Genomic DNA, 57,671 nt, shown 5'->3' with positions numbered 1-57,671 from the left:
TGCCCGTCGTCGTCGATCTTGCGGCGATGCGCGATACCGTGAAAAGACAAGGCGGCGATCCGAAGAAGATCAACCCGCTCGTTCCCGTCGACCTCGTCATCGATCACTCGGTCATGGTCGACGCGTTCGGCACGACGAACGCCCTCGAGTACAACCAGAAGGTCGAATTCGAGCGCAACGAAGAGCGGTACCGGTTCCTTCGCTGGGCGCAAACCGCGTTCGACAACTTCCGCGCGGTGCCTCCGGGCACGGGTATCGTTCACCAAGTCAACCTCGAGTACCTCGCGTCCGTAGCGGCGACCAAGAAGGTCGACGGCGACACCGAAGTATTCCCGGACTCCTTGGTCGGCACGGACTCCCATACGACGATGATCAACGGTCTCGGCGTCGTCGGCTGGGGCGTCGGCGGCATCGAAGCCGAAGCCGGCATGCTCGGCCAACCGCTTTATTTCGTAACGCCCGACGTCATCGGCTTCAAGCTGACGGGCAAGCTTGCGGAAGGCGCAACGGCGACCGACCTCGCCCTCACCGTTACGCAGATGCTCCGAAAGAAGGGCGTCGTCGGCAAGTTCGTAGAGTTCTACGGCTCCGGCCTCAGCTCCATCACGCTCGCGGATCGCGCGACGGTCGCGAACATGGCGCCGGAATACGGCGCGACGATCGGCTTCTTCCCGGTCGACGCCGAGACGCTGAATTACCTGCGCGGCACGGCTCGCTCCGAAGAGCAAGTCGCGCTCGTCGAAGCTTACTATAAGGCGCAAGGCATGTTCCGTACGGACAGCACGCCGGATCCGGTGTTCACCGACACGATCGAACTCGACCTCGGCACCGTCGTTCCGTCGCTCGCGGGTCCGAAGCGTCCGCAAGACCGGATCGAGCTGACGGCGATGAAGGAAACGTACAACAACATCGTCCGCACGCCGGTCGACAAGGGCGGATACGGCCTCAGCGAAGAGAAGCTGAGCGAAGTCGTCGACGTTAAGCACGAAGACGGCTCCGTATCCAAGATGAAGAACGGCGCGGTCGTCATCGCGGCGATCACGTCCTGCACGAACACGTCCAACCCGAGCGTTATGGTCGGCGCGGGCTTGCTCGCGAAGAAAGCGGTCGAGCGCGGCCTCACGAAGCCGGGTTACGTGAAGAGCTCCTTGACGCCGGGTTCCCTCGTCGTTACGGAGTATCTGAAGAACGCGGGTCTCGTCGAGCCGCTCGAGGCGCTCGGCTTCCACGTCGCGGGCTACGGCTGCGCGACGTGCATCGGCAACTCCGGCCCGCTGCCGGACGAAGTGCAAGCCGCGATCACGGATAACGACCTGACGGTCGCATCGGTCCTCTCCGGCAACCGGAACTTCGAAGGCCGCGTGCATCCGGCCGTCAAGGCGAACTACTTGGCGTCGCCGCCGCTCGTCGTCGCTTACGCGCTCGCGGGCACGGTCGACATCGATCTGTCTTCCGAGCCGATCGGCACCGACAAGAACGGCCAACCGGTCTACCTGAAGGACATCTGGCCGTCCTCGAAGGAAATCTTGGACACGATCAACGCCGCCATGAATCCTGGCATCTACGCCGCCAAATACAGCGACGTCTTCCGCGCGAATCCGCGTTGGAACGAAATTCCGGTCGCCGAGGGCGAATTGTACGAGTGGGACGACAACTCGACGTACATCCAGAACCCGCCGTTCTTCGAGAACCTCAGCGAGCAGCTGGACGACATCAAAGGGATTCACGGCGCGAAGACGCTTGCGCTGATGGGCGATTCCGTCACGACGGACCATATTTCCCCGGCCGGCAGCATCAAAGTCGATTCGCCTGCGGGCAAATATCTTATCGAGCACGGCGTGAAGAAGGAAGACTTCAACTCGTACGGCTCCCGCCGCGGCAACCACGAAGTCATGATGCGCGGTACGTTCGCGAACATCCGCATCCGAAACCAAGTGGCGCCGGGCACGGAAGGCGGCGTAACGAAATACTTGCCTACGGGCGAAGTGATGCCGATCTATGACGCCGCGATGAAATATCAAGCGGACGGAACGCCGACGGTCGTCATCGCCGGCAAGGAATACGGCACCGGCTCCTCCCGCGACTGGGCGGCGAAGGGCACGTTCCTCCTCGGCGCGAAGGCGGTCATCGCGGAGAGCTTCGAGCGGATTCACCGCTCCAACCTCGTCGGCATGGGCGTACTGCCGCTCCAGTTCGTCGAAGGGCAAAGCTGGAAGACGCTCGGCCTCGACGGCACGGAGACGTTCGAGATCGCCGGTCTGAGCAACGACGTGACGCCTGGCCAGACGGTGAAGGTGGACGTAACTCGCGCGGACGGCTCTTCCTTCTCGTTCGATGCGATCGTGCGCCTCGACTCCATGGTCGACGTCGACTACTACCGCAACGGCGGCATCCTGCAGACGGTTCTTCGTCAGCTGATGGCGTAATATCAAAGCAGTAAGACATGCCCTGCGTTCAGCGCTTCGCTGTTCGCGGGGCTGTTTTTTCTCCATTATATTTCTTGATAGTTATATAACCAAGTGGTAATATATAAGACATGGAAAACAATACATTATTCGAAATGTTGGCCGAACCCAACCGCCGCGCCATTCTCGAAAGGTTACGGTGGAAGGAGCATACGGTCGGCGAGCTGGTCGCGGCGTCCGGCCTGAGTCAGCCCGGCGTCTCCAAGCATCTGCGCTTGATGAGAGAAGCGGGTCTCGTCGCCGTGCGCCGCTCGGGCCGGGAGCAGCTATACAGCCTCCGTCCGGGACCGCTTCGCGAGCTGGACGATTGGCTGCAGCCTTACCGGCGCTTCTGGTCCTCCAAGCTCGAAGCGCTCGAGCGAAGCTTGGACGATGAAGCCGCCGCCGATCGTTCATCCATCGACAAGGCGAAGGAGTGAAGGGATTGTTAGCGAAAATTACGAAAACCGAAACCGGTCATCTGGCCGAGTTCAAGAGAACGCTGCGGCACGCCCCGGAACGGGTGTGGGCGATGCTGACTGTCAACGATAAGCTCTCGACATGGTTTTCCGAACTGCGAGTCGAGGACCTTCGCGAGGGCGGCACGATCTCGTTCGATCTGGGCGACGGGACGTTCGAGGAAATGAAGATCATCGAACTAAAGCCCTATTCCGTGCTCGAATATACTTGGGGGAACGATCGAGTGAGGTTCGAGCTGTCCCCCGCGGCCGACGGCGGTACGATGCTGACGCTGAAGGAATTCATCGGAGAGGTCAACGCCCATACGCCGAAAGATCTTGCAGGCTGGGACGTATGCCTCGACGTGATCGAAGCGCTCCTCGACGAACGCGGCTTCGGCGATCGCAAGACGGCGTGGGAGCCGAAATACGAAGCTTATAAACGCGCTTTGGAGGCCTAGGGACATACCGCGCGCCCGGCTCCGGGCGCGCGACACGTTCAATCCCTCCTTGTTCGATCTTTAATATTGCCCGTTCGGTTTATCATCACTTTGACCCGGATGTCCTTCAACGACTCGGGCGTCAGCTCGAATCCCCCGTGGCTCCGAAGCGTCTTCCATTCCCGGTTTTTCTGCCGATACAGGGCCGGCTCCAACCGAAGCAAATCCGCATCGCGCTTCAAGCCCTCGTCGTACAAACGACGAATCTGTTTCCGAATCTTTTCCTCCGCTTCCCGTTCGATCTCCGCTTCCGCCAAGGGGGTCATCGACAGGATGAGCGAACCCGACAGCTTTACGTCTAGAGAGAACTCCGCCTTCCCGTTTCGGACCCGTGGATGAACGATCGCATTCGGGTTTTCCAGGACGACGGCCGACTGGATCTCTCCCCCGGAGTACAGGATCAGCGGACCTCGATTCGAATCGGGTTCGACCCAGGTCAGCCCCCGTAATTCGTCTAGATTGTACCACCCAAGAAGCTTATGCTCTTTAATCGCGAACGCGCCGTCGATCGTCAGCATGTCCTGAGGCTTATCGCCTTTTCTCCAGTTGTTTTCCGATAGAGCTATCGAAGGCATAAGCGTCGTGCGTCCCGGTTCCTTCGCCTCCAACGTAAATCGGCGAACGCTCATCGGCCGGACGACGGAATTTTGCTTGTACGTCTCCAGCGGTTGGTGCAAGACGGATACGGCCGGCGAAAAATTAAAGATGGACGACGTACTAAAGATCTTGTCGATGGGTTTGGAGGTTCCGAAAATCCATGGCGTATACCGGAGCTCGTAATATCTGCCTTGAAACTCGTACACCTGCTTCATCGCGTTGCTGTCTTTCAGCACTTTCTCGCCGATCACGACGGCGTTGACGTGGCCGTAGAAAATCCGGAGCTGCGAGCTGCGGTACAAATCCTCGATCGCATGGACGAGGGTCGGCCCCCGCCCGATGCCTACCCAGACCGGCGCCTGTCCCGACTTCCCCGTCTCGGACTTCGCGACGGAGGCGAAATCCAACAATTGACCGTATACGACGAATTCATCGTCTTGAAGGTCATATCCTATCGCGGTTAGATAATTGATTTCCTGCAAGTCTTTAATGTCCCAGCAGCCCGTTAAGAGCATAAGAAGAAAACTCAGCGCCAACGCCGACTTACCGAATCCGGCCATCAAGATCCCCTCTTCTTCTGGCGCGTGCCGTCGACCGTGTCCAGCATGTCCGGTCGTTCGTTCTTCTTCACCCATGGCACTCGGCTGAACACTAATATCAAGTCCTTCCATGTCACGGGCGACAGCGGCGCAAGGTATGGCAGGCCGAAGGAAGTTAATGAAGCGAGATAGAGCAAGACGCCCATGATGGACAGCATGAAGCCGTACATGCCAAGGAACGAGGAGCAGATCATTATGAAGATGCGGGTGATGCTGACGGCGAAGACGAGCGTCTGATTCACCAAGGTGAAGCTGGCCACTCCCGTAATGGCCGCGACGACGATCAACGTCGTCGAGGCGAGTCCCGCGCGAATGGCCGCCTCGCCCACCACGATCCCCCCGACGACGGCGACGGTCGATCCGACCGCCTTCGGCAGCCGTTCCCCGGCCTCCCGGAACACCTCGAACATGCCGACCATTAAGAACGCCTCCAGCGGGCCGGGGAACGGGAGCCCGATGCGGGACATGCCGATCGTGGCCAACAGCGGGTAAGGAAGCTGCTCCACGTTGTAGGAGGTGGCCGCGATGTAAAATCCGGGCAGCATCAAGGAAACCCACAGCCCGATGTATCGGAAGAGAAGCCCGAAGCTGGACGCCAGATACGGAAAATAGGCGTCCTCCGCGGAACGCAGCATGAAAAACAAGTTCCCGGGCGCGATAACGGCTGTCGGCGCCCCGTCGGCGACGACGGCGAAGCGGCCGCGGACGAGCGAATCCACGACGAAATCCGGACGGGTCGTATAGCCGACCAATGGGAACAAGGAGAAGGAGTGATCCGATATCATTTCCTCCAACGGGCTGCTGCCCATGAGAATATCGACATCGATCCCCCGTAAACGCTTGCGGGCTTCCTCGATCGTCTCGGGATTCGCGATATCCGGAATATAGAGGAGCGCGACTTCCGTTTGACTGCGCTTGCCGATCGTAAACCGTTCGCAGCATAAGGAATTGCTGCGAAGCCGCTTCCGAACCAAGGCGACGTTCGTCGCCAGCTCCTCCACGAAGGCGTCCCTCGGGCCCTTCACGGCCACTTCCGTGCTCGATTCTTGCGGCGGCCGCTGCGGGATATCGGCGAGATCCATACCGTAGAGAACCCCGTATCGTTCGATGTAGATAATTAATTGACCGGAAAACACCTGCCGAAGAAGCTCTTCTTTTCGCAGCCGTTTCACGTCCCATTTGCGTTCCAGGCGCATGCCGTCCTCGGTTTCCGGCAGCAGCCGCTCCAACTCCGGCAGCACGAGTTCATTGATTTGCTTCGTCTTGATCATGCCGTCGCAATACAACAGGTACACGACCGCGGGGCGTTCCCCCTCCCCCAACACGTACCGCTTCATCTTGAAGTCGTCGGTGTCCCGAAACATCCCCCGGAGCGAATCCGGCGTCAGATCGCCGTTCGTCTCAGCCATTCATCTTCACCTTCGTACGCTTGGGGATAAGAACCAAAATAAACAGTACGCCCACGACGGCCGTCCCGAACGCCAGCGAAGACGGCAAATAGACGAACCTCATGAAATCGAGATATTGCCTATCGCTTAACGGTAGCTCCGCCAAGACGACGAGCGCGGCGCAGATCGCCGCCGGCCAGACGAGAGTTCGCTTCGCTCGAGGCTTCCCGTCCGTGATCAGCTCCACCATCAAATATATCGAGACGGAAATCCGGACGAACGCGCCGGACAACCATTGATAAATCGACAGAAAATCTACATGCTGAATGTATCTGCCCAGCGTCACAAGCCGCCACTCTTCGAACGCGGGGTAGCGCAAATTCGCCGCTTCGTAAGGACCGAATTCGGCGATCGCGCCGGTCGCCGGCCCCAAAATGAGACCTACCAAGAAGACGCCCAGTAACGCGACCTTCCACAACTTGATTTGCTTCTTTACTTCGTGCTGCAGCAACAAGAGAACGACAAGCTCCGCAAGCCCGCCGCCTACGTACAAGGATCCGGCGAAGACGGGCGCCCACCCGTGCTCCAGCATCGGGGTCAGCAGAACATATTCCTTGCGCGGGAGATTCGCGCTCATGACGAAATCCCCGAACAAGACGACGAAGGGTAGCAAGATGCCTGATACGATCGCGATCGCCCGGATGCCGATCCGAACCGCGAAGAAGCAAAGTGTCATCAACGACAAGCTCAGCACGAGCTCCGGCGTTCGGGGCAAATACGTCCCATTGGACCACGAAATCGTCTCTTCCAACGTAAGCGCGGAGATGCAGAAGAGGTAGAGTAGAAAGAGCAGTCGCAGCGGCTCGCTCGCGAACCGACCGAATCGCCCGCTCAACCACGGCAGGAGCGATTGCTGCCGGGTACGCTTCATAATAAAACGCAGCGCCGCGATCCAAGCCAGGTATGGGAGCAACGCGGTCAATATGCTTATCCAAGCGTCCCGCTTCGCTTCCTGCAGCAGCGGAGGGAGTACCATCACGTGGTTCATCAGCCCCACGCCCAGCATCATGATGCAAAAGATCGGGAAAATTCCAAGACCCGCAGACTTGTTAGGCATAGAAAACAACCCCTTGGCGATCATCATCGTTGCCGTTAGGATCACCAAGGGGTTGAGAAATTACTCAATTATGGAATTGCATTACTTCATCATCTTGCCCATGCGTCTAGCGGCTTCGATGACCTGCGGAGCGATCTCCCGCATCTTCGCCGTGTCGAGCCGGTTCGACGGCCCCGACACGGCGAGCGCCGCGGCGAGCCGACCGGCGCCGGCGAAGATCGGCGCCGCCACGGCCGCCGCGCCCGGCTCCCGCTCCTCGACGCTCGTCGCGTACCCGAGCGAGCGGATATGTTCGAGGCGCCCCAGGAACTCCGCCCGATCGATGGAGGCGGGCCAATCTTGTCCGCTCATCAGATTGTCTCGTACGCTCTCGTCGGCGAACGAGAGCAGCACCTTGCTGGACGCGCCCACGTACAGCGGAAGACGCGCCCCGACCGGCGCCACCCTGCGAATCGCCTGTCGGCTCTGCACCGCTTGGATCCGGATCCGTTCGTTCCCCTCGCGAATGTACAGACTGATCGTCTCTCCGACGAGATCTCGCAGCCGCTCCATCTCCGGCTGCAGCAGCGTCCCCAGATCGTCGCTCTGCCCGGACAGCTGCGCAGACAGCTCCCATACCCGGAAGCCGAGCCGATACTTCTCCGTCGCCGCGTCGCGAACGAGGAAGCCCTTGCCCTCCAGCGAAGCGAGCAGCCGGTGGACGGTGCTCTTGTGCAAGCCGACCTGTTCCGCGATTTCCGTCAACCCGAGACTCGTATGTTCGGTGAATACCAATAAAATATCCAAGGCGCGCTCGACCGCGCGAACCGTCATTTTCCCGTCTTCCATTCGTTCTGCCTCCATCGCCGCATCCATTTCGTTCCGTGGAGTGAAACTCGTTTTCATATTCTAAGTATACCACGCGAAGCCGCTCCGTACATACGTCTTTTCGATTCCTTCGCATCCGCCTTCCGGACCGGGCCGAATGTTACAGTCGCTTTACAATCGTCTTACAATTCCGGCAAATCCGTTGACCGGCGGTCGGGCCCTCCTTTACTATGAAGTTAATAGCATTAATCAAGGGGGTCGGCCCGATGGAACCTATCGCAACAACGACAATGCCTCTTCCCGCCAACACCTACGAAAGCGTTTCCAACGCGCTTCCCGGTACATACGGCTCTTTACCGCTCGGTCATCCCGGCCGACGCCGCAAGAGTCTATGGGCCTCGGTCGCCGGACTCGCCATCGCCGTCGTCCTCCTTGCCGCCGTCGGCGTCGTCGCGTTGTACGCTTACATCGCGTGGGCGCTAGCGCGGCCGACCGTCGCTCCGCTGCAATCCGACCCGTTCCAAGCGGCCGGCATGGCCTATGAGGACATCGCCTTCCTCTCGGACAACGGCGCGCACCTTCTGGACGGCTGGTACATCCCTGCGCCGACCCCTTCTGGAAAGACCGTCGTCTTCTCCCACGGCTACGGCGGCAATCGCGAGGAAATTTGGGTGCCGATCTATGAGCTTGCTCGCCTCGCGCACGATCAAGGCTTCAACGCCATCATGTTCGATTACGGCTACGTCTATAATAGCGACCGCGTCGTGACCGGCGGCGCGAAGGAATCGAGCGATCTGCTCGGCGCCGTTCGATACGCGCGCGAACGCGGCGCCGAGGAGGTCGTCGTCTGGGGCTTCTCCATGGGAGCCGGCACGGCGCTCCAAGCGGCGCTCCGCACGGACGATATCGACGCCATGATCCTCGACAGCACGTTCGTGCTCGAGCCGGATACGCTATACCATAACCTGAAGCAATACGCGGACCTACCGCGCGAGCCGTCCCTTACGCTGCTGCGGTGGCTGTACCCGCTCATTAACGGCTCCGGCCTCGGCGATGTGCCGTATCAGCGAATCAAGAGCACCGCGTACGACATCCCGGCGCTTATGATTCATGGTACGCTCGACGAACGATCGCCGTACGAAATCATTCGCGACGTCGCATTGAACCATACGGCGGCGAACGAAAGCTCCGAGTTCTGGCTCGTCACGAACGCGACGCACGAGCTCGTGTATCGGAAGGACAAAGCCGAGTACGCCGCGCGCGCGACGGCTTTCTTGGATCGAGTTACGGAATGAGATCATAGAACAGGCGACCGCCCGGCATGGAGAGCCGGCGGCCGCCTTCTATTTTCGGGAAGTCCTATAACTTCGCTCTTACCTCGCTTACGGACAATCGTCGTTGTCCCGCCGGTCTCCTCTCGGCGGCTTCGATGACCGGCGCCTCCTCCCCGGCTTGCCGCATCCGCGAGACGAGGCGCTCCCGCAACTGGTCGCACACCTCTCGGTACGCGTCCATCCCCGCTACGTTAATCAATTCATAAGGATCCGCCAGCAAATCGTATAGACAATCCTCCTTATATTTGTCCGAACACGAATCCCTCGTTCCATCCTTATCCGACGCCCTTACACTGTATTTCCATCGCTTCGTGCGTATGGCGCGGCCCACTTGAGATTCGCTGATTTGCACAAACACTTCTTGTTGCCAATCGTGCCGCTCTCCGCGCAGCAGCGGCAAGATGGAGCGGCCCTGCATATGCTCGGGAACCGGAATGCTCGCCGCATCGAGCAGCGTCGGAGGAAGATCGATCAGGCTGATCAGGTCGGGAAGTCGACCGCCGGCCTCGAAGCAATGGCCCATGAAAGCGGTAGGGACCCGGATCGAGCTGTCATGGCACGACCGCTTATACTCGCTGTTTCGCGTTTTGAAGTGGCAGCCGTGATCGGAAGTGAAAAGGAGGATCGTATCCTTCGTTAAACCTAGACTCTTCAACGCGTCCATCAATCTCCCCAACGCTTCGTCCAGACGCTTGACCATGCCGTAGTACCCGCCCAGATGCTGCGCGGACGATCCGCCGAGCGCCGCCAAGTCCGGCGGCGTCCAACGCCCGGTATACCGTTCCTCGTACCCGTCCGGCGCCGGATAGTTGTCGGTGTGATTTTGATGATGCGGTTCCAGATACGATAGGAACAAGAAGAACGGGTCCTCCCGATGCGCATCGATGTATCGGATCGCCGCATCCGTCTGCGCGTCCACGCGATAGCCCGGAAGCTTCACCTCGCGGTTGTCGTTATCGTACAGCACCGTATCGTAGGCATCCGAGGAATATTCGAGAATGTTGGCGCCGAGCCAGTATTCGTAGCCGCCTCGCTCCTCCTCGGGCACTGGCTCTTGCGACGCCAAGTGCCACTTGCCGATATACCCCGTCGAATAACCCGCCTCTCGAAAATAGTGCGCCAACGTCTTCGCATCTTTCGGCAGCGGCACACCGTTCGTATGACAGCCGCTGGCTGTCGCATACAAACCCGTTTGCAAACAAGATCTCGCCGGTCCGCAGACGGGCTGGCACGTGAACGAATGGGATACGTGCGTGCCGCTCGCCGCCATTCGGTCGAAGTTCGGCGTCAGATCGAGCGGATTGCCGTGCACGCCGGTCGTGTCCCACCGCTGCTGATCCGTGAAAAATACGATGACGTTCGGTTTCCGAAATACCTTCCGACTTGCTTCCATTGCCTCGTCCCCTTCCGTTCGAATCCGTTACCATAGTCCCTGACCGCTGATCCTTCTAGCCGATCCGTTAGCGAACGCGAGCAGTAATAGACCGACCAGCGACTGGAACAGCCCTGCGGCGGTCGCATAAGGGAATCTCCCCATCGTCAGGCCCGTTCTGTATACGTAGGTATCCAATATGTCGGCTACACTGTAAACGATAGGATTGTACAGGATGTACACTTGATCGAATCCCGCCTGTAAAATATATCCCGTTCGCAGAATCAACAACACGACAATGGTCGATGCGATCGAAGGGAGCGTTATGTATCGAATCAGCTGCCATCGGGAGGCGCCGTCGATTCTGGCCGCTTCGTACAATTGGGGATTGATCCCGGCCATCGCCGCCATATATATTATCGTATTCCAACCTACCTCCTTCCAGATGCCCGACCAGACGAGCAACGATCGAAAGCTGGACGGGTCCGCAAGCGGGGAAACTTGAACGCCGAACCAAGACAAGATGCCCGTGGAAGGGGAAAGCAGCGTAAACAAAATTCCGCCCAAGATAACCCAAGATAAAAAATGGGGAAAATAGATGATCGTTTGAATCGTTCGTTTAAACCACGTCCTCGCGACTTCGTTCAGCAATATGGCGAGTACGATCGGCGAAGGAAATCCGAACGCCAGCTTGTAGAAGCTGATGAGGATCGTATTTTGAAAAGCCGTCCAAAACCCCGCATCGTTGAACAACATCGCGAACCATTTCAGACCGACCCACTCGCTCCCGAACACGCCCTGCGAAAGCTTGTAGTCTTTGAACGCGATCATGATGCCGCCCATCGGCAAATACTTAAAAACAATGAAATATACGATTCCGGGAAGCAGCAGCAAGTAATAATATTGATACTGCGACATTCTCAATCGTCTCATCGATGTCACTCCCTTCAAACTCTTCGGTTGGCGGCGAGAAGCATCTTCCGGTACTCGCCTGGCGTGACGTTCTCCAGCTTTTTGAAAAACCGGATAAAGCTTTGCACGTCGTTATAGCCGATGAGACTGCAAATTTCCTTCAGCGAATACTTGTAGTCGTCTTCGGTCAGCAGCTGTTTGCTTCTCTCGATGCGCAGCTTCGTGAGCGCGTCCAGCGGAGACTTCCCTAACCCTTCTCGGAAGATCCGGCTCAAATAGTTGGTGCTGATCCCGACATGCGCGGCGATATCGCTGACGGATTCGATCGTACGGTAATGCCCTTCCATGTATTCCATCGCTTTCGCCAAGTATGCGTTGTCTTGATGGCCCGTCCGCCAAGACTCGATCTGCTCCACCATATCGGCGACGAAGCCGCGAAGGAACCTCTTCAAATCCCCGTGATGCTTCAACTCGAATACAAGCTTAGTGCTGTACCCCGTTCGGTTCAGCGGATAACCTTGCTCATATAGGCTCCGGACGATGCCGCTCATCATCATTAAGACGATTTCTTGAATCGCTTCCCTGGAGTAGTCCATATTGTCTACATAAGTCTCAATGAAGGTTTCCAGCGTCTGGGCCGCTTTCTCCGAACGGCAAGTCAACATATGGCGGATCAGTTCGTTATGCAGCTCCAGCGGGTATTCCACCGACGGGTCGTATTCGATATCGTGAAAGAAGACGACGTCCGTAGCGCTAATCAACGCCTTGCAGTGGATGACTCGCTTGGCCTGATAGTATGACGTATGCACCTTATCCAAGGAGTCGCATAAGTCCCCGAAGGCGAATTGTAGAAATACGTTGAACCGATTGATGCTTTGTTCGATGATCCCATCGCAGACCTGTTTCAATTGTACCTTGACCGAACCTTGAAGCGAAGCCGAATCCAGGTTGATGATATAGCCGAAATGGTTTCCTTCCAGGATCGTTCCGATGACGAACCAATGCGTCTTGAGGCTGCTTTCGATATAACTAAACAGAAGCGGCTTGACATTGGTGTACCCTTCATCATGTTCCAGCGCCCGCATGTCGAATCCGACCAGCAGCGTCAAGAAATGACTGCGGTGAAAGACGATGCCGAACTCCGAAAGCCCCTCCTCTGCCTTTTGTTTATCCACCGCCGCATCGGTCAGCATATCGTAAATCAGCCTCGACCGAACGACCGGCGTACTTTGCTCCAACGCATCTTTGAACGCTTTGTTCTCATCGATGAGGCCGGATATCCCTTGCTGAACGAGCACGGTCTCGTCCCGTCCTTCGCCCCTTGGTCCGAACGTCCCGTCGAAATAGGAATGGATCATTTTCCTCCAAGGCTGTACGAATCGCCGGGAAAACAAGAAGGACAGAACGAAACCGAAGGCGACGACTAACAAACTTACTTGAGCGACCTCCGCGATTTTCCGAGCGAACTCCGAAGCGAACGTCTCGAACGGGGTCAGCATCACCGCCGTCCAAGGGTAATCCATAACTTTGTAATAACTGACGAAGTATGTCTTCCCGTTCAGCTTGCGCACCTTCATCCCGCTCTGCGTATCCAGCGCCCCGCCCTTGATTAATTCCTCCAATGCAGCGGCCAATGCTGGTCGGTTCGGTCCGGATATGACCCGCTCCGTCGGTTGATCGAGCAAAAAGATCGCCTGCCGTTCGACGTCCACTCGGCTGAAATCATACAGCATGTTCAAAAATTCTTTCTTCTTTACATTAATGACTAGCATCCCAAGAGATTCTTTATTCGCGAGGGGCAGCGGCTTCGTGATCGTCAACAGCTCGTAAGACTTCCCGCTTACGGAATCGTTCAAGGTACGAATCTGATTCCACTCCATCTTGTCCCCGAGTTCATTCGCTCGGTCGATGAACGGCTTGTCGTAAAACTCGCTTAATCGATACAAGCCCTCCGTCGTCGTCAACACCCGATGATCCAACTTGAAGTAAATATACATCGAGTGAATCATCGGATTCGCGGCGATCTGATTTTGCATTTGATCCTTGATGCTCCGGAATTCCAAGATGTCCGCTTGGAACGGGTTGCGCAGCAGCTCATTGACATGGGCATCCAAGGAAATTTGCAGAGAGAGCGCATCCAGACTCCGATGCAGCAGGCTCGCTTGGTCGAACAAGCGCTCTAACGTCGCCTCCGCGGAACGGCGAATGTCGTGCTTGATGTCGTAAGAGTAATAAGCGATATAGCTGCCGCTGATGATCAACGTCGTCGCGACCACCAACAAGGTAAGAAAACGCATAAGTTTTACGAGCAACGAGATCCCCTCCCCGACAACATCCTTGGACTCCATGTTCATCCTTTGGAATTACGATCCCTTACTTGTTCCGCGCTTCATTTACTTGCTGCTCGATGACCTGACCGCCTTGTTCGTAGAATCGTTCGACGAACTCTTCCCAACGATCGACGGAATAGGCGCCTGTAACGATTTTGGCAAAATATTCGGACCACAGCTTGGTCAGGTCCGGATAGTCGAGAAGGGCCGGGACCGTCTTCCAGAAAGCATTTTCAATCAGGTTTTCGGGATCGTTCGTAATGTACATGCCCTCGATGGCATCCTCGGCCATCCAACGGCGATCGACGATTTGTACGAATCGGATCGGGTTAGAGAAGCCTTCCTTATACAGATCCGAATACGATTCAACCAGCATCGTAACTTTGTTATTCGCGTCATCCAATTCGACGTGCGTGCCTTCCACTCCGTATGTCACAAGATTGAACCCCGGCCCGGCGGACCAGTTAATGAGCTCCATTAGCTTCTCCGGATGCTTCGCTTTCGCCGAGATGGAGCGGACGTCCCCGTAAGAAGGGGAACTCTCCGGTAATCCCTTGTGTCCGTTCGGTCCCGCAGGCGGCGTAATAAGCTTCAGCACCGCGCCGGGGGTCGCCTGCGTCAAGGAGGCGTTGATCGGCTGTTTCGGGTCTCCGTCGAAGGCGGACCCTTCGTAGATGCCTGCCCTGGAGTTAATGACCTTCTCCTGAAGTTGCTTGGTTTCCATCACCGGGAATTCCGGATCGATCAAGCCTTCCTTATACCATGCCTGAATCATCGCCAAAGCCTCTTTCGCTTCGGGCACGGTGAATCCGGGCTTCAGCTCGCCGTTACGCTCCGTCCAGTAGATCGCGTTACCGTTCGCGGGCGCAATGCCGAAGGCGCCGAAGATAAAGCTGAAATTCGTCGTCTTCGTCGCGGATAACCCGTACGTGTCGTCTTGACCGTTCCGATCCGGATCGTCGAAGGTAAACGCCCTCAACACCTCGTGCAATTCATCCAACGTCTTCGGTTCTTGCAGATTGAGGTTATCCAGCCAATCTTTGCGGATCACAAGTCCGTTGGTGTTCGGTCCATTGAACGGTTCGGGCCGGTACCCGACGGGCAAGCCGTATATTTTCCCGTTGTATTTCAGGTTTTCCAGGTCCTCCTGACGAATGAGCTTCATCAATTCCGGAGCCTGTTCAAGCAAGTCGTCCAACGGCTGAATCAGTCCTTCATCCGCGTAACGCGTCATCGTCTGAAGGTCGACGCTGAAGAAATCCGGCAGCTCGCCCGATGCGGCGAGCAAGTTCAGCTTCGTCGTATACTCGTCCCCGCTGGCCAACTGAACGTTGTAGTCTACGCCATCGATGCCGGCCTCCTTCAATTGTTCCAGGATGATTTTCTTCGCCGGTCCTCCGTCGGCCGGATATTCCGGCGAATTAAAATTTCTAAGAATGTTAAAAGTGACGGCTTCGCCCGCCGAAGGTCGATTTTCCGTAGTGCCTTCAGCCGTCCCCGACCCTCCGGCCGTGTCGTTCGTCGTTCCCGTCGTCGCGCCGCATGCCGAGACGCTGACGGCGAGCAAGGCGATGAACGCAAGTCGAATCCATGTCCTCATGATTACAGACCTCCTATGAATGCGCTTTCATCAAATGACTACCCTTTTACCGAACCGATGAGCGTACCCTTTACGAAGTATTTTTGCAGGAACGGGTACACGCAAATAATCGGGATGATCGCCAAGATAATCGTCGCGGCGATGACCGAGTCGGTCGACGAGCCCGTAATCTCCCCGGTTAATTGCGCGAGCTCCTGGCCTTGGATGATGTCCTTCAACAGAACGGGTAAAATGTAGCTGCTCTTGTCGTTCAAATAAAAAATCGCCTGCAAGTAGTTGTTCCATAAGCCGACCGCTTCCCATACCGCGATCGTGGCCAATACCGGCTTCGATAACGGCAGGATGATTTGAAAGAACGTGCGGATCGGGTTGGCGCCGTCTATCATGGCCGACTCTTCCAATTCTGCCGGAATCGTGCGGAAGAAGCTCATCATGATGATGACGTTGAACGCGGAGACGGCATTGGGCAGTATAAGCGCCCACAGCGAATTTAACAATCCGACGCCCTTCACGAGCAAATACGTCGGAATGATCCCGCCGTTAAACAGCAGCGTGAAAAGTATCCCGTACAAAAACGCCTTCCTCGCGGGAAGTCCGGACTTAACCAGCGGGTAGGACGTCGTTGCGGTAAACAGTACCGCCGCTGCCGTTCCGATCACGGTAATAAAGACGCTGTTCCGATAAGCGATCCAGATGTACTCCGATTCCAATACGAATCGATACGCCTCGATCGTGAAGCCTCTCGGCCATAAGAACGCTCCGCCCTTCATGGCTTCCTCCATCGAGCTGAAGGAGATGCTTAGTTCGCGCCAGATAGGATATAGCGTAATTAAGGCCATAAAGATTAAAAACGTAGTGTTGAAAACGATAAATACACGGTCCCCATTCCTTGTCATGCACCGACACTCCCCTATTCGTAGAGCAGCGACATCCTGTACGGCAGTGCGTTCACTCTATATGACAACGCTTACAATCGCCCGGGCTACTTCATAGAATATCGGCCGGCCCCCGACGGCGCAATCATCACATTCGGTTCTTCGTTATGAAAATAGTGCAACGGCGAAAAAAAAGGCCGTCTCTTCAAGGATTTCTCCCCCGAGACAGCCTCTCTCGCCGCAAACAGGAACGATGTATCCTGCTTATCGAATCAAGGACAGAAACTCCGCCCGCAACGCCGCATCGGTCCGGAACCGCCCGCGCACCGCCGACGTTACCGTCTTGGCGCCCGGCTTCTTCACGCCGCGAGCGCACATGCACAGATGCTCGCCTTCGACGACGACCATCGTGCCATGCGGCTGAAGCACCTCCTCGAAGATGTCCGCGATCTGCGACGTAATGCGCTCCTGCACCTGCAGCCTGCGCGCCACCGCCTCGACGAGCCGCGCGAACTTGCTGAGGCCCGCGATGCGCCCGCTAGGAATGTAGCCGATATGGACCTCTCCGAAGAACGGGGCCATATGATGCTCGCACTGCGAATAATAGACGATGTCCTTCACGACGACCAGCTCTTCGTGCCGTTCGTCGAACGTGACGCCGAGCACCTCGCGCGGATCGACCTCGTAGCCCGCGAAGATTTCCTCGTACATCTTGCGAACGCGCTTCGGCGTCTCGACGAGCCCTTCCCGGTCCGGGTCTTCCCCGATCAATCGAAGAATCTCGCGGATATGACCCTCGATAAGCTCGGCGTTCTCGTTCGCGCGCGAGTTGATGTAATTTTTAACATCCGCGTTGGGATTCGTCGGTTCGAATGGGTTCGCGCCCATATTCGTCCACCGCCCTTCGTCTTATGGCTTACTTTCGCCGCCGGCCGCCTGCGCCGGGTTGGTTCCGCAGCATCTGCTGCATCTGGTTCATCTGCTTCTGGTTGACGTTGTAGCCCATCTTCTTCGCCATTTCGCGAAGCATGTCCGGATTGTTCTGCATCGCTTCCATCTGCTTGCGCAAGTAATAGACGCCTATGAAGAAACCTCCGACCAGCCCGGCGACGAGCGTGACGATCGGGATGACGATGTCGTACCAAGCCATAAAGCACCCCACCCAACTTAGGAAAATGTTCGAAAAACTGCTTCCATCATAGCATGGACGCAGGCGCCGATACAAACGGCGGGACCCGATTCGGGCCCCGCCGCAACGATCGCTTCAAGTTACATTAAGACGGACTCGACGAACAAGGTCGGATGCTTCGCAAGGTCGAATTCCTTCACCTCGAGTTGATTGTCGTCCTGCTTGACGACGCGGACGACGGGACGGCTCGGCAGCCCGCGATGCTGCCCGACGACGACGCCGACCTCCTTGTTCGTAAGACGCACGGACGCGCCGGTCGGGTAGACCGACACCGTCTTCAAAAACTCGATGAGCACGTCCTTGTCGAGCTGCCGGCCGGCCATCGCCATCATCCGTTCGCAAGCTTCGTGCGGCATGATGCGGCGGCCCTTCTTGTCCAAGCTCGAGACGAGGTTGTCGTACGTGTTCGCGACTGCCACGATCTTCGCGTAAACGTGAATCGCATCTCCTCCGAGCCCGCGAGGCAAGCCGGTCCCGTCCACATGCTCGTGATGCTGGAAGGCGACGTGCGCGATCAACAAGCTGTATTCCCGCTTCAGCTTCAGCGCTTCGAAGCCGCGCCACGTATGGTGGCGCCGCATGTCGGCGTCGGCGTCGTCCGACGCCGCGGCGCCGACCTTGCCGATATCGTGCAGCAGCGCGCCGATCGCCAGTTCCTTCATCTGCGTCGGAGTAAAGCTCATATTCATCCCGACGACCGCCGACATCATGCATACGTTCATCGCGTGAATGTAGTCGGCGTTCTCCTTCGAGCGGATGTCGGATAGATGGATGAGCACGTCCTTGTTTTTTAAGATGTCGTCCAAGAGCGAATCAATCGTCACGCTGACGTTTTTCGTATTGAATTCCTTGCCGGAACGGACGGTTTCGAACACCTCGCCCATCTGCCGGATAACCGCGCGCTTCGTCTCTTCGGAGACGACCTCCGGAATGTCGACGTCGTCGTAATGTTCGTCCTTAATATAGACGAACGTCACGCCGATTCGATTCAGGGTGTTTATCATATAGACGGTCAGCTGCACGCCCTCGCTCAGGAGCACCGCCCCGTTGCTCGAAAAGATCGTCCGGCCCAAATATTGTCCCGGCTCTAACGCCTCGATCGGAACGTATTTCACGTTTGGATTCGCACCTCAAGTCATGCTCGATTCATGTTACTCGTACCTATCTTATCATGTTTGACGGCTGTCATTCATCGCTTTTTCAATCGCGCGTTTCGCTTCCGGATCGGCCTCCCGGCCGTAGGCTTCCCGAAGCGCCTTCGCCGCCTCGTTGCCGCCGATGCGACCTAGGGCCCAAGCCGCCGTGCCTCGGATGACCGGCCTCTCGTCCCCCAGAAGCAGGTCCGTTAAATCGGGAACCGCGCTGACGTCCTTGAAGTTGCCGAGCGCGATGATCGCGTTGCGCTGAATCGGCTTCTTGCCGCGCCAAGCGGCCGAGCTCGAGCCGAATCGTTCCTTGAACTCCCGGTTGGACATCTTGAGAAGCGGCTTCAGCAGCGGCTTCGCGATGTCCGGGTCCGGTTGCAGCTCCGGATGATGGGTCCAGTTGTAGCCTTTGTTCTTCGGGCAGACGACCTGGCACGTATCGCAGCCGTACAGCCGGTTGCCGATCTTCCGCATCAGCTCGTCCTCGACGAATCCCTTCGTCTGGGTGACGAAGGAGACGCAGCGCGTCGCGTCGAGCTGACCCTTCCCGACGAGCGCGCCGGTCGGGCACGCGTCCATGCAGATCGTACAATCGCCGCAGCTGTCGGTCACGGGCGTATCCGGCGGGAACGGAATGTCCGTGATCATCTCGCCGAGATACACCCAAGAACCGAACTCCGGCGTAATGACGGAGCAGTTGTTGCCGTACCAGCCGATACCGGCCCGCTCGGCTACGGCCCGATCGACGAGCGCGCCCGTGTCGACCATCGACTCGACGCGGCATTCCGGCACGAGCTCCTTCAGGAACGCCTCGAGCCGCGCCATCCGTTCCCGCAAAATTTTATGATAATCTTCGCCCCACGCAGCCCGCGCCAGAATGCCTCGATAGGCGCCGGGCTCGGACTTCGGCGGCGACTTCATCTTCGCCGGGTACGCTACCGCGATCGACAAGATCGACCGCGGCTCGCCTCCCGGGAAGCTGAGCCGAGGGTTCACGCGCTTCTCGAGATCGGGCTCCTCGAAGCCGGATTCCCGTCCGGCCTCGCGATGCCGCGTCAGCACGTCGAGCAGCTCCGTGAACGGATCCGCCGACGCGAAGCCCAATTTATCGATGCCGAGCTTCGGCGCCTCCTCGAGCAGACGGCGCTTCGTCTCGTGCCATCGGTTACGATCCGACACTTCGCTTCCCTCCGTTCGGTCCGACCTATAACGAAGACCCGGTCGCTGTCGAAGCGAAGTCCGGGCCGCTAGGGGTCGTTTCTCGTTTTCCATAATTCATAATACCGCAGCGCTTCCTCGTCCTGAAACGGAGCGTCTCCTTGCTTCATGCGCCGGAGCAGCCCGTCCATTCCTTCCTTGACCTTGCTCTCGACGAGCGAAGGGTACTGATATAACGCGCGATGGGTTCGGTACTCCTCTTCGTCCACGATATGAATCGCCCCGTCGGGCAGCCTGATCGCGTCCAGATCGTAATCGATGTACGTCACTGTATTGTCGTAATACGTGAACGGCGAGGCGATATTGCAATAATATCGAACGCCCGTCGACTCGAGCAAGGCCACGATATTGAACCATAGCCCCGGCAGGAAGTACGTCACTCCCGGAACCCGGCTGACCCACTCCTTGCCGTCCGACTCCCGGATGCGCGTGCCGTGGTTAATGTACACCCGGAACCGCTCCTTCGCGTGCAGAGGGTGCAGCGCCGATTCCGGAACCGGCCAATTCTCGTACCAGATGCGGTGAATATGGCCGTTATGTTTGAAGCTCTTGATCACCACGTTATTGTTAGACGACATATGCGAGCACCTTCCATGCGCGTAAAGAAACAAAAAGCATATCGGCCTCCGATACGCTTCAACTTTTAATATATGTACCTAACTATATTACAATTACGTGCCCGCCACAATGCTTAGTTTCTTGAACGCCTTCGTGAACGAGCTCATATCGAAACCGAGCGATTCGAACACGGGCAACACCGGCTCGTTATGCGCGTCGACCGGCACCAGAATCCGGTTCACCTTACGCTCGACGAAGCGTTCCTGCAGCGCTTGAATCATGGCCTTCCCCACGCCCTTGCGGCGGTGGAACGGATCGACCGCGAGGCGGTAATAATAGCCGTCGTTATTGTCGATCGTGCCGATTACGACGCCGACGATCATGCCCTCGGATTCGGCGATCATGACGAGGCTGCTGTCCCACGACAATTGGCGGGCGAAAGCTTCCATCGAATCGTGAAAGCATTGTTCAGAGAGGGAGTTTTCCATCAGTTGCGTCACTTCGGCATAATCCGACAATTGAAACGAGCGAACGTACATATAAGCTTCTCTCCCAGCTTTTGCGAAGTCGTAACGCTATAAATACGACAAATTTCAGCATATTCCTTCCCAAATGTTAAAAAAACGTTAAAAAGATATGAAATCTTTGTGATAGCGCTTTCTGTGAAGCGTTTACACTGGTTTAGATGTATATTCTTTGGAAAATCGCGCATCCTAGCTTTGGTTCGATCGATGCTCGGAAGGAGGTGCATAGCATTGGAGGGAACCATTCGGTTGCTGCAGCAGCTGTCCGACGTGCCGATCGAGCGCTGGACCGAGGGGGAGCTGCGCCGCGCTCACGAGACGCTCAGCGACGCGTCGCCGTGGCTCAACTCGCAGGGCGTCTCGCTGCATCATCAGGTCATCGACGAGCTGAAGGGACGCGAGCGATCGCCGACTTTAGAAACATAAATGTTGATTTATTACACCCATTGGGGGATAATGAACATGATTCTAAATTACATATTATTGGGAGGAATGCTTCTCATGCCACATCAATTGCCGCCGTTGCCTTATCCGAACAACGCGCTCGAGCCGCACATCGACGAGACGACGATGATGATTCACCACGATCGCCACCACGCGACGTACGTGAACAGCTTGAACGCCGCTCTCGAAAAATATCCGGACCTGCAAGACAAGTCCCTCGAAGCTTTGATCTCCGACCTGAACGCCGTGCCGGAAGACATCCGCACCGCGGTTCGTAACCACGGCGGCGGCCACTCCAACCACTCGATCTTCTGGTCGACGATCGGCCCGAACGCGGGCGGCGCGCCGACCGGCGCGATCGCAGCCGCGATCGACAGCGAGCTCGGCGGCTACGAAGCGTTCAAGGAAGCTTTCACGAAGGCGGCTACGACTCGCTTCGGCTCCGGCTGGGCGTGGCTCTCGGTCGACGCGAACGGCAAGCTCGTCGTGTCCAGCACGGCGAACCAAGACAGCCCGTACATGGAAGGCGCTACGCCGCTCCTCGGCATCGACGTATGGGAGCACGCGTACTACCTGAAGTACCAGAACAAGCGTCCGGATTACATCGGCGCGTTCTTCAACGTCATCAACTGGGACGCGGTCAACGCTCGTTACGCGGCCGCGAAGAAATAAGGTTTTCAAGAAGCTCTTTAGGGAGAGGCGTTCCGCTTTTTGGCGGGCGGCCTCTTCTTTTTTTACTCCTTTTTCGCACGCGTCAAAACAGGTTGTCAAACGACCGTCCTCGCCCTTAAAATGTCAAAGTCGCAATGTCGACATCATTCGACAAATTTCTGCCGACATCCAGAGGGGAATCGAGATGACGAAACTGAAGGCGATCCTGTTTCTGCAAAACGTCAAAAGCGTAAAGTTGAAGACGATGCTCATCATTCTGCCGGTCGCCGTAGCCATCCTATTAACGGTCGCCTCCTCCGCATACGTGCAATCCCAACGCATGCTCCATGCGGAAGCGGAACGCGTCTTGCAGTATCGAGCGGAAAGCTTAACGAATCAAATCGATCGAGATATGCTCGCTCACGTGAAAGTGACGGAGATGCTTGCGCAAACGGTGAAAGCGACGTTCGGGGATGTCGCTTTGGACGACTACCGGCGAATGACCGAGAGCGGGCTGGACGCTAACGCCGACACGCTCGGGTTGGGGGTTTTCTTCCAACCGAAGGTTGCGGACCCCTCTATCGATTATTACTCCAATTACAGCTACAAGACGGTAGACGGAACGACAACGTCCACCCAAGATTACAACGATCCCGCTTACGACTACCATAACCAGCCTTGGTACGCCGTCGTCGGTACGAACGGCGAACGCGGAACCGCCTTCGCTCCTCCCTTCTTCGACGAGACGGTCGGCGTCATCATGGTCACCGCGTCGGTCCCCATGTTCGACGATCGGAAACGGTTCATCGGCGTAGCGACCGGCGACGTCGATTTGTCGACGATCCAGGAGCGCATCGCCGGAGCGAAGGTGGGCGAATCCGGACGGGCGTTCCTAGTGGACGCCCAAGGGGTGTATATCGCCGGCGTCGATTCGGAACGTCTGATGAAGACGAACATCGCCGACGATCCGAACGCCTCGCTCGCCGCCGTCGGCGCGACGATGCTGCTAAGCGAGTCGGGCGCCGCGGACTTCGAGGACGAAGACGGCTTACAGCATCTGTATTACTCCGTCATTCCTTCCACGCAGTGGAAGCTCGGCGTCGTGATCCCCGATCGGGAGATGTCGGAGCCCGCGAATCGGCTGCTGAAGACGATTCTCGCGATCGGCGCCGCCGGTATGCTGCTGCTCGCCGTCGTAATCTCCTTGTATACCCGATCGATCGCGCTGCGAATCGGACGGTTCAACCGGCTGTCCGACGCGATGGCCCAAGGGGACTTCACCCGGCGGGTCGAAGCGGACACGGCGGACGAGTTCGGCGCGATGGCCGCGAACTTCAACGGGACGTTGACGGACGTGGGCCGGACGCTTCGCGTCGTGACCGAGCGCGCCGCGCAAGTAACGGAGACGTCCCGGCAGCTGCGGGCCGGCGCCGAGGAGACGAATCAGGCCGCGCAGTCCGTCACGCTGGTCATCCAAGATATCGCCGGAGGCGCCGATCGGCAAGTCCAAGGCGCCGAAGAAAGCGCCCGCGCGCTCGAAGAGATGTCCGTCGGCATTCAGCGGATCGCGGAGTCGTCTTCGATCGCGTCCGAGACGACGAACGACGTGTCGCGGCGGGCGCAGGCGGGGAACGAGCTCATGGGCCGCGCCGAAGAACAGATGCAGGTCATCCTGCGTTCGGTCGACCAGTCGCAGGTCGCCATCCGTCGATTGGCCGACCGCTCGAAGGAGATTCAACACATCGTAGAAGCGATCACGGAAATCAGTACGCAGACGAACCTGCTCGCGCTGAACGCGTCCATCGAAGCCGCGCGGGCGGGCGAGCACGGCAGAGGCTTCGCCGTCGTCGCCGGCGAGGTAAAGAAGCTCGCGGAGCAGACGGGCCGCTCGACGAAGCAAATCGCCGACTTGATCGGCATGATTCAATCCGAAACCGTCGCCGCGGTTCGCCTGATGGATGCGGGCGCGACCGAAGCCGGCGTCGGTTCGACGATCGTCGGCGAAGCCGGGACGGCGTTCGAGAGCATTCTCGCGAGCATTCGGGAAGTCGCCGCCCAAGTGGAAGACGTCTCCGCTTCGGCGGAGCAGATGTCGGCGGGCTCGCAGCAAGTGACGGCGTCCGTCGCCGAGCTGGCCGAGATCGCCAAGCTGGCTTCCGACAATACGCAGCATGCGGCGTCGTCCTCCGAAGAGCAGCTGGCCGCGATGGAACAAATCACGGCGTCCGCGATGGAGCTGAGCGAGATGATGCAAGAGCTGCAAGCCATGATTGCGAAGTTCAAAGTGTAACCGAGCGTAAGACACGAAGGGCCGCCCTCGTCCATCGGACGCGAGGGCGGCCCTCCTTATATGGTTCGTCTGTACCTGCCGTCCGGGCTTAGGCCTAGATAAGGAATAGCAATGTTCCTTATTATTGCAGATCCTCCCCGACCGGCCGGAATAAGGAAAAGGGATGTTCCTTATTCCTCGGGAATCGCCTGATTCCGGCCGGTTTACGAAGAAATAGAGAACATCGGTGTTCCTTATTCGGCGGTTTGCGGTCGTTCGCCCCGGAATAGGGAACATTGCTGTTCCCTATTCCGCTTTGCTTCGCTTCCGCGCGCTCGCCCCGCCGCCGCGGAACAACCGATTCAGCGCCAGCGCGCCGAGGAAGCTGCCGGCCGACGCCGCCCACTGCGAGTGGAACGGCAGGAACAACGCGTAATACACCGCGGTGCTCCCCGCCAGATCGATCGCCAGAAATCGCCTCAGCTGCGCGCGGGTGACGACGACGACCACGATGTCGCGGTTGTTCTTCATGGTCCAGCCTCCGGTCCGGTCTATGAGCCTTCTCCTCTCATTGTACCGTCGGGCGCCGTTGTCCTATGCTCTCTTCTTTTCGCTTATGCGGGGATAAACCCTTCCGCCTTCAACAGCCGCACGAAGACGTTCGGCAGCGGGTGCACCTCCATGCCCGCGCGGTCGACCCATCGATAAGGCTCCCGCAGCGGCGCGCCTTCCGCCGCCGCGGCCGTCAGCCGGTGCACGCGCAGATTCCAGTGGATATGACTGAACGTGTGCTCGGCCACCCCGACCGGCTCCGCGGGCCGCACCGCGCCGGACGCTTCCGGGCCTAGTTCCGCGCCGAGCCAGCCGGCGAGCGCGTCGCCGACCGCCGCGTCCGCCATCGCCGCGGGCCAGCCCATCGCCGCGAACTCGACGTGCGGCAGCTCCCACATGTCGGCGAGCAGTCCCGTCGCCGGGCGCTTGCGCAGCAGGACGCTGCCGCCGTCCTCGCTGACGACGAGCGCGCAGGCGCGGTACTCCGGGCGCGGCGGCTTCGCCTTCGTCTTGATCGGCAATGATTCCTCCTTGCCTTCGAGCCGCCCCGCGCACCGCTCCATGACCGGACAGGTCAGGCAATGCGGAGATTTCGGCGTGCACACGAGCGCGCCGAGCTCCATAATCGCCTGGTTGAAATCGGATGCTTCCCCTTCCGGGATCAGCTCGTACTGCAGCCGCTCCATCATCGCCCGCGTGCCGCCCTTCGCGACGTCCTCCTCGATGCAGAAATATCGCGACAGCACCCGCATGACGTTGCCGTCGACGGCCGGCTCCCGGCGGTTGAAGGCGATGCTCATGACCGCGCCCGCCGTGTACGGCCCGACGCCCTTCAACGCTGCGAACCGTTCCTTCGTATCCGGCACCGTCCCGCCGTACCGCTCCGACACTTCCCGCGCCGCCGACTGCAGATTTCGCGCGCGCGAGTAATACCCGAGCCCTTCCCAAGCTTTCAAGACCGTCTCCTCCGGCGCCCGCGCGAGCGCATCGACCGTCGGGAACAACGCCACGAACCGCTCGAAATACGGCTTGACCGTCTCGACGCGCGTCTGCTGCAGCATCACCTCCGACACCCAGATATGATACGGGTCGCGACTTCGCCGCCAAGGCAAGTCGCGCTTCTGCACCCGGTACCACGCTAGCAGCTCCTTGCTGAAATACGCCTTCGCCTCTTGCTCTTGCATCCTTCTTCCCCAACTCCTCTATTTCAATCGACCGATGGATCCGTTGACGCGGTAGTTGCCGAAGCGGATCAGCCGCTCCAGCAGCGCCGACAGCTCGTCCGGGTCGCGGTGACGCAGCTTCATCCAATAACAGCCTTCGCCGGTGACGCGGTGCAGCTCGGTTACGGCGGACTCCCCTAACGCCCAGTCGCGGAAGGCCGTATGTTCGTTCGACTGGAGGAAGACGGTGACGAGCGCTTCGAACGACCGCCCAAGCTTCGCCTCGTCCACGCGCGTCGTGTACCCCTGCAGGACGCCGAGCTCCTCGAGCCGCGCGATGCGGTTCGCTACCGCGGGGCCCGTCAGATGCACCCGCTCCCCGATTTCCTTCCACTGCATTCTCGCGTTGTCCCGCAGCGCCTCTAGAATCGCATAATCCGTCGCGTCCAACATCGTATCCGAACTTCCTTTCCCTCGCGAAAACGATCCGCCGCTTTCGCTTTCGCCGCGCTATAGGCATAACCCGCCCTCTCGCATTATAATGTGGATCATGCGGATTTGAGAAGAGGAGATGCGCCGATGCGCGTTCAATGGATACGTCATGAGGATGAGGCCCGGGTGCGGCTATGAGCGGGCGCGCAGCCGGTTTCGCCGCGGCCGTCCTCTCGGCCGTCGGCTTCGGCTCCATGGGGTTGTTCGCGGAGATCGCTTACGCCGAGAGCTGGCCGCCGGCGCTGCTGCTGTCGATGCGGTTCGCCATCGCGACGGCGTTGTTTTGGGCGTTCATGCCGCTCGTCTTGCGCGGGGGGAGGGGCGCTTGGCGCGTGCCGGGCAACGCCCTCGGCGTCCTGGCCGGCATGGGCGTCTTCGGGTACGCCGTGATGGCTACGCTGCTGTTCGCCTCGTATCGGTACGTGCCGATCGGCGTCGCCGTAACCGTCTTCTATACGTACCCGCTTTGGGTGAACGGGCTTACCGCGGCGCTCGCGAGAACGCCGATGAGCCGCCGGAAGACCGGCGGCTTGTTGTCGTCGCTCGCGGGGCTCGCCGCCATGTTCGGCGACGGCTGGAACGAGCCCGCCCAAGCGGCGGGGATCGGCCTCGCGTTCGCCGCGGCCCTCGTTTATGCGGCGTATATTCTCGTCAGCGACCGCGTGCTCCGGCGCGCGAGTCCGTACGTCAGTTCGGCGTACGTCGCGGCCTTCGCGGCCGCCGCATTGGCGCTCTACGCCTGGGCGACCGGCGGCTTCGAGCGGCTCGCGGCGCCTTCATCTTGGGCGCCGTGGGCGGCGGCGGGCTCGCTCGCGTTCGTATCGACGTTCGGCGCCATCACGCTGTTCGCGGCATCCGTACGCCGGCTCGGGCCGAATATTGCCTCGATCGTCAGCTTCGTCGAACCGCCGGCCGCGGCGGCCCTCGGCGCTCTGTTCCTGCACCAGACGATCGAGCCGCAGCAGATCGCCGGCGGCCTATTGGTCTTCATCGGCATCGCGCTGGCGCAGACCGAGAAGGCCGCGGTCCCGAAGGCTGGAACCGTACACTCGTAGCGGCGCTCGTTAGTTCCAGCCGGTCGAGGCGCGCACCCTTGCGGCGCCCGAGCGCAGGCGAAGACGCAGCGGCTTCGGCCGCTTCCAGCCGTCGCGCCGCGCGGCGGCATGGCGGCGCCGCTGCGCCGCCCACAGGGCGCCCGTCGCTGCGACCCCGGCCGTTGCCGCGGAGAGCAAGCCGCCCTCGGACCAAGTTACATAGAAGCTTAACGCGCAGAGGACGGCGGCCGCCTGGATCGGAACCACCGTCCTCGGGTCCGAAGCGGCGGAGCGTTCCTCTTTAACGCTGTCGTACGAGTACCTCGACACCGCGAGCAGCCGCGGAACCGACCGCAGTCCGGCGATGCACGCCGCCGCGGCGGCCGCCAGCATCGCGTCCTCGATCCGCCATGTCCCGGACTCCGCCGCCCGCAGGGCGACGCGCACGCTCCCTTCGACGCCGACCAGCAGCGCGCCGACGATTACCGCGCCGGCCGTGCGCCCCGCGCGCCGCCTCAGGACGCTTCGGACAGGCGCCCGAAGCAAGCGGCTCGCCGAAATCGCCGCCGCTCCCCATACGAAGAGCGACGCGATCCCGCATAGGGTCCCGAACGTGACTCCTGCCTCCGTCAACTTGATCCCCCCATACAGACTTAATAGTATAAGCCTACTCCCGCCAGGGGTCCGGAGGAACGGGCTGCGGCATGAACGCTCCCGCGACTCGAGTCTAGGTTTCTTCCCGCTCCGCCACCGCGAAGGCGGTCGCCCACCCGTCCGCATGCGAGATCGACAAGTGCAGCCGGAGTCCTGCCGCGACGTCGCGCGCGACGGTGCAGCAAGGCTTGCCGCGCTTGTCGGGCATCACCTCGATGTCGTGGAAGGCGAGATCGGCGCCGATCCCGCAGCCGAGCGCCTTCGACACCGCCTCCTTCGCCGCCCATCGGCCCGCGACGAACTCGACGGCTCGCGCCGGGGGAAGGCTCTTGCTCGATAAATACGCCCGTTCCGCGTCCGACAGCACTCTCCGTAAGAACGCTTCTCCCCGCGCCCCGCGGAGCAGCTTCCCGATCCGATCCGTTCCGACGATATCCGTTCCGACTCCGATAATCATCCGCAATTCGCGCCTCGCTTGCTTGAATAGTTGCTTCCAGTGTACCGGAAAATAACCGAATATGCGAAAATACGATTAGAAACGGAGGGGTCTCGATGGCATACGAACCATTGCCGGCGCCGGAAGCGGCGAGGATTCAAGTAGAGGCGATCGTACGATCGCTGAGGGAGACGTTGGGGGCGCCGCTCGTCGGCGTCTACTTGCACGGATCTCTCGCGATGGGATCGTTCCAGCCGGAGCGCAGCGATCTGGATCTCGTCGCCGTGTACGACGGAGAGGTGCCCGCGGCCGCGAAGGCCATGATCGCGACGGAGCTGCTGGGCCTGTCGGGCGCGCCGCATCCGATCGAGCTGCATATATGCAAGCTTGCCGACTTGCACCCGTGGCGGCATCCGTGCCCGTTCGCGTTCCATTACAGCGAAGGGTGGCGCGGGTCGTTCGAGGCGGCGCTCGCCGAAGGCGGAGACGGGGCGGTCGAGCGGCCGCCGTCTTCGGCGGCGCTGGACCGTCTGGGGGCGCTCGCGGCGTTCGCGGGGGCGCTCGATCCCGACCTGGCGGCGCATGTGCGCGTCGTCCGGGAGCGGGGCGTGTCGCTGTGGGGACGCCCGATCGCGGAGACGTTCCCCGCGGTGCCGGACGCGGACTACCGGGCGGCGATCGTCGCCGACGTGGACGTGCCGTTCCGCGACGTATCGAAGCAGCCGGTGTATTATGTGCTCAATTGGCTTCGCGTGCTCCGCTTCGTCGCCGACGGCGCGGTGCTTTCCAAAGAGGAAGCCGGCGTATGGGGCATGTCCGCGATGCCGCTGCACATCGAGGTCGTCGCGGACGCGCTGAAGCTGTATCGGCGGACCGAGCCTAGGGAGTCGCTCCACTTCGACGTGGAGCCGCTGCAAGCGTTCCTCCGCGCCTGCCGGGCGCGACTCGAGGTCTAAGCCGGGCCCCCGGAGCGCCGCAGTCGAAGGAACTCCGACGATCCGCTGCCCGCAACAAAAACAGCCCGGCGCCCCCGCTTGGGAACGCCGGACTGCAGGCGCGCCGTCCCCTAGATGCCGGGGATCGGCAGCCGCTTGTGCGCGGTCTTGTCGTATTGCCGCTCGAGCTTGGCGCGGATCGCGTCGTCGATCGGCTTGCCTTCGAGGTAATCCGAGTTCGCCTCGTACGAGATGCCGAGCTCGCCCTCGTCCGTCTGGCCGTCCCACAGGCCCGCGGTCGGCGCCTTGTCCAGGATCGGCTGCGGCACGCCGAGCGCCCGCGCGAGCGCGCGCACCTGCCGCTTGTTCAGCGTGCTGAGCGGCGTAATGTCGACGGCGCCGTCGCCGTACTTCGTGAAGAAGCCGGTGATCGCTTCCGACGCGTGGTCGGTGCCGACGACGAGCAGGTTCATCTCGAACGCAAGCGCGTACTGCATGACCATTCGGGTGCGCGCCTTCGCGTTGCCTTTGCCCTCCTTGCTGACGTGCCGATGAATGCCGAGCTCCTTGAGCGCGTACTCGGTCTCGAGCGCGATCTCGTCCACCGCTTCCTCGATGTTCATCTCGACGGCGGAGCCCGCGAGACCGAACGCGTCGACGACCGAACGGCTGTCCGCGATGTCCGGCTGCTCCCCGTACGGCTGCAGCACGCCGATCGTCCGGTAGTCCTGTCCGGTCTCTTCGCGCAGCTCGTCCGTCGCCCGCTTGCACAGCCCCGCGGCCACCGCGGAGTCGATTCCCCCGCTGATCGCGATGAGCAGCCCCGTCGTGCCCGACTTTCGAACGTATTCCTTCAAGAAATCCACGCGGCGCCGAATTTCCGCATCGACGTCGATCTCCGGCTTTACGCCCAACGCGGCGATAATGTCTTGCTGCTTGCTCATCCGTCCCACTCCTCGCGTACGATATTACCAACGATTGTACTCGTTCCTCGAAGCAAATTCCAATGCAAGTCCGTCTAAGGAAAGTGCCGATATTCCTTAATGATTTTTCCCCTGCGCTTTGCTACCATGGTAATAATGACTTGCAGCAGGCTTCCGGGAAGGGGACAATCGCATATGATCGATATCCATTGCCATATTTTGCCTGGCGTCGACGACGGCGCGAAAGACATGGACATGGCCGTCGCCATGGCCCGCATCGCCGCGGAAGACGGCATCCGGACGATCGTCGCCACGCCGCATCTCGGCAACTATTGGAAGGTGTATGCCGACATCGTTCGCCCCAAGGCCGCCCTGCTCCAGGCCGAGCTCGACCGGCTCGGCATCGACCTTCGCATCCGCTGCGGCAACGAGCTCGTTCTCGAAAGCGCCGCCTTCGTCGAAGAGACGCTCCGGAACGAGCGATGCTGCTTCCTCGGCGACAATCCCGCCTTCCTCCTGCTGGAGGAGCCATGGGCGGGCTTCAGCCCGGATACGTGGGACGTGCTGGAGACGCTGCGCGCGCGCGGCACGACGGCCGTTCTCGCGCATCCGGAGCGCCACGCGTTCTTCCGGGAGGAGCCCTCGCTGCTCGACCGCATGATCGAGACGGGCGTCGTCTGGACGCAGGTGTCCGTCGACAGCCTGATCGGCAACAACGGGCCCGACGCGAAGGCGTTCGCCGCCCGGCTCGTCGACCGCGGCCAGGTCCACACCTTGGCGACGGACGCGCATAACGTCACGCGCAAGCCCATACTGGCGCTCGGCTTCGACGCGGTCGCGGCCCGGGCCGGCGCGGCCGCCGCCGACGCGATTCGCGAGCGCATGGCGGCGATCTAACGCCATTCGCCCGCATGCACAAGAAAACCCCCTTCGTCGGAAGGGGGTTTTCTTGTGCGTTATTTGCAGTAGTGCTCGAACGCGCCGGCAAGCTTGTCGCCGATCTGCTCCGCGTTGCGGTCTTCGATCTCGTGGCGCTCGATGAAGAACACGAGTTCGCCGTCCTTCATCAAGGCGATGGACGGGGAAGACGGCGGGTACGGCGCGAAATATTCGCGCGCCTTCGCGGTCGCTTCCTTATCTTGACCCGCGAACACCGTATACAGGTGATCCGGCTTCGGACCGGCCTGCAGCGCGCGCGCGACGCCCGGACGGGCGTTGCCGGCGGCGCAGCCGCATACCGAGTTGACGACGACGAGCGCCGTCCCCTTCATATCGTTGAACGCCTGCTCTACGTCTTCCGGCGTGCGAAGCTCCGTAATGCCCAGACGCGTCAATTCGTCGCGCATCGGTTGAATGTAGTCGTTCATGTACATCTCGAACGTAATCGACATGGCAATGTTCACGCTCCCTTACATGGTATATGTTAACATTGGCGTTAGCCAAGTTTATTATACCACGGCCCCGGCGCATTGTCGTTATTTCTTGCGCGGAGCCGGGGCGTCGGAAGCGTCCGCGGTTTCGTCCTCAAGATTGTAAGGATACGCAACGTCGATCGTCGGATGCATGTAGATGCCGCCTTTGGGCGGAACGCCCTTTTCGAAATAGTCCCGATTCTCCTCGGTGTGAAAGCCGACGTCCTTGTACGGATGCACCCACTCTTCACCCGCCATGACCGTCGGATCGGTGTTTTTGGACCAGTTCTCCAGCGGCGACTGCGGGGACTCGTAGTCGTGATCGCCGATCACGACGCCGTGCTCGTTCACGAACGCGCTTCGCGGGCCGCGGCCTTCCCGATGCTCCGGAGCGAATTCGATCTCGTACGGATCGAGCGCCGGATCGCCGAGCGATTCGATCACCTGCTCGGGCGTATCGTTGTCCGCCTTCGATTTCTTTCTTTTCGTCACGACGATCCCTCCCTTATTCCGCCGGGCGGTTCGGTCCGTTCAGCTTCTTGTCGATGCCGGGCACCTTGTCCTCGCTGCCGCGCGCGTTTTGTTTCTCGTGATTTCGCTGCGCCCACGAGTCGCCCTTTTTTCCGCCGTTCGCCATTGCGTCGTTCACTCCTTCCGTTATTGTCGACCGTTAGTATTCGCCGCTTTGCGGTTGAACATGCCGGACGTGGTATACTATTCGCAATCAGGCAATATCAAGGGGCGGAAAAAGGAATGACTATCGACGCATACGATTGCATCGTCATCGGCGGCGGACCGTCGGGGCTGATGTCCGCCGTGTCCGCGGCGACGCACGGCGCAAGGACGCTGCTCATCGATAAGGGGGACAAGCTCGGACGCAAGCTCGGCATCTCGGGGGGCGGCCGCTGCAACGTAACGAACGCGGGCGACCTCGACACGATCGTGAAGCATATTCCCGGCAACGGACGGTTTCTATACAGCGCGTTCCATCACTTCAGTAATCGCGACATTATGGCGTTCTTCGAGGAGCTCGGCATCCGGCTCAAGGAGGAAGACCGCGGGCGCATGTTCCCGGTCAGCGACAAGGCGAAGACGGTCGTCGACGCGCTCGTCGGCAAGGTGCGGAGCTTAGGCGTCGACATTCGCGTGCATGCGCCGGTCGACCGCGTCGAATACGCGGACGGGCGGGTCGCCGGGGTGCGGCTGCGGAACGGGGAGCGGTTCGGCGCGCGCGCCGTCGTCATCGCCACCGGCGGGAAGAGCGTGCCCCATACGGGCTCGACCGGCGACGGGTACGCATGGGCGGAGGACGCCGGGCATTCGATCACCGAGCTGTACCCGACCGAGGTGCCGATCACCTCGAGCGAGCCGTTCATTCGCGAGAAGACGCTGCAAGGCATCTCCCTGCGCGACATCGAGCTGACCGTGTGGGACCCGAAGGGGAAGCGGATCGTTACGCATGACGGGGATATGATCTTCACCCACTTCGGCATCTCCGGACCGGCGGCGCTGCGCTGCAGCCAGTTCGTCGTGAAGGCGCGGAAGAAATTCGACGCGAAGCACGTGCTGATGAGCATCGACCTGTTTCCGGGCGAGAGCGGCGACGCGCTGCGGGACCGCGTAGCCTCTCTCGTGCGCGAAGAGGGGAAGAAGGCGGCGAAGAACGCCTTTCGTTCGCTGCTGCAGGAGCGATTGCTGCTGTTCTTGCTGGCGCGGGCCGGCATCGCCGAAGACGCGCAGGCGGATCAGATTCCGAAGGCGGCGCTCCAGACGTTCGTCGATTCGTGCAAGCGATTCGAGCTGTGGGCGTCCGGCACGCTGTCGATCGAGGAAGCGTTCGTCACCGGCGGCGGCGTGAACCTGAAGGAGATCGACCCGAAGACGATGGAATCGAAGCTGACCGCGGGCCTGTTTTTTTGCGGCGAAATTCTCGACATTCATGGATACACGGGCGGCTACAACATTACGGCGGCGTTCGCGACGGGGTACACGGCGGGCAAGAGCGCGGCGGAAGCGGCGGCCCTGTCCCGCTCGGGGACATAGGCGGGAAACCGCTTCCCGCTCGGCTGCTTACTTTTCGCGCGCGCCAAAAGACGACGGCAGGAATTCCAACCCAACGCCTCGAATAGATAGTTCGTTCGAACTATTTTCGTATTGGAAGGTGTTCTTGCATATGCGGTTGATTACGCGCTCCGATTTCGACGGATTGGTCTGCGCCATGCTGTTCAAGAAGCTCGGCATGGTGGACGAGATGAAGTTCGTGCATCCGAAGGACGTACAAGACGGTCTGGTTGAAGTGAACGAAAACGATATTTTGGCGAACCTGCCGTACGTGCCGGGCGTCGGTCTCTGGTTCGACCACCACTCGAGCGAGCTCGCCCGCATGCAGCCGGACGTGGAATACAAAGGCGAGTCCCGCGTGGCGCCGAGCGCGGCGCGCGTCGTGTACGACTACTACGGCGGGCGGGAGAAGTTCGGTCCCGAGCTGGACGACATTATGGCCGGCGTCGACAAGGCGGACGCGGCGCAATTTTCGGCGGAAGACATCTTGAACCCGAAGGGCTGGGACCTGCTTTCGTTCATCATGGACGCGCGCACGGGCCTCGGCCGCTTCCGCGACTACCGGATCAGCAACTATCAGCTGATGGAAGACCTCGTCGACCATTGCGCGACGATGCCGGTCGAGCAAATTATGGAGCTCCCGGACGTGAAGGAACGCGTTGCGCGCTATTTCGAGCTCGATGCGCAGTTCCGCGACATGGTCGCGACGTACACGCGAACGGAGGGTAACGTCATCGTGACCGACCTCCGCGACGTAGAGACGATCTACCCGGGCAACCGATTCATGGTGTACGCGCTCTATCCGGAGCAGAACGTCTCGATTTGGATCGTCGACGGACGGAACAAGCAGAACTGCGTCTTCGCCTGCGGCCACAGCATCGTCAACCGAACGGCGAGCGTCGATATCGGCGCGCTCATGCTGAAGCACGGCGGCGGCGGCCACAAGGCGGCGGGCACGTGCCAGATCGACTACGCGGACGCGGAGACCGTGCTGAAGGACTTGATCGCAGCGATGAACGCCTAACTCGGCCTCTTACATAGAGAACAGCAAACTTCCCTATTTTCGTTACAGCCCAGTGATTTGCACGAATAGCGAACAACAATCTTCCCTATTTCACTGGAAAAGGACGTTTCGGCCCGTTTCCACGGTCGATAGGGAACTTCCCTGTTCCCTATTCTCCCTTTCTGGCTTTTCGCGGCGAAAATAGGGAACAATCGTGTTCCTTATTCCAAAGCCTTGCGAACCGTAAACGAAAGGCCGCCCCTCGCATCGATCGAGGAAGCGGCCTTGTTTCGTTCGCGGCCCGGGTTCAGTGCACGCTGTCGCGGTAGCCCTCCTGCATCTCGCGCACGACGTCGTATTCGTCGCCGAGGAAGTCGTCGCTCGCGCCGCTCATGTACCGCTCGGAGAAATCCTCCGTCACGGCATGCGCCGGGATGGAGACGTCGTTCGGATCGAAGTCGATCCGCTCCGGCCGCTTGGCGCCGCGCTCCAGCAGGTGGCCGCCGAACGCGTGCGCGATTTCGAGCGCGGATTGAACGTCGGTATTTTCGATATGAATGTCGAGCTCGGGGCCGCAGTCGTCGGAGGCGAGCTCCGGCCGGTACCCGAGCTCCTGCAGCGTTTCGAACGCATCGTACGCCGCTTCATGATTGCGGAATTGCAGCCGGATCGTCGGCTCGCGCATAGGGTGATTCCATCCTTTCGAACGGGGAGTTTGCGATACCATTCAGTATGTCCCGGTTCGAGCGCATTCACCCGGAAATTTTCCCAACGGACGGACGCCCCTCGCGTTATCCTTCTTCCAGCGCACGAAGCCGTTCCCCGAGCTGGCCGAGCAGCTTCTCGAACGGCGCCATGCTGGCGGCCAGCCCGCCTGCGCGGTTGCGCGCCAGCCACAGCCGCGCGAACTCCGCGATCGTCTTCTCCAACAGCGCGCGAAGCCGTTCGAGCCACGCGATCTCGGCCGCCTTGTCCGGCAAATCCTGCATGTAGATGTACCGATGAAGTCCGGCGCCGAGCTCGACGAGGCGGAGCGCGTTCGCGAGTTCGTCCTTCTGAGGCTCGGCGTCCAGTCCGACGAGGTCGAGCCGGCGCAGCTCCTCGGCGCGCGCTTGCAGCCACAGCTCCATCTCTGCGTACCGATAATCCACGCGGAAAGGCGTACCGCTGCCTCCGATCCATTCCAATACTTGGATCATGATCGAGGCGTCTTGCTCCAGCTTCGCTCGATCGGCGTATCCGCGGCCGAGCAAGTAATGCGTATACGTCATATTGTCCAACGTGCTCCGCTCGAGATGATAGTAGCGGCCCAGCTCCAGCAGGAAGGAGCCGCCGATCCCGCTTCGGTCCGACAGCATTCGCGACGATACATGATCGGCAAGCGCCTCCGGCCGATGCAGATTCGCCTCCGTCTGCCAGCTTACGCCGGCCGCGTAGGCGAATCCAGGGTAGCTGACGGCCGGCGACTGCCAATGTCCGCCGTCGCCCCAGTCGGTCACGATCAGACCGTCCGCCCCGTACGCCTTGCCCGCCCTCGCCGCGTCGGCGATATTCCCGAGCATATTGTCCGTGCGTCCCCCGATGGAATTCCAACTGCTCGTCCCGGGGCATACGTAATACCGAACGCCGCTCTCCCGAAGGCGCCTGCAATGAGGCTCGAACGGGACAGGCGCGTCGTAATTCCAATGCAGCACGGTGACGTCGGCCGGCAGCCGCGTCAGCAGCTCGGGATGGCGCGCGAGCACGTCGCCCCACAGCAAGGGCTTCTTGCCGTGGCGACGCACCGCCTCGAACATCCGCTCCGCGTAAGCGAGATACAGCTCGCCGACGCCGATGCGTTCGGCTTCCGCTCGGCTCCTCCCCGTACCGAGGCCGAACGGCTCGTCCAGGTTAATATTTACATATGCGGAAGAGAAGTTCGGCAGCAGCTCGTCGAACAAATCGTTCGCGAGCGCCGCGGAACGTTCGTCCGCCGGGTTCATCGTCGTCGGCGGCAGGGCGAACGGCAGCGGAATCGGAGTCGGGATGCCGTCGGGATGCTCGGCCAAATCTCGAAACTCGGGCTTCGCGAGCCAAGGTCCCATATGGCCGAGACAATTCTGGTTCGGCACGAGGTCGATATACCGCTTCTTCGCGTACGAATCCAGCTCGCGAAATTCGGCCGCGCGGATCGGCGTGGCCTCGGGGAAGGACGCGGCGTACTTTTCGTAATCGAAGCAGAAGCCTTCCATGTACAGCTGAAGATGATTGATCTTCAGCTCGGCCAATCGGTCGACGAGCGCGTAGAGCGTCTCCGGCTTCGGGATTTTGTTCCGTCCGATGTCGAGCATCGCGCCCCGCACCGGGAAATCCGGTTCGTCCTCGATCCGGAAGTGTTCCCATTCGGGACCTTGCCGCTTCGCCAATTGCTCGAACGTCACGAGCGCGTAATGCAGGCCGGCTTCCGCGCCGAACGCGATCCGAAGTCCGGATGCGCTCCACTCGAGCGCATAGCCTTGCGGGTGAAGCCCCGGCTTATGCTCCAGCTTCACGACCGTCGCGGTCTCGGAGATAAGGCCTTCCGCAAGCCATCCGGCGGCGGCCGCGGTACAGCGCCGTTCGACGTCTACGACGTCCGCCAGCCGCTCGGCCTCGCCCCCGCTCGGGCGAACGATGAAACGGGCGGATAGCGCGGACGAGCCTTCTAGGGGAACAAAGCTTCGCGGCTGCGGGTAGATGAAGCTTAGGGCGGTCAATCGAATCCCTCCTTAATATTGTAAGAAGAAGGACAGCATCTCCCGGTTCGTCTCTTGGCTCTCCGGCCACTCCGGATTGGAGACATGGAACACATGACCGAGATGCTCGCCCTGCGCCTTCGTCCAAAATTTCGTGCGATACGGGAGATTCCGCTCCTTCAGATACGCCGCCAGCCTCGCCGAGTGCGCTTTGTGCAGCGGATCGACTTCGCTGCTGACGAGGAAAACGGGGGGCGGACGCAGTCCTTCGGCGGTTTCCGTAAAGCTGGCCTTTCCGTACCACGCGGCGCGCTCCGGCTTTCTGCCGAAAAACATTTTATACATTTCTTTGTAGAGCTTATCCCCGGCGCCCAAGGCTCTACTGACGCGTTGGAAATCCGACAGCTCGCACATGCCGTGCCCGATCCCGATCGCCTTGATCTCTAGCCCGGCCGGCCGTACGCCGTAGGCCGCTTGCAGTTCGCGGCTGAGCTGCACGCAGGCGGTCAGCCCTGTCAAGTGGCCGCCGGCCGAATCGCCGCAAATATAGAAGCGGCTAAGATCGCAATGATGCTCGGCGCCGTGCCGCTCCAACCAATGGAGCACGGCGAAAATATCCTGCACCTGCCCGCGCAAGTCGGTGCGCGGCAGCAGGCGGTAACTCGTATTTACGACGGCGAAGCCGCGCGCGGCCAAGGATAACCCGTAATGCTTATGAAGGTCCTTATCGCCGTGCATCCAGCCGCCCCCGTGAATGTCCACGATCGTCGGCAAGAGCCCCGTCGTTCCGCTAGGGTAGTACACATCCAGCAGATGCATCGGATCGCCGTCGTCGACGTACGCGAGGTTCGCGTCCGCCGCCACGCCCGGCGTCGGCGTCTGCCGGGCGATCCGGGCTTCGTCTTCCTTCCGGACCGCCGCCCAGCTCTGCATCATCTTCCGCCTAACGAAATAACCCATGGCGCCCCTCCTCTCCCTCGGGTGCCCGTCACTCGTTCAGATGCGCGAGCAGCTCCGACAAGTCGCGCTCGGTAAATCGTCCGCCGCTGAGCGAGACGAGCCCGCGAAGCGGCACGCTCTGTTTGAAGGCCTCCAGCATCTCCTTATGCTCTTCCCCCGCGGCGGCGCCGAACGGCAGCAGCTCGCGCAGCTTCCGGACGAAGGCGGCGCCGCGCTCCGTCCGCAGCAAGTCGGCCACGGTCGAGTTGCGGTGATAGACCAGCTTGCGGACGTCCGTGGAGCGGACGGTCACCGTCTCGGTCAGCTCGATCGCTTGCGACGACCGGCCGATCATGATGTCGAAGTCCCCCGTCTCCACCGTCCACCGCTTCTCGTCGACGTCGTAATAGGCGAAGCTCCGCATATCTAACCGGAAGACGACCGTCTTCTCTTCGCCCGGCGCGAGCGACACCTTCTCGAACCCTCTAAGCTCCTTGAGCGGTCGAATGACGCTGCTCTCGACGTCCCGGACATAGAGCTGCACGACTTCCTTGCCGGCGCGCTCTCCGGTGTTCTTCACGTTCACTGACACGTGCAGCGCGTCTCGATCGGTGAGCTCCTTCCGATCCACCGATAGCCCCGAATACGCGAAGGTCGTATAGCTGAGGCCATGACCGAACGGAAACAGCGGCTTCAGCTGTTTCTTGTCGTAATAGCGATAGCCGACGAACAGCCCTTCTCGGTATTCGACCCGATCGCCTTCGCCCGGGAAGTTCAAGTAGGACGGGTTATCGCTCAGTTGGACCGGGAACGTCTCGGCGAGCTTCCCCGATGGATTCGCGTCGCCGAACAACAGGTCCGCGACCGCTCCTCCGAGCGCTTGGCCGCCCAAATACGCCTCCAGCACGGCTTTGGCTTTCCCGAGCCACGGCATCTCGATCGGTGCTCCGTTACAGAGCACGACGACGAGATTCGGCTGAACGGCCGCCACCGCCTCGATCAGCGCGATCTGATTGGCCGGCATGCGCATATGCCCCCGGTCGAAGCCTTCCGACTCGTACCGCTTCGGCAGTCCGGCGAAGACGACCGCGACCGACGCTTCCCCCGACGCCCGCAGCGCTTCCGCCGTCAACGCTTCGTCGACGTCGTCCCCGCTTAGCCTGTAGCCTTGCGAATAGACGACTCGAGCGTCCGGCCCCGCCGAAGCGGACAGCTCCTCGACGATATCGTCCAGCCGGGTCGGTTGAATCTGAGAGCTGCCGCTGCCTTGATAGCGCGGGACCGCGGCCAACTCCCCGATCACGGCGATGCGCTCGCCGCGGGGAAGCGGCAGAACAGCATCCTCGTTCTTCAACAGCACCATGCTCTCGACCGCGACTTGTCGGGCCAACCGATGATGCGCGTCAGGGTCGTAAGATGCGTCCCGCTTCCGCCGATCGACGGCTCGGAACACGACGGTCAGCAGTCGTTCCACGGCAGCATCCAACGTCTCTTCGGCCAATCGTCCGTCCTTCACGGCATCGACGATACGTCGCGCGCCTTCGCCTTCGTGAGGCATCTCGAGCTCCAAGCCCGCCGCCAAGCTCGCGACCCGATCGTTCACCGCGCCCCAGTCCGAGACGACGAACCCTTCGTGGCCCCATTCGTTCTTCAGCACGTCCGTCAGAAGCCATTCATTCTCGGCCGCGTACGTACCGTTGACTTTGTTGTACGCGCACATCACCGTCCACGGCTGCGCCTTCTTCACCGCCCCCTCGAAGCTCGCCAAGTAGATTTCGCGCAGCGTTCGCTCGTCGACGACGGAATCCGAGGTCATCCGGCGGTGTTCCTGATTGTTGGCGGCATAATGCTTCAGCGAAGCGCCGACGCCTTGGCTCTGCACGCCCATGATATGGTAGGCGGCCATCTCCGAAGACAAGTACGGATCCTCGGAAAAGTACTCGAAATTTCGCCCGCACAGCGGCGAACGCTTGATATTGGCCCCCGGGCCGAGCAGCACCGCCACGTTTTCCGCTTGGGATTCCTCGCCGAGCGCCCGGCCCATCGCTTCGATCAGCTCCCGGTTCCAAGAGCTCGCGACGCCCGCCGCCGACGGGAAGCAGGTGGCCGGCACGCTGTCGAACAAGCCGAGATGATCGGTTGCCGCCCGCTGCTTCCGCAGGCCGTGCGGACCGTCCGTCATCATGACGGACGGGATGCCCAGCCGTTCGATGCCTTGCGTATGCCATGTATCGCGCCCGGTACAGAGGCTCGCCTTTTCTTCCAAAGTCATTAACGCGATCAATCGCTTGATGTCCCGCTGTTCACTCACTTTCGGTTTCCTCCCCGTTATTCGCCGCCGACGAATCGAAATTCCGCCGACTGCACGTCTCTGCTGTTCGACCCTATGAACGCGACGAACGCGCCCGGCTCCGCCGTATATCCGGCGCTAGGCGTCCAGAAAGTCAGATCTTCGACCGTAATCCGGAATACGATCTCCCGGCTTTCGCCCGCTGCGAGCCGCTCCTTGCGGAACCCCTTCAGCTCCTTCACCGGGCGAACGATGCTGCCGCAGCGATCCTGAATGTACAACTGTACGATTTCTTCCCCCGCGACCCGGCCGGCGTTCGCGACCGTTACGGACACCGACAGTTCTTCGCCGACGGCGAAGGAATCCCGGTCCAGCGCGATCTCCGAATATTCGAAGCGGGTGTAGCTTAACCCGAAGCCGAAAGGGTACAGCGGCTCGTTCGGACCGTCCAAATATTTGGAGAGGAACTTCTGATCCCGGTTCGCTTCCGTTAACGGCCTGCCGGTGCGGAAGTGATTGTAATAAACCGGGATTTGGCCCGTATGCGCCGGAAAGCTCATCGTCAGCTTGCCGGACGGATTGATCTCTCCCGTCAGCGCGTCGGCGATCGCGCGTCCCGCCTGCGAGCCGAGGAACCACGTCTCCAGAATGGCGTTCGCGTGTCGTTCGACTCGCGCCAATGCGAGCGGCCGGCCGTTCGTCAGCACGAGCGCGATCGGCTTGCCGGTCGCGGCGACGGCTTCCATTAACCGCAGCTGCGCCTCGGGCAGCTCGATGCTCATGCGGGAAGCGGCTTCCCCGGACATATCGCTGCTCTCGCCGAGCGCCAGGATGACCAGATCCGACCGTTCCGCCTGTCTCACCGCTTCTTCGATCCCGCCTTCGATTCTACCGTTCACGCCGCAGCCCGGCGCAAACAACAGGCTCTCATCGGAATAGCCCTTCTCCCGCAGCCCTTCGTACAGCGTGACCGTCTCCAGCCCGTATCGAGTAAATTGCCACGGCCCCAGCAAGTCTCTGCTGTCCGCGAACGGCCCGATGAGCGCAACCTTCCCTCGGCCCTTCGACAGCGGCAGCGTTCCGTCGTTCTTAAGCAGCACGATCGACTTGCGCGCAAGCTCCAGGCTGGCCTTCACGTGATCCGGATGGAAGTGCCATTGCGCTTCCGCCTCCGGCCGAATGTAACGGAACGGATCGTCCATGAGCCCCAGCTTGTATTTGAGGGTGAGGATGCGCCGGACGGCATCGTCGATCTGCCCTTCGGAAAGCTTCCCTTCCCTCACGAGCCGCGGCAAGCATTCGAAGGATCGGGTCGCCATCTCGATATCCATCCCGGCGTCGACCGCTTTCTTCGCCGCATCCGACGCGTCCTCGGCATGGCCGTGAACGACGATCTCCTCTACCGCGCCGTAATCCGAGATCAAGACGCCGTCGAAGCCAAGCTCGTCGCGCAGCAGCTCCTTCATGAGCGCGGCGTTCGCCGCCGCCGGCACGCCTTGGTACAGATTGAAGCCGTTCATCACCGACCCCGCCCCAGCCCGAAGCCCCGCTTGGAACGGGGGCAAATATACGTTGCGCAGCGTCGCTTCGGATAGATCGACCGTATTGTAGTCTCGTCCGCCCTCCGCGGCGCCGTATCCGACGAAGTGCTTCAAGCAGGCGACGATCGTCTCCGGATCGAATAGGGAGTCGCCTTGGAAGCCTTCCACTTGCGCTTTCGCGATCAGGGAACCCAGGTACGGATCCTCGCCGGCGCCTTCGGACACGCGTCCCCAGCGCGGGTCCCGGCTAATATCGATCATCGGGCCGTGATTATAGACCGTGCCCGACGCGCTCGCCTCCTTCGCCGCGATCGCGCACGCTTCCCGAATCGCTTCGAGATCCCAGCTGCAAGACCAGGCGAGCGGAATCGGAAAGATCGTCTGCGAACCGTGGATAACGTCCGCGTTGAAGAGCAGCGGGATGCCGTGCGGCGATTGTTCGACGGCGATCTTCTGCAGCTCGAAGACGCGATTCGCGTCGAAGGCGCCGAGCACGGAACCCGCTCTTCCTTCCGCGATCAGCTTCTCCGGCGGATCCGTCATCACCGCGCCGCCGAACGAGAAGTGCGACGCCGGAACCTGGAACATCTGCCCGACCTTCTCCTCCAGCGTCAGGCGCGACAGCAGCGCCTCCACCGCGTCCCGAATGTCTTCGTCCTTCCGCTCGCTTACGCCCGATCTCCGGTAAGGCTCGATCCGCTCGACCAACGCCTCCGATAACGATGGACCTTGACCGCGGGCGCCTTCCAACGGCAGCTTCCCCAGTCCCGGCAAGTAAAGCGCTCCGGCGAATCGGTCATCCTCGAACGCCAGCTCCGCGACGATGCTCTCGCCCGGCTTCCAGAACGCTTTCCCGACGCCGCGCAGCTCGTTCCCGTTCACGGCCAGCGAATCGATCGCGATCGGAATCGCCAGCGGTTCCGTCGCGATATCGAGCGTAAAGCCGGCTTTCTTCGAAATTTTGAATTTGATCTTCAGCTCCATTAGCGGCGTAGCTACGATCGCATGCCAGTTCCCAATCATCGAATCCCCTCCATGTCCGAACGGATCAGCCTTTCACGGCGCCGATCGTCAATCCTTTGACGAAGTATCTTTGGAAGAACGGATACACCAGAATCACCGGAACGATGCCGATCACGGCGATCGCCATGCGGAACGTCTCCCTAGGCAGCTGGGCGATCGTCTCGCCGGTGCCCAAGTTGCTGTTCATCGTTAGAAACTCGATGTTGCTCATGATCCGGTTCAACAAGTTTTGCAGGTTCAACAGCTCCGGATTATGAATAAACACCAATCCGTTGTTCCAATCGTTCCAGAACGCGAGCGCTTGGAACAAGCCGATCGTCGCCAGAATCGGCAGCGACAGCGGCAGCACGATTCGGGAATAGATCGTCCATTCTCCGGCGCGGTCGATGCTCGCGGATTCGATGACCGCCGTCGGCACGGAGTTGACGAAGAAGGCCCGCATCAGGAGCACGTTAAAGCCGTTCATGAGCAGCCATGGAACGAGCTGCGCCCAGAGCGTGTCGCGGATATCGAGCACTTGCGTATACACCATATAAGTCGGCACCAGCCCGCCGTTGAACAGCAAGGTGAAAAACACGATGAACGACAACGCCGGACCGCCTGGCAAATCTTTGCGGGACAACGGGTACGCCAGCATCGAAGTCATCGCTAAGCTTGCGATCGTACCTACGACTGTAACTAGAATCGTGACGCCGTACGCTCGGAATATCAATGCGGAATGCTGGTATAGATATTCGTAGGCGCCTAGACTGAATTTCTCCGGGAAGAAGGTGTATCCATGCGCGACGATGGCGCTGTCGTCCGTGACGGACGCCGCGAACAGCAACAGGAACGGCAAGAGGCAAGAGATCGCGAATCCGCCGAGCGCGAGATGCGCCGTCAGCCTCCAGCCGAAATATTCTTTGGTCAATATAATCCCTCCCGATCAATACAAAGCGCTGTCTTTGTCGATTTTCCGTACGATGGCGTTCGACGCGACGACGAGGACGAACCCGACCACCGATTGATAGAATCCTGCGGCGGCCGACATGCCGACGTCGCCGAGCTGCATCAGGCCTCGGAACACGTAGGTATCGATGACGTTCGTCGTTTCGTACAGCGGTCCGGAATTCATAGGCACTTGATAGAATAAACCGAAGTCGGAATAGAAGATCCGCCCGATGGCGAGCAGCGTCAGCATGATCGTGATCGGCATGATCATCGGGAGCGTGATGCTTCGAATTTGCATCCACTTGGAAGCGCCGTCGATCTTGGCCGCCTCGTAATACTCGCGGTCGATCCCGATGATGGCGGCCAGGAAGATGATGCAGGAATAGCCCGCTCCCTTCCAAATGTGCACGAGCGTAAGGATATAAGGCCAATACGCCGGCTCCAAATACCAAGAGATCGGTTCGATGCCGAGCATCGGCAGAACGGTCTTGTTCAAGAAGCCCGTCTCGGGGCTTAGCAACGCGTATACGAGATAACTGACGAGGATGATCGAAATCATATGAGGCAGGATGATCACGCTTTGATAGAATCGATGCGCCAGACGGTTTCGGATTTCATTCAATAGAATCGCGATCGCCATGGCGACGCTCAGGCCGAGCGCGATGAACGCGGCATTGTAAAGCAGCGTATTTCTCGTAATGACGTAGGCGTCGCTCGTTCGGAACAAATATTCGAAGTTTCGAAACCCGACCCAATCGCTGCCCCAGACGCCCAAGGCGTAGTTCATGTCCTTGAACGCGATCGAAAGTCCGAGCATAGGCAAGTAATTGTTAATCAGCAAATAAACGAGCCCCGGGATCGTCATCATGTACAGAGGGATATATCGGCGTAGGTTTCTGCTTTTCCGGTGTGTTTGCATGCGTATCAGGCGCTCCCCTCTCTTCGTCGACAGCCGGAATAATAAGCCCGACCAATCTGCGACTGGTCGGGCGGCGACGGTCATCCCATGGCTACTGCGCGGCGTTCACTCTCGCCCATTCGTCCAACTGCTTCTGTTTCTCGGCGATAATTTTGTCGATGCCCGCCGCTTTCAGCTTCTCGACGAATTCGGGCAGCATTTTCTCCGGATCGACGCTGCCGGTTTCCAGCGGCAGCTTATATTGGGTGATGACGTTCGACACGGCGGCATATTCCGTCTTGACGGCCGACGAGTCGAATAAGAACCCTAGCGCTTTCGACGGCTTGGCGGTCCGGTTAAACTCCGCCGTCTTCTTCCAAATGTCCGGATCGCCCGTTGCCAGCACATACGCTTTGAACTGGTCCCCGAACATCCAGGCTAAGCTGTTATACCCGACGGACGACGCATCCTTGCCTTCCGGATACGCGATGATATGCTCGGCGGCGCCTTCGGCCTTCACATAATGCGTACCTTCGACGCCCCAGCTGAACAGATTGACGATCTCCGGATCCTCGTACATTAGGTTGAGGAACTGCATCGCCTTGTCCTTCAGCTCGGATTGCACGGGAATGCCCCACATCGCGGCCGTGACGTTGCTCGTCGTCGTGTACGGCGGCAGCAGCTCGGCCGTCACCAGCTCCGTGCCGGACGCTTTCGATTCTTGCGCCGCGAAGCCCGGCTTCTGCATGGCGAGATAGGCGAACGCTTTGCCGGAGCGAATCAACTCGAAGGTGTTGATTTTGTTGGTCGCCGCATCCTTGAGAATATACCCCTTCGTGTACCAATCGCGGATCGTCCCGACGAAGCTCTGGTATTCCGGCATCTCGAACAGGTTGGCGACCTTCAGGCCGTTGTCGTAATTCGGCAGGACGCCCATGTTGTCGCCCAGCGGATCGAAGAAGAGGTAGCTGTCCCGGAACGACTGTCCCGCCGCGCCCGGTACGAGGGGCACGACATCCGGCTCGCCGTCTTTGATCTTCTGAAGCGCGGCGGCGACGTCCTCCAGCGAATGAAGCGCGTTCGGATCGATGCCGTGCTTGTCCGCGAGATCCTTGCGCATGACCAGGCCGTAGCTTCCCGCCATATCGCGGTGAGAGGGCACGCTGTACATCTTCCCGCCGATCTTGGTCGCCTGCAAATATTTCGCGTCCATCGAAGACGCGATGCCGCCGCCGTATTGGCCGATCAAGTCGTCCAGCGGAGCGAGCATGCCTCTCGCGACCATGTTGCTGTACATGCCGCCGTGGACATACGTCAAATCCAGCTTCCCGTTCGAGCTGAACAGCAAATTCGTCTGCTGCAGCCACTCGCCTGCGTTGATCGGCATAAAGTCGACGCGAGCTCCGATCTTCGCTTCCGTAATGGCGTTCATCGCTTCCTCGACGAGCTGCAGTCCTTGTTGATCGGCGGTGACGACCGGGAACGCGACGGTCAGCTCCACGATTTCCCCGACGGCTTGCTCCTTCGAAGGTTCGCCGCTTGCAGCTTCCTCGCCGCTCGGCGCAGACTCGCCGCCGGCTTCGTTGCCGGCTTCGTCGCCACCGCCCCCGCCGCCGCATGCCGTTACGACCAGCATGAAGCATAACAGCAAGCACATCATCGCTTTCGTCGTTCTCTTCATCTTCGAAATCCCCCCGCTGTATGTGAAAGATTGCCCTGCTTGTTTGTATTGTACGGCGGCGGGGACGGCCGGCTCTGCCCCGATGACGACCTCTCTTATGCACTTTGCCGACTATCGGCGCTCATTCCGATCGGCGCTTGCTCCGGTATTCCGCCGGGTTGACCCCCATGTACTTCTTGAAAATGCGGGAGAAATGAGAAAAATTCGAATACCCGATCTTCGCCGCGATCGCGCCGACGGACAGGTCCGTGTTCGCCAGCAGGCCGGCGGCTAAGTCCAGGCGTTGATGCAGCACGTAATCCGAGATCGACAGCCCGGTTTCTTTCTTGAACACCCGCGTCAGATAATCCGGGTTCAAATACACATGGTTCGCGATATCCTCGCGCGACAGCTCCTCGTGAAGATGATCGCGGATATAGGTCTTCGCTTTCTCGACGACGCTTTGCAGCCGATCGTACGAGGACAACAACGACACGGACTCGGCGACGATATGCCGAATCCAGGCCAACGCGTCGGTGGCCGATCGCGTCGACGCCGAGAGCAGCTGCGAGGAATCCCGGTCGCCGAACAATCGCCTCGCCTGAATCCCTTTCACCTGAAGCGCATAATAAACCATCTGCTGTACGTCTTGAACGAACTGCCCCAGCGTCTCCGGGTCCATTCGGCCCGCGGCGGTCAACGAACGAATGTATTCCTCCGCCGCCTTCAATAGCTGCGCCGTCTTCCCTTCCTCCAGCAACACGGACCACAGGCTCGTATCCGGCGGCGCCTGACCGCCCTTCGACGCCGGCGGCTCCTGCAGCGAGAATACCCCTTGATCGTAGGCTACATTGTTCGAATCCAACCTTCGGAGCTCGTTGTATGCGGCAGCCATGTCGTGCCCGGGAACCGGCCTCCCGACGTAACAGGCCGCATCCGCGTAGAAGTAGGAACGGCAAGCTTCGACGAACCGGCCGCAGGCGGCGCGTACGTTGTCTTCCGCCGCGACGGCGGACGCGCCGCTCGCCAGCGCGAGCAGAAAACCGCCGCCGAGCGTCACGAGCAATCCGTCCGCCCGATCGTTCAGCAGCAGCTCCTCCGCCGATTTCCTTATCGCGTACTCCAATATTTTCTCGTCCCGCAGCGATACCGACGAATCCCATCGGCGAACTCGGATCAGCACGGGGAGGAAGGTCATCTCGGAAGCGTAAGGGATATGCCGTGCCTCCGCTTCTTTCTTGACCGCCTTCGCATGGCCCGGAATCGTCTGATTTACGATGTCCAGCCAAAATCGCTCGACGATCAGCGGCTGATGCTCCACCCAATATTTCCCGTATTGGCTGAACTCGTTCAAGCGATCGTCTTGATCGAGCTTGCGCATCGCCTTTTTCACAGCTTCTCTCAGCTCTTGGAACGGGATCGGCTTCAACAAGTAATCGAGGCTCCCCAGCTGCATGGCCTGCTTGGCATAGCGGAAGTCGGCGTGGCAGGTCAGGAAGATCGTCTCCGTCCGCGGATAATGCTCTCGCACCCATGCCAGCAATTCCAATCCGGTGCCCTGCGGCATCTCGATATCGCATAACAAAATATCGATGCGTTCGGTTCGAAACCGCTCCTTCGCTTCGTCGGGTCCGTAGGCGGTAAACAAGCCGGTAATCCCGATGTCGGACCACGTTACGCCGGATTTCAGCCCTTCGACCGCGATCGGCTCGTCATCGACGATTAATAGATGGCACACCGTTCGTCCACTCCTCGTGTTCCGGATGTTGTTGCAATGGAACGTACAGCTCCGTTACCGCCCCCTGCGGATCGTCGTTGTAGCATTCCAACCACGCCTTGTCTCCGAATTGCAGCCGAAGACGTTCGCGCGCATTCCACAGTCCGATATGCTCGCCCGTCTCGTCGAGCAACGGCTTGCCGCCCCGAATCGCTTCCAGCGCCTCGTCCGAGAAGCCCTTGCCGTTGTCGCGAACGGAGATGCACACCGTCGGCGCTTCCGCCAGCGTGTCTAACGACGCTTCCACGGTCAGGACGGTCGAACCGGTCGCCCGAACGCCGTGCTTCATCGTATTTTCGACGAACGTTTGCAGCATCGCCGGCGGGATCGGCGTCTCCGCCAAATAATCCGGAACGCGAATGTCCCAGCTCAATCGGTTCGGCAGACGCAGCTGTTGGATGCGCAAATAATTCCTCACATGCTGAAGCTCGTCCTTCAGCAGGACCAGCGGCCGATCGTTTTGAAACATATAGCGAAAATAATGAACGAGACACAGCGTCATCTCTTGAATGAGCTGATACTGCTTCCCCTGAGCCAGGTGGAACAAAATATTCAGCGAATTCATGAAGAAGTGCGGGTTGATTTGCAACTGCAGCTGCTTGAGCTCGGCTCGCTGCTTGCTGAGCTGCTCTTCGTACACATTGATTTTCAGCTCCTCGATGCGAGAGATCATTCGATTGAACGTTCGATTGACCAATTGGAATTCGTCGGACGCGGGCGACTCCTCGATCTGAAGAGTCCAGTTCCCTTCCCCGATCAGACGCATCGTGACCATCAGCTTCCGAAGCGGCAGCAAGAGGACCTTGCGCAGAAACCACATGCTGAGCGCCAGCATCAGAATCGCCATCCCGACGACGACTTTCGCCGCGTTCGCCAAATACGGGAGGTTTTCGAGCATCTGCTTGTCCGGAATCGCGGCCGCCAGACTGAACTCCCCTTTGCTCGACGTTTCGCCGACGACCAGGTAATCCTCGTGACGGCCGGACAAATAATAGGTTTGAAATCCTCGGGCGAAGTCGATCGCTTCGTCCGCCAACGGCTGCGTGCTGCCTAACGTTCGTCCCGCCCCGTCCACCAGCAGCACCGCGCCCGTCTTGCCTAGGCTCATCTCCCGCAAAGGAGCGAGCACCGTCTTCGCCCTCGCCCAAGCGCCGATATAGACGTCGTCGGTTCGAAACAACCGAACGATATAGGTTTCCCCGTTCGACGGTTGAACCGTCCACTCCTTCTGCACCGGCCCCTCCGGGGATTCGTCCATTAGGCGCTCCAAAGTTTGCCTTAAGCTCATCAACTGCTCGTATCCCATCGCTTGCTTGAACACTTCCATCATGTCGCGTCTCGGGATCGAATAGACGAAGAAGCCGTCGATATACGGATAGACGATCAGATCGGAAGAGAGCATGCGCGACACGCTGCTCTTGGCCATGACATAATCGTCCGCCGGCACATGCTTCCCCATCGCCAACAAGTTCGAGTCCGAGTACGTCAGCCCAAGCAGATGACGCTCGACTTCGGACAGCTGGTCGTCGATTTGTTTCATATGAATGGAGATCAGACTCTTGTTCGTCGCGGCCACCTGGTTATGAATCACGTTCACGCTGTAATGATTGTTGTAGAGGAGCAAGGCGATCAAGGGGACCGTAATCGCGAGAAGGCCAAGCACCAGCTTTACCGGTATGGAATTCCAAGGGATGGATCGTTTTCGTTTGCGCATGAGGGTACCCCCGGTCGTCGAAGTCGTTTCCCAACAATATACCTCGGATGTGCGCTTTGCAGCAGCCTATCTCTTCAAAGTACTTCACATCTGCGGGCCGGTCTATGCCGATGCCGACGACTCGTTTGCACTTTCACGACTTTTTTGCATCGCCGACGTCAGGCGGATTTACCGCCTTTTCCATTTGACGCGGGGGCGGTTGTTACCTATGATGGTATGTAAACGGTTCATCCGGAGGGGGATTGTGCATGGACGAGATGGATCAACAGTACGAGCGGTCGCTCCGGTTGTTCCGCGTGCTCAATCGCGCGTTCCGCAGCGTCTCCGAGCACTCTACTCGAGATATCAAAACGTACGGCCTGAATCCTACGGAATTCGCCGTATTGGAGCTGCTGTATCATAAAGGTCCGATTCCGCTCCAACAGATCGGCTCCCGGCTGCTGATCCTGAGCGGCGGCGTCACGTATACGGTCGATAAGCTGGAGAAGGCGGGTTACGTCCGGCGACGCAACTGCGCCGAGGACCGCCGCGTCACGTACGCGGAAGTGACCGAAGAGGGGAATCGGCTGATGGAGTCGATCTTCCCGAAGCACGCCTCGGCGCTGCACCGCGCGGTATCCGGCTTGTCCGAGGACGAGAAGCTGCAGACGATCGAGCTGCTGAAGAAGCTCGGCATCGAGGCCGACCGGCTGTTGTAATGGCGAGATGCGCGCATGAAAGAACGTCGCCCCGTTCGGGGCGGCGTTCTTTTTGCCGTTCGGGTCAATCGGTCGGGGGTTCGAAGTCGTAAATGGAGCTTTTCCCCTGTACGCCGATCGTCACGGCGTCGACGTTGCCGTCGAACGTATCCGCTGCGCCGGCGAAGCCGTGAACCAGACGAACGCCGCCCAGCCCGTTGGGGGAGTTGACGATCCGCGCGTTCGGTCGGGCGGCCAAATATGCGCTCAGCGACTTCACGCCCGTTCCGGGGGTGGCCCCGGCGATGCCGTTCTCCGACCACCATCCTCCGACCAGCGCATTCCACTGCTGCCAGGCGTTCAGCATCGGAGATCCTTGATCCGGCAAAGCGGGGTTCCCCGTCGCGGGAGTTTGGTACGCGGGTTCGAAGAAGATCAAGTCATCCGCCTGATTGTCACCGTTCCAATCGAGCTGGAGAATGAGATAAGGCCATTGTTGTCCGTTGTTCTGTACGTCATAGGTCCAATACCGAAGCGCGGTCAAGTCCGCCAGCCGGGTTTTGTGATATCCGTCGGAACGAATTTCGGCCGCTTGGTCTCCGTTCGTTCCGGTAAACAGCCGCACGCTGCCGTCGTTTAACGGAGGCAGCTCCGGACCGAACACGAAGGTGACCGACCCGTCGGGGGACGTCACCCGGCTCTCCCATCCCTTATCGCCGCTTTCGTTGACGACGTGGAAATTGACTTTATTCGCCATAGTGTTTTCACCTTCCTTTCTCTTTAAACTACTGTCAATATTATGTAATTGATACTTTATTTGACATGGACAAGAATGTAGGACTTCCAACTTCCACTCTTCACCGGAAACCCATGTCCGGTACATTCGTCCGTTCAACGCAAATGGCGCGCCGATCGGCGCGCCATGCATGTCGTGTTCGATGATCGATCCGAATGTTCTCATTCCTCCGGCGGCGTCAATACGATCGCGCCGTCCTGGATCTTCACCCGCACCCGGGGCGACGACTTCAAGCCGGCTTGCTCCAGATAGGCCTCCGGGAGTTGAAGTCGCCCCGCCCGGTCCATGACCGCGAACTCCTCGTGCGTCGCCTCTTCTTCGGCGGCGGCCGCGGATTCGCCCTTCAGCGACGCCAGTTCTTCGGCATAGCTCGTGCGGCGAATCATCTCCGACGACGTCTTCCCGTCCCGAATCGCGACGACGCGGTCGACCTTCTTCGCGAGCATCGGATCGTGCGTAACGATGACGACCGTGACGCCGTACTCGCGGTTGACGAGGCGGAACAGGTCGAGAATTTGGTCCGCCATCTTGCTGTCCACCGAGCCGGTCGGTTCGTCCGCCAGCACGAGCCGCGGCTCGTTGGCGAGCGCGATGGCGATCGCCACGCGCTGCTGCTCCCCGCCGGACAGCTGCTGCAGCTTATTGTTCACCCGATGGCCGAGGCCGACCGCCTCGAGCAGCTCGAGCGCGCGGAGCCGGCGCTTGCGGCCCTTCAGCAGCATCGGCAGCTCGACGTTCTGCAGCGCGGTCAAATACGGGATCAGGTTGCGCGCGTTGTTCTGCCAGACGAAGCCGACGCTCTCCCGCTTATAGCGGATAAGCTCCTTCTCCGAGCACTTCAGCAGGTCGACGCCGTTCACGGTCAGCTTGCCCGCCGACGGCCGATCCAGCCCGCCCAGCATGTTCAGCAGCGTCGACTTGCCGCTGCCGCTGTTGCCGATGATCGCCATCAGCTCCCCCTGCTCCACGCGCAAGTCGAGTCCCTGAAGCGCGAACACCTCTAGATCGGCGCTCTTATAAATTTTCACCAAATCCTCGCACACAATCATCGGTCAGTCCTCCCCGAGCTTCAGCGCTTGGTGCATCTGGATGCGGGACACGATCCATCCGAGGGCCGCGAAGCCTGCCAGGATCATGATCGAGACGAGCGCGCCGAGTCCGATCATATCTCCCGCTTCGATCAAGACGCGGAACGGCGGCACTTGCGCGGACGGCTCGAACGCGAGGCGGAACATCGGCACGAACAACCGGCAGGCGAGCACCCCGGTGCCGATGCCGAAGACGAGCGCCGCGGCGGTCGTGAGCAGCTGTTCCGCGGCCAGCAGGCCGAGCAGGCTGCGGAACGACATCCCGATCGCGCGGAACAAGCCGAACTGCATCGCCCGCCCTTGCATGGATAAGATCCAATACAGCAAAAATCCGATAAAGCTGATCAGCACGGAGATGAGGAAGCCGAGCGTCATGACGCCGTTGATCGACAGCTGGTACGGGTCGTTCTTCATCCGAAGGAGACGCTCGCGCGTATCTTCCGCGTTCATGATCGGCAAGCCGCGCTCCCGAATGGCGTCGAACGCCTCTTGCCGGGAGACGTCCGGCTCCAGCTTCATCCATACCTCGTACGGCTCGAGCGCGATCCGGTTCTGGATATACGACAAGTTGCCGACGATCATCATCGGCGCGACCGGCGTGCCGTCGGTCATGACGGGGGCGTCCTTCTCCGGCAGCGGCGAGAAGCTCGGGAAATAATCGACGACGCCGTACACGGTGAACAGCGCAGGCTCCCGGCTGCCCCACCGCACGCTGAGCGTATCGCCCACGCGGACCGAGCGCTGCTCCGCAAGCGTCCGCGAGACGAGCACGGCGGACGGCGTCTCCGCGATCAAGTTCAAGTACTCGTTGAAGTGATGCTGCAGCAGCCCGTTCCGGAACCAAGCGGTCCGCCCGAACCGGTCCGTCTCGATGCCGTACAGCTGCACCGCGCCGTTCGTCGTCTGACTCTCCATGAAGGCGTCTTTCTTGACGAACACTTTGGCGACGCTCTCCACGCCCGGGAGCGACTCGTACGGAGCGAACGGCGGCTCGATGTACTGGACGATCGTCGGCGCCTCGTCGGCGCTCTCCGCTTGGGGGACCGGCGCTCCGCCCATCGTCGGCGGCGGGGCGTTATTTTCCCAGCGCGTCGTCAGCCGTAAATCCGCCCCGATCGCGTAGCGAATCGAATCTTCCAAATTCTGGTTCATCGTTCGCGCGGCGCTGGCGCTGTACATCCCGATGCCGACCGTCAGGACGAGGAAGATCATCAGGTAATGGTAGCGTGCGCCGCCGCGGCCGATATCGAGCAGGATGGAAAAGAGCGACGGCGGCCACCACTTCCGCCCGCTCCAATACAGCAGCCGGATTCCCCACGGGTAGATGCGCAGCAGCAGCAAGCCGAAGCCGGCCATGAACAGCGCGGGCACGAAGAAGAGGAGCGGATCGACGGCGACCTGCTGCCCGGCGGCGCCGAGCGACGCCGCGCGGCTCATCTGCCGTTCGAAGTCGCTGTAGACGTACAGCGACACGGCGATCAGGATCAGATCGAGTCCGATCGTCTGCCAGAGCGGTCGCTTCGACGCCCGAGACTGCTCGCGCTTGCGTTCGACGATCGTGGCGCGCGCGGCGATCGCCGCCGGGATCATCGTCATCAGGAACGAGGCGCCGACCGCGTACAACGCGTATCGATACACCTCGGCGTCGAGCCGGACGTCGAGCGCGGCGCGCTGCACGAACGTAAGGAAGCCGTTCGACGCGCCGAGCCACGTCGTCAGCCCGAGCGCCAGCGGCGGGCCGGCGGCCAGCGCGATCGCCCCGAGAATGACGCCCTCCGTCGCGTACGACAGCACGATCTGCCATCGGCTCGCGCCGCGGCTGCGCAGGACGGAGATTTCCGTCTTCTGCCGGTTGACGAGCAGATTCGATACCATGAACAGGAAGACGCCGAGCATGATAAGCACGGGGACGTTCAGCGCCCATAACAGCTTCCGAAGCTGCTCCTCGCGATCGAAGTACGAGGCGATCGTCGCGCCCGCGGCGTTGTTCACCGCGTGCGTCTCGAACAACGGCGTCATGAACCGATCCAAATCCGCTCCGACGCGCATGTATTGTCTCACGTTGTCGAGCGTGAGCTCCGTATGGTCGACCGCGTAATACCACGTCGCCGTCAGCGGACGCACCGGTTGATCGGCGCCGCCGAACGACGCGACGTACGTGTCGAACGGGAGCAAGAAGACATTGTCGTAGCGAGCCGCATTCCCGCCGTAAATAAACAGATCCCGTTCGCTTGCCTGCTCGACGACGCCGACCGCCTTCACGACGATCGGCTTGCCGTCGTCCGTCGCGGGCCCCGGTCGGTTGCGAAGGATGATATGGAACTCGTTGCCGAGCACCATGCGCAGCTTGTTCAGCGCGTTCCCGAAGACGACCGCTTCGTACACGCCGTTCGCCGCGGCGGCCGGGTCCGGCCAGCGTCCGTCGACCAGCTTCGCATTCTCCTCGAGCCCCTCGATGGCGCCGAGTTTCGCGAAGCGATCGACCGTCGGGTCCGCGCCGCCTTCGGCGGCCGGTACGGCGGCGAACTGCACGCTCTCCCGCTCCCGCACGTAGTGCAGCACGGGAACGGGCAGCCGCTTGCCCGCTTCGGTCGCATACGCATCGATCGCGGCGATCGACTGCACCGCCTTCGCGGGGTCGTCTTCGTCCCTTACGTATACGCGAGACCAGAGCGAACCGGGATAGACGTTGTCGTCCGTCTGCAGCAGCTCCAAATCCTTGACCAGCATGCGCTGCAGCACGGCATCGGTATAAACCGGAATGCTGCTGACCAGCGCCACGGTCACGACCAAACCGGCGAGCAGGCACAGCTGCAGCCACCGGTTGTTCGCCATTTTGCGAAGCACCATCTGTATCATTCGTCTACACCCTCTACCTTCGGCTTATTGCAAAATGACGACGGCCCCTTCGTCCAGCCCTTTCACGATTTCCACCTCGGTGGACGTCTCCACGCCCTTCTCGACGTCGAACTCCTTGCGGCTCTCTCCTTCAATGACTTGGACGTACGTCCGGCCGAAGTAGCTTCGAAGCGCGCCGCGCGGGATGATGATCGTATCGGCGCTCCGTTCCGTCGCGATGCGGATGTCGGCCAGCTCGCCCATCGCCGCCCCTTCCGGCATTCGGTCGAGCGTCACGTACAGCGTTCTGGAGTACATGTCGGCCAACTGCGGATTGAGCGTCGCCGGCGCCGAATCCGGCGTCTGCGCGACCGTACCCGTAAGCGACGCTCCCTTGAAGTCGATCTCGACCGGCATGCCGGGCTTGACGCCCGCGAGCGCCGTACGGTTCGCCGCCTCGTACGTCAGCCGCAGCTCCGACGGGTCGGCGACGGAGACGAGCGTGCGCCCGTCGTCCACCTTGTCGTTCCGCTCCAGCTTCTCCGCGTAGACGACGACGCCGTCCGATTCCGCCGTCAGCTGCAGGCTGGCGAGCCGCGTACGCGTCTTCTCGAGCCGGGTTTTCGCGATGTTCAGCTCGAGCCGGCGAATGACCATCATCTCCTCGTCGCCCGACGCCGTCGCTTCCCGGTAGCTCCGCTCCGCGTACATGACCGCGAGCTCCTGCTCCTGCACGGCCAAGTCGAGATCGCCCACCTGGAACTGGACGAGGACGTCGCCCCGCTTCACGACGTCGCCCGCCTTCACCTGCATCGATTCCACGATCGCCCCCGGCTCCTTAAGCGCATGATAGACGATCGCCGTCGATTCGAAGGCGCCGACGCCCCGCACGTACTTCACGATTTCCCCGCGCTTCGCGACGGCCGTCTGCACGCTGTCCTCGCTTGGCTTCACGAGCGGGGGCGCCAGCGATTCCTCTTCCTTCGGCAGCAGCGAGCATCCGCTCAAGGCGACGGCCAGCGCCGTTCCCGCTGCCAGGAGCCTCCATGCCCGACGCGTCCCGTTCCCCTGTTCCCCCTGTTTAAACAATGACTCCATCCTCCAATGCATACACATGATCGACGATTTCCATCATCGCCGGGTCGTGCGTCGTCATGACGATCGAAAGACCTTCGTTCTCTACGAGCTCTCGGAACAGGCCGACGATCGACAGCCCCGTCCTGCTGTCCAACTCGGCGGTCGGCTCGTCCGCGAGCACCAGCTTGGGCCGATGCGCGATCGCGCGGGCGACGGCCACGCGCTGCTGCTCGCCTCCGGACAGCTCGAAGGGGCGATGGTGCATCCTTTTTTTCAGCCCCACCAATGACAGCGCTTTCTCCGCGAGGTCGCGGGAAGCCGACGGCGTCGCGCCCGACAGCCGAAGGCCGAATTCTACGTTTTCCAGCCCCGACATGTAAGGAACCAACGCATACGATTGGAAAATGAGCCCGATCCGAGTCCGCCGCATTTCGTCCCGCTGTCGATCCGTCAGCCGCGTCGTGTCGACGCCGTCCAGCTCGATGATTCCGTCCGTCGGCCGGTCGAGCGTGCCGAGCAGATTGATGAGCGTCGTCTTGCCCGAGCCGGACCGCCCTCGCAGCGCGACCAGCTTGCCGGCGGGCACCGTCAGGTCGACGCCCCGCAGCGCATGCACGGCCGCGCCGCCGCGCCCGAACACCCGCGTAACCCCCCGCGCGCGAATCATGTCTCCCATAGTACGGGAATCCCCTCCGCCATGGTATGTGATGAGT

At 60.4% G+C, this 57,671-nt stretch carries 52 protein-coding genes (1 of these 52 only partly in view); 13 read left to right on the top strand and 39 right to left on the bottom strand.

Features of this window, described 5'->3' with window-relative positions:
- From acnA to RIN49_RS04720, 3 genes are all read left to right on the top strand, one after another.
- Positions 1-2,426: the 3' portion of an aconitate hydratase AcnA gene (acnA, locus tag RIN49_RS04730; protein ID WP_309119014.1), read on the top strand. The gene continues 280 nt to the left of window position 1, outside the view; the window shows 2,426 of its 2,706 coding nt (coding positions 281-2,706); its start codon lies off the left edge, out of view; its stop codon occupies positions 2,424-2,426.
- A gap of 110 nt (positions 2,427-2,536) precedes the next feature.
- On the top strand, positions 2,537-2,884 hold the full coding sequence (locus RIN49_RS04725; RefSeq protein WP_309119013.1) for an ArsR/SmtB family transcription factor: 348 nt from the start codon (positions 2,537-2,539) through the stop codon (positions 2,882-2,884).
- Entirely contained in the window at positions 2,881-3,363 is a 483-nt protein-coding gene (locus tag RIN49_RS04720) for an SRPBCC family protein (RefSeq protein ID WP_375295209.1), read from the top strand. Before RIN49_RS04725 ends, RIN49_RS04720 begins: the two co-directional genes overlap by 4 nt.
- A 38-nt stretch (positions 3,364-3,401) precedes the next feature.
- Here the strand turns inward: RIN49_RS04720 and RIN49_RS04715 are convergent, their stop codons facing one another.
- From RIN49_RS04715 to RIN49_RS04700, 4 genes are all read right to left on the bottom strand, one after another.
- A complete protein-coding gene (locus tag RIN49_RS04715; protein WP_309119011.1) occupies positions 3,402-4,559 on the bottom strand; it encodes a Ger(x)C family spore germination protein in 1,158 nt (385 codons plus the stop codon).
- Positions 4,559-6,007, bottom strand: a complete 1,449-nt coding sequence (locus tag RIN49_RS04710) for a spore germination protein (protein ID WP_309119010.1) — start codon at positions 6,005-6,007, stop codon at positions 4,559-4,561. The genes RIN49_RS04715 and RIN49_RS04710 overlap by 1 nt, the downstream gene beginning before the upstream one ends.
- Positions 6,000-7,103, bottom strand: a complete 1,104-nt coding sequence (locus RIN49_RS04705; RefSeq protein ID WP_309119009.1) for a GerAB/ArcD/ProY family transporter — start codon at positions 7,101-7,103, stop codon at positions 6,000-6,002. Before RIN49_RS04705 ends, RIN49_RS04710 begins: the two co-directional genes overlap by 8 nt.
- A gap of 81 nt (positions 7,104-7,184) precedes the next feature.
- On the bottom strand, positions 7,185-7,931 hold the full coding sequence (locus RIN49_RS04700; protein WP_309119008.1) for an IclR family transcriptional regulator: 747 nt from the start codon (positions 7,929-7,931) through the stop codon (positions 7,185-7,187).
- Positions 7,932-8,176: 245 nt separating this feature from the next.
- On the opposite strand from RIN49_RS04700, the gene RIN49_RS04695 reads away from it, so the two are divergent.
- Positions 8,177-9,205 (top strand): alpha/beta hydrolase, encoded by a 1,029-nt coding sequence (locus tag RIN49_RS04695; protein ID WP_309119007.1) that lies wholly within the window; start codon positions 8,177-8,179, stop codon positions 9,203-9,205.
- A gap of 64 nt (positions 9,206-9,269) precedes the next feature.
- Here the strand turns inward: RIN49_RS04695 and RIN49_RS04690 are convergent, their stop codons facing one another.
- The 11 genes from RIN49_RS04690 to RIN49_RS04640 form a co-directional block, all read right to left on the bottom strand.
- Positions 9,270-10,637 (bottom strand): sulfatase family protein, encoded by a 1,368-nt coding sequence (locus RIN49_RS04690; RefSeq protein ID WP_309119006.1) that lies wholly within the window; start codon positions 10,635-10,637, stop codon positions 9,270-9,272.
- A gap of 27 nt (positions 10,638-10,664) precedes the next feature.
- Positions 10,665-11,549, bottom strand: coding sequence for an ABC transporter permease (locus RIN49_RS04685; protein ID WP_309119005.1), 885 nt, complete (start codon positions 11,547-11,549; stop codon positions 10,665-10,667).
- Positions 11,550-11,563: 14 nt separating this feature from the next.
- Complete coding sequence (locus RIN49_RS04680; protein WP_309119004.1) at positions 11,564-13,840, bottom strand: AraC family transcriptional regulator; 2,277 nt, start codon at positions 13,838-13,840, stop codon at positions 11,564-11,566.
- A 61-nt stretch (positions 13,841-13,901) separates the two neighbouring features.
- Positions 13,902-15,458: an extracellular solute-binding protein gene (locus tag RIN49_RS04675; protein WP_309119003.1), complete on the bottom strand. Its 1,557-nt coding sequence runs from the start codon at positions 15,456-15,458 to the stop codon at positions 13,902-13,904.
- 38 nt (positions 15,459-15,496) lie between these two features.
- Positions 15,497-16,228 carry a carbohydrate ABC transporter permease gene (locus RIN49_RS04670; RefSeq protein ID WP_309119002.1) on the bottom strand — a complete coding sequence of 244 codons (732 nt, stop codon included), beginning with the start codon at positions 16,226-16,228 and terminating at the stop codon, positions 15,497-15,499.
- A gap of 369 nt (positions 16,229-16,597) precedes the next feature.
- Positions 16,598-17,221, bottom strand: coding sequence for a GTP cyclohydrolase I FolE (folE, locus tag RIN49_RS04665; protein ID WP_309119001.1), 624 nt, complete (start codon positions 17,219-17,221; stop codon positions 16,598-16,600).
- A 28-nt stretch (positions 17,222-17,249) separates the two neighbouring features.
- On the bottom strand, positions 17,250-17,483 hold the full coding sequence (locus RIN49_RS04660) for a YneF family protein (RefSeq protein WP_138197649.1): 234 nt from the start codon (positions 17,481-17,483) through the stop codon (positions 17,250-17,252).
- 119 nt (positions 17,484-17,602) lie between these two features.
- The gene (locus RIN49_RS04655; RefSeq protein ID WP_309119000.1) at positions 17,603-18,637 is read right to left on the bottom strand and encodes an HD-GYP domain-containing protein; all 1,035 of its coding nucleotides are present in this window, start codon (positions 18,635-18,637) and stop codon (positions 17,603-17,605) included.
- A gap of 54 nt (positions 18,638-18,691) precedes the next feature.
- Positions 18,692-19,846 carry a tRNA epoxyqueuosine(34) reductase QueG gene (gene queG, locus RIN49_RS04650; protein ID WP_309118999.1) on the bottom strand — a complete coding sequence of 385 codons (1,155 nt, stop codon included), beginning with the start codon at positions 19,844-19,846 and terminating at the stop codon, positions 18,692-18,694.
- 68 nt (positions 19,847-19,914) lie between these two features.
- A complete protein-coding gene (locus RIN49_RS04645; RefSeq protein ID WP_309118998.1) occupies positions 19,915-20,463 on the bottom strand; it encodes a DUF402 domain-containing protein in 549 nt (182 codons plus the stop codon).
- 93 nt (positions 20,464-20,556) lie between these two features.
- Entirely contained in the window at positions 20,557-20,982 is a 426-nt protein-coding gene (locus RIN49_RS04640; RefSeq protein ID WP_309118997.1) for a GNAT family N-acetyltransferase, read from the bottom strand.
- A 216-nt stretch (positions 20,983-21,198) separates the two neighbouring features.
- Between RIN49_RS04640 and RIN49_RS04635 the strand changes: the two genes are divergently transcribed.
- The 3 genes from RIN49_RS04635 (at position 21,199) to RIN49_RS04625 (ending at position 24,352) form a co-directional block, all read left to right on the top strand.
- Positions 21,199-21,393, top strand: a complete 195-nt coding sequence (locus tag RIN49_RS04635; RefSeq protein ID WP_309118996.1) for a hypothetical protein — start codon at positions 21,199-21,201, stop codon at positions 21,391-21,393.
- Positions 21,394-21,468: 75 nt separating this feature from the next.
- Positions 21,469-22,083 carry a superoxide dismutase gene (locus RIN49_RS04630; RefSeq protein ID WP_309118995.1) on the top strand — a complete coding sequence of 205 codons (615 nt, stop codon included), beginning with the start codon at positions 21,469-21,471 and terminating at the stop codon, positions 22,081-22,083.
- A 184-nt stretch (positions 22,084-22,267) separates the two neighbouring features.
- Positions 22,268-24,352, top strand: a complete 2,085-nt coding sequence (locus RIN49_RS04625; protein ID WP_309118994.1) for a methyl-accepting chemotaxis protein — start codon at positions 22,268-22,270, stop codon at positions 24,350-24,352.
- A gap of 285 nt (positions 24,353-24,637) precedes the next feature.
- On the opposite strand, the gene RIN49_RS04620 is transcribed toward RIN49_RS04625, so the two are convergent.
- The 3 genes from RIN49_RS04620 to RIN49_RS04610 form a co-directional block, all read right to left on the bottom strand.
- Positions 24,638-24,862 carry a hypothetical protein gene (locus RIN49_RS04620; RefSeq protein ID WP_309118993.1) on the bottom strand — a complete coding sequence of 75 codons (225 nt, stop codon included), beginning with the start codon at positions 24,860-24,862 and terminating at the stop codon, positions 24,638-24,640.
- Positions 24,863-24,945: 83 nt separating this feature from the next.
- The gene (mutY, locus tag RIN49_RS04615; protein ID WP_309118992.1) at positions 24,946-26,067 is read right to left on the bottom strand and encodes an A/G-specific adenine glycosylase; all 1,122 of its coding nucleotides are present in this window, start codon (positions 26,065-26,067) and stop codon (positions 24,946-24,948) included.
- 18 nt (positions 26,068-26,085) lie between these two features.
- A complete protein-coding gene (locus tag RIN49_RS04610; RefSeq protein ID WP_309118991.1) occupies positions 26,086-26,499 on the bottom strand; it encodes an Lrp/AsnC family transcriptional regulator in 414 nt (137 codons plus the stop codon).
- Between the two features lie 173 nt (positions 26,500-26,672).
- Here RIN49_RS04610 and RIN49_RS04605 point away from each other — a divergent pair, with 173 nt between their 5' ends.
- Entirely contained in the window at positions 26,673-27,593 is a 921-nt protein-coding gene (locus RIN49_RS04605) for a DMT family transporter (protein WP_309118990.1), read from the top strand.
- 9 nt (positions 27,594-27,602) lie between these two features.
- Here the strand turns inward: RIN49_RS04605 and RIN49_RS04600 are convergent, their stop codons facing one another.
- Together RIN49_RS04600 and acpS are read right to left on the bottom strand one after the other, a co-directional pair.
- Positions 27,603-28,205 (bottom strand): hypothetical protein, encoded by a 603-nt coding sequence (locus tag RIN49_RS04600; protein ID WP_309118989.1) that lies wholly within the window; start codon positions 28,203-28,205, stop codon positions 27,603-27,605.
- A gap of 94 nt (positions 28,206-28,299) precedes the next feature.
- Positions 28,300-28,683 carry a holo-ACP synthase gene (gene acpS / locus RIN49_RS04595; protein ID WP_309118988.1) on the bottom strand — a complete coding sequence of 128 codons (384 nt, stop codon included), beginning with the start codon at positions 28,681-28,683 and terminating at the stop codon, positions 28,300-28,302.
- A gap of 95 nt (positions 28,684-28,778) precedes the next feature.
- On the opposite strand from acpS, the gene RIN49_RS04590 reads away from it, so the two are divergent.
- Positions 28,779-29,618, top strand: a complete 840-nt coding sequence (locus RIN49_RS04590) for an aminoglycoside adenylyltransferase domain-containing protein (protein ID WP_309118987.1) — start codon at positions 28,779-28,781, stop codon at positions 29,616-29,618.
- Between the two features lie 110 nt (positions 29,619-29,728).
- Here RIN49_RS04590 and nadE read toward each other — a convergent pair whose 3' ends face one another.
- A complete protein-coding gene (nadE, locus tag RIN49_RS04585; protein WP_309118986.1) occupies positions 29,729-30,541 on the bottom strand; it encodes an ammonia-dependent NAD(+) synthetase in 813 nt (270 codons plus the stop codon).
- Positions 30,542-30,715: 174 nt separating this feature from the next.
- On the opposite strand from nadE, the gene RIN49_RS04580 reads away from it, so the two are divergent.
- The gene (locus tag RIN49_RS04580; protein WP_309118985.1) at positions 30,716-31,417 is read left to right on the top strand and encodes a tyrosine-protein phosphatase; all 702 of its coding nucleotides are present in this window, start codon (positions 30,716-30,718) and stop codon (positions 31,415-31,417) included.
- A 59-nt stretch (positions 31,418-31,476) separates the two neighbouring features.
- Here the strand turns inward: RIN49_RS04580 and RIN49_RS04575 are convergent, their stop codons facing one another.
- The 3 genes from RIN49_RS04575 to RIN49_RS04565 form a co-directional block, all read right to left on the bottom strand.
- Positions 31,477-31,911: a BrxA/BrxB family bacilliredoxin gene (locus tag RIN49_RS04575; RefSeq protein ID WP_138197664.1), complete on the bottom strand. Its 435-nt coding sequence runs from the start codon at positions 31,909-31,911 to the stop codon at positions 31,477-31,479.
- Between the two features lie 84 nt (positions 31,912-31,995).
- Entirely contained in the window at positions 31,996-32,424 is a 429-nt protein-coding gene (locus RIN49_RS04570) for a DUF3905 domain-containing protein (protein ID WP_375295208.1), read from the bottom strand.
- Positions 32,425-32,437: 13 nt separating this feature from the next.
- Positions 32,438-32,569, bottom strand: a complete 132-nt coding sequence (locus RIN49_RS04565; protein WP_309118984.1) for a hypothetical protein — start codon at positions 32,567-32,569, stop codon at positions 32,438-32,440.
- Between the two features lie 116 nt (positions 32,570-32,685).
- Here RIN49_RS04565 and RIN49_RS04560 point away from each other — a divergent pair, with 116 nt between their 5' ends.
- Positions 32,686-33,975, top strand: coding sequence for a BaiN/RdsA family NAD(P)/FAD-dependent oxidoreductase (locus tag RIN49_RS04560; protein WP_309118983.1), 1,290 nt, complete (start codon positions 32,686-32,688; stop codon positions 33,973-33,975).
- Positions 33,976-34,105: 130 nt separating this feature from the next.
- Positions 34,106-35,017 carry an exopolyphosphatase gene (locus RIN49_RS04555; protein WP_309118982.1) on the top strand — a complete coding sequence of 304 codons (912 nt, stop codon included), beginning with the start codon at positions 34,106-34,108 and terminating at the stop codon, positions 35,015-35,017.
- Positions 35,018-35,303: 286 nt separating this feature from the next.
- Here the strand turns inward: RIN49_RS04555 and RIN49_RS04550 are convergent, their stop codons facing one another.
- The 10 genes from RIN49_RS04550 to RIN49_RS04505 all read right to left on the bottom strand — a co-directional run bounded on the left by RIN49_RS04550 (position 35,304) and on the right by RIN49_RS04505 (position 50,482).
- Positions 35,304-35,681 carry a hypothetical protein gene (locus RIN49_RS04550; protein WP_309118981.1) on the bottom strand — a complete coding sequence of 126 codons (378 nt, stop codon included), beginning with the start codon at positions 35,679-35,681 and terminating at the stop codon, positions 35,304-35,306.
- Positions 35,682-35,787: 106 nt separating this feature from the next.
- On the bottom strand, positions 35,788-37,731 hold the full coding sequence (locus tag RIN49_RS04545) for a beta-N-acetylhexosaminidase (RefSeq protein WP_309118980.1): 1,944 nt from the start codon (positions 37,729-37,731) through the stop codon (positions 35,788-35,790).
- Positions 37,732-37,743: 12 nt separating this feature from the next.
- A complete protein-coding gene (locus RIN49_RS04540) occupies positions 37,744-38,670 on the bottom strand; it encodes an alpha/beta hydrolase (RefSeq protein WP_309118979.1) in 927 nt (308 codons plus the stop codon).
- Positions 38,671-38,698: 28 nt separating this feature from the next.
- A complete protein-coding gene (locus RIN49_RS04535) occupies positions 38,699-40,921 on the bottom strand; it encodes a beta-glucosidase family protein (RefSeq protein WP_309119226.1) in 2,223 nt (740 codons plus the stop codon).
- A gap of 56 nt (positions 40,922-40,977) precedes the next feature.
- The gene (bglX, locus tag RIN49_RS04530; RefSeq protein WP_309118978.1) at positions 40,978-43,503 is read right to left on the bottom strand and encodes a beta-glucosidase BglX; all 2,526 of its coding nucleotides are present in this window, start codon (positions 43,501-43,503) and stop codon (positions 40,978-40,980) included.
- Positions 43,504-43,528: 25 nt separating this feature from the next.
- Positions 43,529-44,413, bottom strand: a complete 885-nt coding sequence (locus tag RIN49_RS04525) for a carbohydrate ABC transporter permease (RefSeq protein WP_309118977.1) — start codon at positions 44,411-44,413, stop codon at positions 43,529-43,531.
- A 15-nt stretch (positions 44,414-44,428) separates the two neighbouring features.
- On the bottom strand, positions 44,429-45,352 hold the full coding sequence (locus RIN49_RS04520) for an ABC transporter permease (RefSeq protein ID WP_309118976.1): 924 nt from the start codon (positions 45,350-45,352) through the stop codon (positions 44,429-44,431).
- A 91-nt stretch (positions 45,353-45,443) separates the two neighbouring features.
- Positions 45,444-47,012 (bottom strand): ABC transporter substrate-binding protein, encoded by a 1,569-nt coding sequence (locus tag RIN49_RS04515; RefSeq protein WP_309118975.1) that lies wholly within the window; start codon positions 47,010-47,012, stop codon positions 45,444-45,446.
- 121 nt (positions 47,013-47,133) lie between these two features.
- Complete coding sequence (locus tag RIN49_RS04510; RefSeq protein ID WP_309118974.1) at positions 47,134-48,729, bottom strand: response regulator transcription factor; 1,596 nt, start codon at positions 48,727-48,729, stop codon at positions 47,134-47,136.
- A complete protein-coding gene (locus RIN49_RS04505) occupies positions 48,704-50,482 on the bottom strand; it encodes a cache domain-containing sensor histidine kinase (RefSeq protein WP_309118973.1) in 1,779 nt (592 codons plus the stop codon). Before RIN49_RS04505 ends, RIN49_RS04510 begins: the two co-directional genes overlap by 26 nt.
- Before the next feature lie 248 nt (positions 50,483-50,730).
- Here RIN49_RS04505 and RIN49_RS04500 point away from each other — a divergent pair, with 248 nt between their 5' ends.
- The gene (locus tag RIN49_RS04500; protein ID WP_309118972.1) at positions 50,731-51,180 is read left to right on the top strand and encodes a MarR family winged helix-turn-helix transcriptional regulator; all 450 of its coding nucleotides are present in this window, start codon (positions 50,731-50,733) and stop codon (positions 51,178-51,180) included.
- A 64-nt stretch (positions 51,181-51,244) separates the two neighbouring features.
- Here RIN49_RS04500 and RIN49_RS04495 read toward each other — a convergent pair whose 3' ends face one another.
- From RIN49_RS04495 to RIN49_RS04475, 5 genes are all read right to left on the bottom strand, one after another.
- Positions 51,245-51,916 carry a hypothetical protein gene (locus RIN49_RS04495; RefSeq protein ID WP_309118971.1) on the bottom strand — a complete coding sequence of 224 codons (672 nt, stop codon included), beginning with the start codon at positions 51,914-51,916 and terminating at the stop codon, positions 51,245-51,247.
- Positions 51,917-52,116: 200 nt separating this feature from the next.
- A complete protein-coding gene (locus tag RIN49_RS04490; RefSeq protein ID WP_309118970.1) occupies positions 52,117-53,004 on the bottom strand; it encodes an ABC transporter ATP-binding protein in 888 nt (295 codons plus the stop codon).
- Between the two features lie 3 nt (positions 53,005-53,007).
- Positions 53,008-55,902 (bottom strand): ABC transporter permease, encoded by a 2,895-nt coding sequence (locus tag RIN49_RS04485; protein WP_309118969.1) that lies wholly within the window; start codon positions 55,900-55,902, stop codon positions 53,008-53,010.
- 24 nt (positions 55,903-55,926) lie between these two features.
- Positions 55,927-56,970 (bottom strand): efflux RND transporter periplasmic adaptor subunit, encoded by a 1,044-nt coding sequence (locus RIN49_RS04480; RefSeq protein WP_309118968.1) that lies wholly within the window; start codon positions 56,968-56,970, stop codon positions 55,927-55,929.
- Complete coding sequence (locus tag RIN49_RS04475; protein WP_309118967.1) at positions 56,963-57,634, bottom strand: ABC transporter ATP-binding protein; 672 nt, start codon at positions 57,632-57,634, stop codon at positions 56,963-56,965. Before RIN49_RS04475 ends, RIN49_RS04480 begins: the two co-directional genes overlap by 8 nt.
- Between the last annotated feature and the right edge of the window lie 37 nt (positions 57,635-57,671).

The organism is Paenibacillus sp. (genome assembly GCF_031177825.1).
GTDB lineage: Bacteria > Bacillota > Bacilli > Paenibacillales > YIM-B00363 > Paenibacillus_AE.
The sequence above is the reverse complement of the archived record's forward strand: the minus strand, read 5'-3'. Positions and strand labels throughout refer to the sequence as shown.

Coding starts and splice junctions, on each gene's coding strand:
- RIN49_RS04725 (WP_309119013.1), top strand. CDS start 2,537: ATGGAAAACAATACATTATTCGAAATGTTGGCCGAACCCAACCGCCGC.
- RIN49_RS04715 (WP_309119011.1), bottom strand. CDS start 4,559: ATGGCCGGATTCGGTAAGTCGGCGTTGGCGCTGAGTTTTCTTCTTATG.
- RIN49_RS04710 (WP_309119010.1), bottom strand. CDS start 6,007: ATGGCTGAGACGAACGGCGATCTGACGCCGGATTCGCTCCGGGGGATG.
- RIN49_RS04705 (WP_309119009.1), bottom strand. CDS start 7,103: ATGCCTAACAAGTCTGCGGGTCTTGGAATTTTCCCGATCTTTTGCATC.
- RIN49_RS04700 (WP_309119008.1), bottom strand. CDS start 7,931: ATGGAAGACGGGAAAATGACGGTTCGCGCGGTCGAGCGCGCCTTGGAT.
- RIN49_RS04695 (WP_309119007.1), top strand. CDS start 8,177: ATGGAACCTATCGCAACAACGACAATGCCTCTTCCCGCCAACACCTAC.
- RIN49_RS04690 (WP_309119006.1), bottom strand. CDS start 10,637: ATGGAAGCAAGTCGGAAGGTATTTCGGAAACCGAACGTCATCGTATTT.
- RIN49_RS04685 (WP_309119005.1), bottom strand. CDS start 11,549: ATGAGACGATTGAGAATGTCGCAGTATCAATATTATTACTTGCTGCTG.
- RIN49_RS04675 (WP_309119003.1), bottom strand. CDS start 15,458: ATGAGGACATGGATTCGACTTGCGTTCATCGCCTTGCTCGCCGTCAGC.
- RIN49_RS04670 (WP_309119002.1), bottom strand. CDS start 16,228: ATGAAGGGCGGAGCGTTCTTATGGCCGAGAGGCTTCACGATCGAGGCG.
- folE (WP_309119001.1), bottom strand. CDS start 17,221: ATGGGCGCGAACCCATTCGAACCGACGAATCCCAACGCGGATGTTAAA.
- RIN49_RS04660 (WP_138197649.1), bottom strand. CDS start 17,483: ATGGCTTGGTACGACATCGTCATCCCGATCGTCACGCTCGTCGCCGGG.
- RIN49_RS04645 (WP_309118998.1), bottom strand. CDS start 20,463: ATGTCGTCTAACAATAACGTGGTGATCAAGAGCTTCAAACATAACGGC.
- RIN49_RS04640 (WP_309118997.1), bottom strand. CDS start 20,982: ATGTACGTTCGCTCGTTTCAATTGTCGGATTATGCCGAAGTGACGCAA.
- RIN49_RS04630 (WP_309118995.1), top strand. CDS start 21,469: ATGCCACATCAATTGCCGCCGTTGCCTTATCCGAACAACGCGCTCGAG.
- RIN49_RS04625 (WP_309118994.1), top strand. CDS start 22,268: ATGACGAAACTGAAGGCGATCCTGTTTCTGCAAAACGTCAAAAGCGTA.
- RIN49_RS04620 (WP_309118993.1), bottom strand. CDS start 24,862: ATGAAGAACAACCGCGACATCGTGGTCGTCGTCGTCACCCGCGCGCAG.
- mutY (WP_309118992.1), bottom strand. CDS start 26,067: ATGCAAGAGCAAGAGGCGAAGGCGTATTTCAGCAAGGAGCTGCTAGCG.
- RIN49_RS04610 (WP_309118991.1), bottom strand. CDS start 26,499: ATGTTGGACGCGACGGATTATGCGATTCTAGAGGCGCTGCGGGACAAC.
- RIN49_RS04605 (WP_309118990.1), top strand. CDS start 26,673: ATGAGCGGGCGCGCAGCCGGTTTCGCCGCGGCCGTCCTCTCGGCCGTC.
- acpS (WP_309118988.1), bottom strand. CDS start 28,683: ATGATTATCGGAGTCGGAACGGATATCGTCGGAACGGATCGGATCGGG.
- RIN49_RS04590 (WP_309118987.1), top strand. CDS start 28,779: ATGGCATACGAACCATTGCCGGCGCCGGAAGCGGCGAGGATTCAAGTA.
- nadE (WP_309118986.1), bottom strand. CDS start 30,541: ATGAGCAAGCAGCAAGACATTATCGCCGCGTTGGGCGTAAAGCCGGAG.
- RIN49_RS04580 (WP_309118985.1), top strand. CDS start 30,716: ATGATCGATATCCATTGCCATATTTTGCCTGGCGTCGACGACGGCGCG.
- RIN49_RS04575 (WP_138197664.1), bottom strand. CDS start 31,911: ATGTCGATTACGTTCGAGATGTACATGAACGACTACATTCAACCGATG.
- RIN49_RS04565 (WP_309118984.1), bottom strand. CDS start 32,569: ATGGCGAACGGCGGAAAAAAGGGCGACTCGTGGGCGCAGCGAAATCAC.
- RIN49_RS04560 (WP_309118983.1), top strand. CDS start 32,686: ATGACTATCGACGCATACGATTGCATCGTCATCGGCGGCGGACCGTCG.
- RIN49_RS04555 (WP_309118982.1), top strand. CDS start 34,106: ATGCGGTTGATTACGCGCTCCGATTTCGACGGATTGGTCTGCGCCATG.
- RIN49_RS04550 (WP_309118981.1), bottom strand. CDS start 35,681: ATGCGCGAGCCGACGATCCGGCTGCAATTCCGCAATCATGAAGCGGCG.
- RIN49_RS04540 (WP_309118979.1), bottom strand. CDS start 38,670: ATGGGTTATTTCGTTAGGCGGAAGATGATGCAGAGCTGGGCGGCGGTC.
- RIN49_RS04535 (WP_309119226.1), bottom strand. CDS start 40,921: ATGACTTTGGAAGAAAAGGCGAGCCTCTGTACCGGGCGCGATACATGG.
- bglX (WP_309118978.1), bottom strand. CDS start 43,503: ATGATTGGGAACTGGCATGCGATCGTAGCTACGCCGCTAATGGAGCTG.
- RIN49_RS04520 (WP_309118976.1), bottom strand. CDS start 45,352: ATGCAAACACACCGGAAAAGCAGAAACCTACGCCGATATATCCCTCTG.
- RIN49_RS04515 (WP_309118975.1), bottom strand. CDS start 47,012: ATGAAGAGAACGACGAAAGCGATGATGTGCTTGCTGTTATGCTTCATG.
- RIN49_RS04505 (WP_309118973.1), bottom strand. CDS start 50,482: ATGCGCAAACGAAAACGATCCATCCCTTGGAATTCCATACCGGTAAAG.
- RIN49_RS04500 (WP_309118972.1), top strand. CDS start 50,731: ATGGACGAGATGGATCAACAGTACGAGCGGTCGCTCCGGTTGTTCCGC.
- RIN49_RS04495 (WP_309118971.1), bottom strand. CDS start 51,916: ATGGCGAATAAAGTCAATTTCCACGTCGTCAACGAAAGCGGCGATAAG.
- RIN49_RS04490 (WP_309118970.1), bottom strand. CDS start 53,004: ATGATTGTGTGCGAGGATTTGGTGAAAATTTATAAGAGCGCCGATCTA.
- RIN49_RS04485 (WP_309118969.1), bottom strand. CDS start 55,902: ATGATACAGATGGTGCTTCGCAAAATGGCGAACAACCGGTGGCTGCAG.
- RIN49_RS04475 (WP_309118967.1), bottom strand. CDS start 57,634: ATGGGAGACATGATTCGCGCGCGGGGGGTTACGCGGGTGTTCGGGCGC.